The following is a 53,925-nucleotide window of genomic DNA, read 5'->3' on the forward strand; positions in this document are numbered from 1 at the left end:
CCATCCCCAAGGGAAAAACCGGCTTTCAAGATCCCCACCCGGAGGTCCGGGTTAGGGGGAGTATAGCACACACCGCAACCTTGGGCCAGGTCAAAATTTCGGTGAGGAAAGAGCTCTTGGACGGCGCTTTGTTTTTCAAAGCCCAAAGAAAGCCAGTTGCATCGTAATTTTGCTGACAAGTGTAGCAAAGGCCCGCCCTATCGCCACAGGTAAAAAGGACTGTAGCGCCCCCGTCCCAAAAGGGCGGCCTTCAGGCGCTGGGCCTGGAGCTCTATCAGTTCCCCCAGGGGCTTGCGGAAACCCAGGGGGTGGGCCACCTCCTCCAGGAGGCGGCCCTCCAAGAGCTCTATGAGCCGCCTCCGGCCCTCCTCGTTCAGGTACACGCCCCCCTCCCGCGCCTCGGCGTGGGCCGGGGTGAGGTGCCCCCTCCGGAAGGCGGAGAGGACCACCTGGTCCACGGCGGGCACCCGGAACTCCTCCATGAGGTCCAGGGCCAGGGCGGGGCTCCGCCGCCCCTCGGCGTGGAGGAAGCCCACCTCGGGGTGGAGCCCCGCCAGGCGCACCGCCACCAGAACACGCCCCAGGAGGAGGGCGTAGCCGTAGGAGAGGGCGGCGTTCACCGGGTCCCTAGGGGGCCTGCGGGCGCGCCCCCCAAAGCCTTGGGCGGTGAGGAGGCGGCCTAACCCCTGGAAGTAGGCCCGGCTTCCTTCCCCCTCCGCTCCCCGGAGGCTCTCCAGCCTCCGGGCCTCCCCGGCCCGGGCGAGGGCCTGGGCCACCTCCTCGGCCTCGGGAAGGCCGTGGCGCTCCAGGAGGGTGAGGGCGGAGCGGAGCTTGCCCACCACAAAGGCCCGGGCCAAGGGAAGGGCCTCGGCCCCAAACTGGGCCCGGAGGTGGCCTGGGTGGGGGTCGGGGAAGGCCCCTGCCACCCCGTGGAGAGAGCCCTCCAGGGAGAGGAAGAAGACCGGCACCCCCTGCCGGAGAAGGAAGACCAGGGCGGGGGTGGAGAGGCGCACGTTGCCCCAGACGGCCACGCGCCGCACCTGGCGGGCGGGGAAGCTTCCCACCTCCACCCCCTCTTCCTCCAGGAGGAGCCGCCCCTGGCGCAGGCGCAGGACGCTCCCCTGGCGGGTCAGGTGAACGGTCATGGCTAGAACTTGGGCCAGGGGGGAAGGGGCGTGACCCTTTCGTCCAGCCCGGCAAGGAAGTCCCACAGGCGCTCGTAGTCCTCCCGCTCCACAGGTCTTGTGCCGTGGGCCAGGATGCTCTCGTGCCGCTTTTGGAGGAGGGCCTGGAGCCGGTTCTTCGCTCCGTAGAGGCGCTGGGCCAGGGTGCCCTTCTGGCCGAAGGCCAGGTCCAGGTCAAAGGCCGCCTCCAGGAGGTCCATGAGGCCTCTGGGCTTGAGGATGCGTTCCTTTAGCCCCTCGGGAAAGCCTTCGGGCCAGGTAGTGGGGTCTTTTAGGACAAGGCCCAGGCGTTCGTACACGTCTACTTCCACCACGAGCTCCAGCGCCCGGTACAGCCGGGCTAAGGCGTCGTCAAAGCGGCCGAGTTCGGCGCGGCGCGCGGCGTTGGCCAGGAGGTCCTGGAGGAGGGCGAAGGTGGGTTTGCCCCCGGCCTTCACGATGGCCTCGAGGTGGGGGAGGAGGTCCTCCAGGGCCTGGAGCACCCGCACCTTGCCCCCATGCCCCCAGGCCTCGGCCACCGCCAGGGCCACGGGGAGGTGGGCGGAAAGCCTCCTCAAAGCCTCCTGGTGCCGGAAGCGGTCCCACTCCATAAGCCCCTCCACTACGCCCTTCATGGCCCCGTAGAAGCGGGTTTCCGAAGGGGACAGGGGCTTTTTCAAGAGCTCTTCCAACTCGTAGCTGGCCGCTCCCAGGTTCAGCCCGTTCCAGGCTCGGGTAAAGCCCGCCCACTCCCGGAGGCCGAAGCGGGCCGTGGGGTCCTCGAGGAGACGGAGCCTTTCGTGGCCGGAGAGAACCCGGCTTGTGCCAGGGTCCCGTTGCTGCCCGCCCACGTAGCTGAAAACCACCCCCCTCCCCGTGAGGGCCAGGGCGAGGCCCGCTGCCATGGGCTTGGTGCCCCCGGTGAGGTCGGCCACGATGGCCTTCGCCTCCCACTCCAGGGCCTTCCTCAAGGCCCGTAGGGCCTTTTGGTAGGCCTCGAGGAGGCTTTCCGCGTCCTCCAGGAGGAGGGTGTGGTGGCGGAAGGAGTTGCCGTAGTCCCTTAGAAGCTCTGCGGCCACGGGGTGGCTCTCCTGGCTGGCCAGGAAGACCACCCCCTCGGGGGCGTGCTCGGCTAAGGCTACCTCCAGGGGGTCCCGGGTGGTCCCCACGGTGAGGATGAGGACCTTCATGCCCCCATTATGGCCCGGGTAGAATGGACCCATGCGAAAGGTGGCCTTGGTCCTGGCCTTCGGCCTTGCCCTGGCCCAGCCCACCCACACCGTGGCCCCCGGGGACACCCTCTTTTCCCTGGCGCGGCGCTATGGGACCACGGTGGAGGAGCTCATGCGCCTGAACGGGCTTGCGAGCTTCCTCCTCCAGCCCGGGCAGGTGCTCCGGCTTCCCGAGAAGGGCCGGGTGCACGTGGTGGCCCCCGGGGATACCCTTTATTCCATCGCCCGGCGCTACGGGACCACGGTGGAGGAGCTCATGCGCCTCAATGGCCTCGCCTCGGCGGAGCTCAAGGTGGGCCAGAGGCTTCTCCTTCCCGGGGGGGCCACCGCACTCCCCCAAGCCCAGGCCGAAAGCGGCCCCTCCCCGCCTCCGGGAGGCGATACCCCGCCCGAGGACTACGACCCGGAAAGCCCCCTCCTCCGAATCGTGCTCCGCTACCTGGGCGTGCCCTACAAGTACGGGGCGAACTCCCCTTTGGCCCTAGACTGCTCCGCCTTTGTGGCCCAGGTTTACGCCGAGCTGGGGGTGGCCCTGCCCCGGACCTCGAGGGAGCAGTACCAGCTCCTCTCCCCGGTAGAGGAGCCTCGCCCCGGGGACTTGGTCTTCTTCAGCTTCGGGGGGAAGGAGGTGGACCACGTGGGGGTCTACCTGGGCCGAAAGGTGTTCGCCCACGCCAGCAGTTACGGGAGCCGGGTGGTGATTGAGAGCCTCGAGGCGCCCTTCTATCAGAAGGCCTACCGGGGGGCGAGGCGGGTCATGGCCAGTCCGGCACCTCCCCCCGGGCCTTCCGCAGGGCGGTGAGGAGGGCCTCCCCCGGCCTCCCCTCGCCCCGGAAGGCCCGCGCCTCTTCCTCCAGCCAGGCCTCGCCTTTGCGGAAAAGCACGGCCCGGGCCTCCTCCAAGGCCTCCTCCAGGAGGGCCCCCAGGGAGTAGAAGGAGGCCCCCGGGGGGAGGTCCGGGTCCAGGCCCTGCCGGGCAAGGGTGCGGCCGTAGGGCCCTTCCCTGGCCTCCATGGTGCCCCCCTCGGCGAAGTAGCGCCGCAGGATGCGGTTCCAGTCCCCTACCCGGCTGTAGGGGGCCATGGCCCGGTAGGCCTCTTCCAGGTCCTCCTCGGCGTAGGGGCGGTAGCGGTCCTCGTGGACCACGAGCCTCCGGGGAAGCCTAGGCCTAGGGGGGCCTTCCTCGTCGGGCACGCCCACGGCGAGCCCCGCCACCGGCAGGACCCCAGGGGGAAGCCCGAGGAGGTCCACCAGGGCCTCAATGCCGTTGAGCACCCCACCGATGAAGCAGACCCCGTAGCCCATGGCCTCGGCGGTGAGGGCGAGGTAGGCCCCGGCGAGCCCCGCGTCCAAAAGGGCGAAGTGGAGGGCGGTCCTGGGCCAAAAGGCCATCCGCTGCCCCCGGTGGGCGAGGAGGCGCTCGAGGCGGTGGACGTCGGCCAGGAGGAGGAAGAACTCGGCGGCCTGTCGGATGTGCTCCTGGTCCCCGGAAAGCCTTGCGATCTCCTCCCTAAGCCTCGGGTCCCTTATGCGGATTGCGGAGTAGAGCTGGGCGCTGGCGTCGGTGGGGGCTCGCTGGAGGGCAAAGAGGAGCTTCTCTAAGTCCTCCTCGGGGATGGGCACGGGCTTGAAGCGGCGGACGCTTCGCCTTTTCGCCAGTATGGGGGTGAGGTCCATGGGGGAAGGATAAAGCCTTGGGCTGGCCTGGGGTCAACCCACTGGGGTCCCTTCGCCCAGAAGGACAAGGCCTTCCCGGGCGGCCTCCCCCACAAGGCCGATCTCCCCCTTGCGGGCTTCCCACTCCTCGGGGGTGAGCGCCACGTAGTCCACGTTCCTCAGGGGAAGGAGGCGGTACAGGAGCTGGACCCGGCTCAGGTAGTCCATGCCCCGAAAGGCGGGGGAGACCACGAGGAGGTCCCAGTCGCTCTCCTCCAGGGCTTCGCCCCGGGCCCGGGATCCGAAAAGGAGCGCCCGTGTGAGGGGAATGGGAAGCCCTTGCAGGAGCTTTCTTAGCAGGGCGCTAGAGGCCAAGGAAGCGCAGGTAGGCCTTCCAGAGGGCCTCCCCGAAGAAGAGGGCCACCACCCCCCCGAGGGCCAGGTAGGGGCCGAAGGGGAGCTTCCGCTGCCGGAAAAGGAGGCCAAAGAGGGCCCCAGCGAAGACCCCGAGGAAAAGCGCCAGGAAGGCGTAGGGTCCAAGCCAAGCGCCAAGGGCCCCCAGGAGCTTCACGTCCCCGTAGCCCAGGGCCACGGGCTCCTCTTCCTCCTCAGGAAGGGGCCGGAAGGCCCAGTAGAGCCCCCCGGCGAGGGCCAGGCCCCCGGCGGCGAGGAGGCTTCCCTTTAGGCTTTCCAGCAGGTCTAGCCCCAGGGCCGGGGCGAGGAGGAGGGAAAGGGGCAGGAGGGGAAGGGTCATCCGGTCGGGGAGGACCACGGGCCGCCCGGTGCGGGCGGAAAGCCCCCAGGTGAGGAAGGCGAGGGCCATCCCCACCCCCGCCCCCCAAAGCGCCCCGAAGAGGGCCGCCATGTGCACCTGGTGGGGCCCCACGGGGACCTCGGCCCTACCCTCCCTGAAGCGCCTCAGGAAGAGGTTTGCGTACCCTGCCACCAGGCCAAGCCCCCCGGCGGCCATGAGGCTTCCGTCCAGGCTCTCCCGGAAGGGCAGGGGAAAGGCGAAGAGCCAGGAGGCGAAAAGCCCCAGGAAGAGGAGGCCGTAGGTGAGGGCGTCGGGAAGCTCAAAGGTGTCCAGGTCCAAGAAGGAGAGGGCCACCAGGAGGGCCAGGAAGGCGAAGACCAGGAAGGCCTCCACCCCTGGGGGGTAAAAGCGGCTGGCCAGGAGGAAAAGCCCCCCGGTCAGGGCCTCCACCAGGGGGTAGCGGGGGGAGATGGGACGGGCGCAATAGCGGCACCGCCCCTTGAGGAGGAGGTAGGAGAGGACGGGGACGAGGTCTAAGGGGCCCAAAGGGTGGCCGCACTGGGGGCAGCGGGAGGAAGGGAAAACCAAGGACTCCCCCCGGGGGAGGCGGTGGATCACCACGTTCAGAAAAGAGCCCACCGCAAGGCCCAAAAGCAGGGCGAAGAGGGACCACATAAGGGCATTCTACGGGGTAGCCTGGCTTTCACAGGGCTTTGAAGGGTTCGGGTGTAGGATAGCTCCGTGACGCCGGAAACCGCTTACCAAAACCTCCTGGAGTTCCAGAGGGAAACCGCCTACCTCGCCTCTTTGGGGGCCCTCGCCGCCTGGGACCAGCGCACCATGATCCCCAAAAAGGGCCACGAGCACCGGGCCCAGCAGATGGCCGCCCTGGCCCGGCTCCTCCACCAGCGGATGACGGACCCCAGGATCGGGGAGTGGCTTGGAGGAGTGGAGGGAAGCCCCCTGGTCCAGGACCCCCTCTCCGACGCCGCGGTGAACGTCCGGGCCTGGAGGCTCGCCTATGAGCGGGCCCGGGCCATTCCCGAGAGGCTCGCCGTGGAGCTGGCCCAGGCCAGAAGCGAGGGGGAGACCGCCTGGGAGGCCCTCCGCCCCCAGGACGACTGGAAGGGCTTCCTGCCCTACTTGCGGCGCCTCTACGCCCTGGTGCGGGAGGAGGCCGAGATCCTGATGGGGGTGGGGCCGGACCCCCTGGACCCCCCCTTTGGGGAGGTTTACGATGCCCTTCTGGACGGGTACGAGCCCGGGGCAAGGGCCAAGGACCTCGAGCCCCTTTTCGCCCGCCTGCGGCAGGGGCTTCGGGGCCTTCTGGACCGCATCCTGGGGAGCGGGCGGAGGCCCGACACGGGCCTCCTGCACCGCCCCTTCCCCGCCGAGGCGCAAAGGGGCTTTGCCCTGGAGCTCCTCAAGGCCTGCGGCTACGACCTCGAGGCGGGCCGCCTGGACCCCACCGCTCATCCCTTTGCCATCGCCATCGGCCCCGGGGACGTGCGCATCACCACCCGCTACTACCAGGACTTCTTCAACGCCGGCATCTTCGGCACCCTCCACGAGATGGGCCACGCCCTCTACGAGCAGGGCCTGCCCAAGGAGCACTGGGGCACCCCCAGGGGGGAGGCGGTCTCCCTGGGGGTCCACGAGTCCCAAAGCCGCACCTGGGAGAACCTGGTGGGCCGCTCCTTGGGCTTCTGGGAGCGCTTCTTCCCCCGGGCCCAGGAGGTGTTCCCGAGCCTAAAGGACGTGCACCTAAAGGACTTCCACCTTGCCGTGAACGCTGTGGAGCCCTCCCTGATCCGGGTGGAGGCGGACGAGGTCACCTACAACCTCCATATCCTGGTGCGCCTGGAGCTGGAGCTCGCCCTCTTCAGGGGGGAGCTTGCCCTAGAAGACCTCCCTGGGGCTTGGGAGGAGCGGTACCGGGCCTACCTGGGGGTGGCCCCTAAGGACTACAAGGACGGGGTCATGCAGGACGTGCATTGGTCGGGGGGGATGTTCGGTTACTTCCCCACCTACACCCTGGGCAACCTTTACGCCGCCCAGTTCTTCGCCAAGGCCCAAGAGGAGCTCGGCCCCCTCGAGCCCCTGTTCGCCCGGGGGGAGTTCCGGCCCTTCCTGGACTGGTCCCGCGCCAAGATCCACGCCGAGGGGAGCCGGTACAGGCCCCGTGCCCTGATGGAGCGGGTTACCGGCGCTCCTCCCAGCGAGCGCCCCTTCCTAACGTACCTGGAGAGGAAGTACACCGCTCTCTACGGCCTCTAAGGGGGCCCCGCGCGGCCCGGGTGGGGGCCTAGTAGCCATGGAGAAGCCCGAGCCGCTTGGCCCGCCTGACCGCCCTCCGGAAGAGGAAGAGCCCCAGGAGGAAGTAGGCGAGGCTATTCAGGAAGGCCAGCCCCAGGCTCCAAGCTTCCAGGGGAGCCCCCTCCGCCAGCATCCTGCGGGCCAGGGCCGCTCCCGGGGCCAGGGGCACGAAGAGGAACACCCCGCTTCCCGGCGCCTGCAGGAGGAAGAGGAGAAGGAACTGGGAGAGCCCCAAAAGCTGCCCTACCCGCTTAAAGAGGAGGGCCAGGGAGGCCATGGCGAAGCCCAGGCCGTACCCCCCCAGGACCACGACCAAAAAGGGCAGGACCCCTCCCGGGGTGAAGGCCAGGCGGGCCCCGGTGAGGGCCATGAGCGTCAGGCCCACCAGGAGGACCAGGAGGCCCTGGGTGAGGAGGCCTGCCAGGTTGCGCACCAGGAAGAGGGGGATGGGGCCGTAGGGGGTGAGGAAGACCTGCTCCAGGGTGCCCGTCTGGGCCTCTTCCATGAGGCCGAAGGAGAGGCTGTTGTAGGAGGAGAGGGTAAAGGTCCACAGGAGATAGCCCGCCAGCACGGCCTCGAGCCTGTCCCCGAACTCCGCGCCCGGCCCCGCCAAGAACCGGGCCCCCAGGAAGAGGAGGTAGAAGAGGAGGCTCAGGGTCACCACCCCCCCCACGAGCTCCAGGGGATAGCGGCGTAAGGTGAGGAGGCTCCGCCAGAACTCTGCCAGGAAAAGGTCAAGCACGGGCCACCACCCTTAAGAAGACCTCCAGGAGATCCGCCTCGGCCTTGGCCACCCGCCTCAGGGGCAGGGGCTTCACCGCCTCCAGCACCCGCCACAGCGCTTCCCCGTCCCCCCGGAAGAGAAAAGGCCCTTCCCCTTCCACGCCCAGGGACCGGAGGCGGCTTAGGACCTCGGCGGGTGGGGAGACCTCCAGCTCCAGGACGTAGTGCTCCCCGGCAAAGCGGGAGAGAAGGGCCTGCTTTTCCCCCTCCAACACCAGGCTTCCCCGGTGGATGATGGCCACCCGGTCGGCCAAGGCCTCGGCCGCGGAAAGCTGGTGGGTGGTGAGGAGGACGGCCTTGCCCCCCTTCGCCAGGGCCCGCACCTTTTCCTGGACCAAAAGGGCGGTCTCCACATCCAGGCCCAGGGTGGGCTCATCCAGGAGGAGCACCTCGGGGTCGTGCACCAGGGCCTGGAGGAGGGCGAGCTTCTGCTGCATCCCGCGGGAGAGGTGACGCACCTCCACCCGGGCCTTCTCCCAAAGGCCGTATTCCTCCAGGAGGACCAGGGCCCGCCTGCGGGCCGCCCCCAGGGAGAGCCCCCGGGCCACCCCGAAGTAGACCAGGTTTTCCAGGGGGGTAAGGCGCCAGTAGACGTTGCGGTTGCCTTCCAGCACCGCCCCCAGGTGGCGGAGGGCCCAGGGGTCCCGGCCGGGGTCCTTCCCCAGGAGGCGCACCTCCCCCCGGTCGGGGAGGAGGAGGCCCGCAAGCATCTTCACCGTGGTGGTTTTGCCCGCCCCGTTTTTACCCAGAAAGGCCAGGATCTCCCCCGGGCGCAGGGCGAGGCTCACGCCTTTGACCGCTTCCAGGGCGCCGAAGCGCTTGTAAAGCCCCCGGGCCTCGAGGAGGGGATCTCCCATGGGCCCATTCTAAGGCTCGGGCGGGCCCGCTACGTACCCCGCTTCCGCAAAAGCCCCCCAAAGGGCTTCTCCACCAACCCTGGCCAGGGCCTCCTATCTAGCGGGCCTCATCCTTTCTTGGTCCAGCGCCCGCTGTCCCGGGAGCGGTACTTCTCCATGGCCTTGAGAAAGGCTTCCTCGAGGTCAATCCCCTCCCGGTTGGCCAGGGAGATGAGGACGAAGAGGAGGTCGGCGAGCTCCATGGCCAGGTCCCCTTCCTCTTCCCCTGGCTTCGGCTTCTTGCCGTGGCGGTGGGCCAGGACCCGGGCCACCTCCCCAAGCTCCTCCGTGAGGCGGGCCAGCAGGAGGAGGGGAGGGAAGTAGCCCTCCTGGAATGAGGAGATCCAGGCGTCCACCCTTTCTTGGGCCTCCTTGAAGGTGAGCACGGCTACACCCCCGCCACAAAGGCGGCGAGGAGCCGCACCGCCCGCTTGACGTCCTCTAGGTCCACCATCTCCACGGGGGAGTGCATGTAGCGCAGGGGGATGGAAACGATCCCCGTGGGGATCCCCTCCCGCACCTTGGCCACCTCGTCGGCGTCGGTGCCGGACCAGCGCCCGTGGGCGTGGAGGGTGTAGGGGATGCCCTCCCGTTCCGCCGCCTCCTTTAGGCCCCGGAAGACCTGCTTGTCCACAAAGGGCCCCACGTCCAGGACCACCCCCCGGCCCAGCTCCGCCTCCCCCACCTGGGCCTGGTCCATGCCGGGGGTGGCGCTGTCGTGGGTCACGTCCACCACCACCGCCAGGTCCGGGTTTTCCCGGAAGGCGGCGGTCCTGGCCCCGTAGGCCCCGATCTCCTCCTGCACCGAGCCCACCGCCACCACCTCGGCGGAGGTCCTTCCCTGGAGGAGGCGGAGGGCCTCGAGGACCACGAAGGCCCCCAGGCGGTTGTCCAGGGCCTTGGAGACGAGCCTCTCCCCGAGAAGCCACTTGGGGGGCTGGTCCAGGACCCCCACCGCCCCCACCTCGAGGTGGGCCAGGGCCTCCTCCTTGCTCCCCGCCCCGATGTCGGCGAAGAGCTCGGAAAGCTCCACCGCCTTCTTGCGCTCCTCTTCCTTCAGCACGTGGATGGCCTTCCGGCCCACCACGCCGAACACCGGCCCCCGCTTCCCCGAAAAGCGCAGGCGCTGGCCCACCAGCACCTGCGGGTCCCACCCCCCTAGGGGTTTTAGGCGGAGGAAGCCCTTCTCCTCCACGTGGCTCACGATCACCCCGATCTCGTCCAGGTGGCCCAGGAGGAGGACCTTGGGCTTTCCCCCGGGGTGGATGCGGGCGTAGGCGTTGCCGTGCCGGTCCCTTTCCACCTGGGCGAAGGAACGGGCCCTTTCCAGGAAGACCTCGGCCGCCTCCTCCTCAAAGCCCGAGGGCCCCGAGGCATGGAGGAGCCTTTCCAGAAACTCCAGGTCGGGTGCGTAGCTCATAGCTCAAGCGTACAATGCCCGCATGGGGTTTTTGGCCCTCATCGCCCACGATGCCAAGAAGGAGGAGATGGTGGCCTTCTGCCAGAGGCACCGCGAGCTTCTTTCCCGCTTCCCCCTCCTCGCCACCGGGACCACGGGGCAGCGCATAGAGGAGGCCACGGGGCTTGCCGTGGAGCGGGTCCTCTCCGGGCCTTTGGGGGGCGACCAGCAGATCGGGGCCAGGGTGGCCGAGGGCCAGGTGCTGGCGGTGATCTTCTTCCAAGACCCCCTTACCCCCAAGCCCCACGAGCCCGACGTGCAGGCCCTGATGCGGGTCTGCAACGTGCACGGGGTGCCCCTGGTGACCAACCCCCAAGGGGCCGAGGCCCTGGTGCTCTGGCTCCGGAGCCTCCTCTAGAGGGCCTTTCGGTAGGCCAGGGCCTCGGCCACGTGGGCCTCCTCCACCCTTTCTGCCCCCTCGAGGTCGGCCACGGTGCGGGCCACCCGGAGGAGGCGGTCGTAGGAGCGGGCCGAGAGGAGCATCCGCTTGGCGGCTGCCTGGAGAAGGGCCTGGGCGCCCGGGGTGAGGCGGGCGTGCTCCCTTAGGGCCCTGCCGGAAAGCTCCCCGTTGGGGCGGGCCTGGCGGGCGAGCATCCTCTCCCGGGCCCTCAGGACCCTTTCCCGCACCGCCTCCGTGCCCTCCCCTTCCGGGGCGCGGGCGAGCTCCTCGGGGGTGAGGCGGGGTACCTCCACCACCAGGTCAAACCGGTCCAGAAGGGGCCCGGAGATGCGGCCCGCGTAGCGCCTCTGGGCCTGGGGGGTGCAGGCGCAGGGGCGCTCGGGGTCCCCGTGCCAGCCGCAGGGGCAGGGGTTCATGGCCGCCACCAGGAGGAAGCGGGCGGGGAAGGTGAGGCTCGCCCGGGCCCGGGCCACGGTCACCACCCCGTCCTCCAGGGGCTGGCGCAGGGCCTCGAGGGCCTCCCGGGAGAACTCGGGAAACTCGTCCAGGAAGAGGACTCCCCGGTGGGCCAGGGAAACCTCTCCCGGCTTGGGGATGGCCCCGCCCCCGATGAGCCCGGCGTAGCTCACCGTGTGGTGGGGGGCGCGGAAAGGGGGGGTCTTCAGGAGGCCCCGCACTGGCCTCCCGGCGGCGGAGTGGATCCGGGTCACCTCCAAGGCCGCCTCCTGGGAGAGGGGCGGGAGGAGGAAGGGGAGGCGCCGCGCCAGCATGGTCTTCCCCGAGCCTGGGCTGCCCACCAGGAGGAGGTGGTGGAGGCCCGCGGCGGCGATCTCCAGGGCGCGCTTGGCCTTGGCCTGCCCCTTCACGTCCCGGAGGTCCAGGACCTCCAGACCCTCCAGCGCCTCCTCCGGCTCGGCCCTCCCCAGCGGTGCCTCCCCCCTCAGGAAGGCCACGGCCTCCTTCAGGCTCCCCGCCCCGTAGACCTCCACCCCCTCCACCAGGGCCGCCTCCTTGGCGCTCTCCTCGGGCAGAAGGAGCCGCTTCCCTTCGGCTAAGGCCCCGAGGGCCAGGTTCACCGCTCCCGGAATGGGCCTCAAGCTCCCGTCCAGGCCGAGCTCTCCGGCGAGGGCGAAGGGCAAGAGGGCCTCGAGGGGCACCACCCCTTGCGCGGCCAGGAGGCCCAGGGCGATGGGCAGGTCAAACTGGCTTCCCTCCTTCCTGAGCTCCGCCGGGGCCAGGTTCACCACCACCCGGGCCTGGGGGTAGGGAAAGCCAGCGTTTTTAAGGGCGGCCCGGACCCTCTCCCGGCTCTCCTCCACCGCCTTGTCGGGCAGGCCCACGAGGGCGTAGGTGGGAAGCCCGGGGCTTACGTCCACCTCCACGGTTACAGGAACCGCGTCCAGACCGAAGAGGGCGTAGCTTCGCGCCTGGGCCAGCATGGAAGGAGTTTACCACAAACTTGTTAGTTTTCAGGGGTGGGGGAGGTTAGCTAACACGCCAAATGAAGGGGAACCTTTAGGCTCTGGATGGACCTATAATGGTCGGAGGTGAAGGGGAGCCACAAGAAGGCATATAACAAAATCCGCCGGGCCCTGGAGGAGCGGCGCGCCCTTTTGGACCGCTTTGGCGGAATGAAACTGGACCTTATCCAGGTGGCCAACGAGGAGTGGTTGTACATGCTCCAGGAGGACACCCGTCACTCCTTGGCCATAGAAGGGTATTTCGCCGCTGAGTGGGAGTTGCGCCAGGTGCTCAGGGGCCGAAGAGGATCGGCGGAGGTTTTTAACTACTTTCGCACCGCCCAGTTCGTGTACGAGCAGGCGCTCCAGGACGCTCAGGAGGGAGTTTGGCACCTGGATTTGGCTTTTATCAACAACATCCACGGCCAGCTCTTTAGGGAAACACCCCTGGAGCGGGAGCGGGGTAGGCCTGCGGACGGGTTAGAGCGCCGCATCCAAGGGGCCAAGGTCATCCCTCCCCTCGAGGCCACGGAGTACCTCAGGGCCTTTGTACGGGTGGCCCGGCTCCTTTTGGAGGAACGGGAGTTCCTGGAAGCCATAGCGAAAATCCACACCCTTTTTGAGGCCATTCACCCTTATCGGGATGGGAATGGGAGGGTAGGCCGCCTGCTCCTCAACTATTTGGTCATCCACCAGGGCTTTCCCCCTTTGGTAGTTAAGGGGTTGAGCGAGGCGGACCGGAAGCGGTACTACCAGGCCCTGGAAGGGGCGGATCGAGGGTTGCAAGCTGGTTTTCCTCCTCCCGATCCCCAGGCCCTCATCCGGTCTTTGGACCAGGGGGATTGGGTTGCCCTGGCCTCGCTTTTAGGGGAGTCCCTCCTCGCCCGCTTGGAAAAGGCGGCTGCCTTAGCCCTGATGCAGTGGCAGGACTTGAAGCCCCTGGATGGGGTGGCGCAAGATCTGGGCGTGCCTCGGCCCCAGCTTTACGTGTGGGTCCACCGGGGCCGGCTTCTGGTGTACCGCTCTGGCGGGCAGAAGCGGCTTTTTTCCCACCCTTGGCTTTTCTTGGGCACAAGGGAGCGGCCGGCGGTTCTGCCTTCCTGGCTCCCCCCTCCCCGGCCTGACTGGCGGGAGCGGGTGGCCGACCTGCAGCGGCTTCTCTTTCACCCGGACCTTTGAAGGAGGGGCAGGTACAGGGCGAGGGCCAGGAGAAGGAGGGCAAGGAGCCCGCCGAAGGCCAGGCCGTACCCCAAGGCCCCCACCGCCACCCCGAGGCCCCACTGCAGGAGGAAGGTGCCCCCGATGCCGAAGAGGTTCACCAGGGTGGTTCCCCGGCCCACCAGGTGGGCCGCCACCAGCTCCCGGGCCTGGGTGAGGGTGAGGATGTTGAAGGCCCCGAAGAGGCCCAGGAGGGCGTAGGCAGGAACGAGGGCCTTGAGGAGGAGGAGAAGGAGGCCCAGGGCGAAGAGGAGGGCCGAGGCGAGGAGGACCCGGGCCGTGCCCAGCCGGTCTGCCAGGTACCCCGAGGCGAGAAACCCCAAGACCGCAAGCCCCGAGTAGAGGAAGAGGAGGTTCCCCACCTGGACGGCCTCGAGGCCCAGGGCGTAGGCGTAGGCCCCGGCCCAAAGCGTCTGCAGGGAGAGAAACCCCCCGGTGAAGGCGAAGCCCAGGAAGGCCACCCGGAGAAGCCTTCCGTTCCGCAATACCTCCCCTAGGCCCCCCTGCTCCTTCCCCCCGGGCCAGGCCACCCCCGGGGGGGCGTTCCGCACCCCCAGGTAGAGGGCGAGGGCCACCAGGACCACCACCCCTGCCCCCAGGAGGAAGACCCCGCGCCAGCCCAGGGCCTCCTTGAGGAGGGCGAGGGGGGTGGCCGCCAGGAGGCCGCCGGTGGCCCCAAGGCCCACGAGGAGGGTGGAGACCGTGGCGTAGTTTTTGGGAAACCACAGGCTAAAGGCCTTCAAGGAGCCCATGAGGGCCGCGGCCATCCCCACCCCGATCAGGGCCCGGCCCAGCGCCAGGACGGGGAAGCTATGGGCCAGGCCGAAGACCAGGCTCCCCAAGGCCGCCACCAGGAGGAGGGCCGGGGTCACCGTCCGGGGCCCGAGCCGGTCCAGAAGCCCGCCCAAGGGCAGCTGCACCGAGGCAAAGGCCAGGTAGAAGAGGCTCGTCATGAAGCCGAGCTCCGCCGGGCCCAGGCCGAGCTCCTGGGAGAGGTCCTTGGCCAGGACGGCGTTCGCCGAACGGTAGAAGTAGGAGAGGAAGTAGCCCAGGGTGAAGAGGAGAAACACCCGTGCCGCCATGCTACCTCCGGTTAAGCCAGACACCCATGAGGATCATAGCACCTCCAAGAAGCGCCTCCGGCCGTAAGGGCTCGCCCGCCAGGGGCCAGGCGAACAGGGCCCCGCTCACGGGCTCCAGCATGGCCACCAGGGTGGCGGTACGGGCGGGGAGGGTCCTCACCCCCAGGAGGAAGAGGCCGAAGGGGACCACCGTGCCCAGGGTGACCAGGTAGGCCACCGCCCCCCAGGCCCCTAGGGGGAGGGCCCGGAGGGCCTCGAGGCGGAGGAGGAGGAAGGGCAGGGAGAGGAAGGTCCCCACCCCGGTGGCCACCCCCAAGGCCACGAGGGGAGGGGTCTTCAGGCCTTGGGCGGAGGCGGCGTAGGCCGCGAAGGATAGGGCGGCGAGGAGGCCGAAGGCGAGTCCCTTAGGCCCCCCTTTTAGCTCTTCCGGCCCCACCACGAGGAGGTAGGCCCCAAACAGGGCAAGCCCCACCCCCAAGAGGGCCCTGTGGGGAAGCCTCTCCCCCTTGAGGAGGGCGTAGAGGGTGAGGAGGGAAGGGGCCAGGTACTGGAGGAAGATCCCCGTGGCCACGGTGGCGGCGTGGATGGCGAGGTAGTAGAAGGCCTGGGCCCCGGCGAGGGCAAGGCCCACCCCAAGAAGCCTTGCCCGCTCGGAGGGATGGGGCGGGCGGGCCAGGACCAGGGGAAGGAGGAGGAGGAAGCTCAGAAGGAAGCGCAAGGGAATGAGGACCTCCGGCGGGATCTCCCGCATGGACCGCCCTGCCAGGGCGCCCCCAAGCCCCCAGAGAAGGGCGGCCAGGGCCACGGGGATCACCGCCTACCTCCCAGCACGGCGAGGGCCACCCCGAGGAGGAGGACCAGGGCCCCGAGGAGGACCCTCGCCCCGGGGAACTCCCCAAAGAGGAGGTAGGCGAGGAGGCTCGCCCCCACCGGCTCAAAGAGGATGGCCAGGGTCACCAGGACCGGGGGGATGTGCCGCGTGGCCCAGTTGAAGCTGGTATGGCCCACGAGCTGGGGCAAGAGGGCCATGAGGAGGAGGTAGAGGTACACGGGCCAGGGATAGCCCCCATACCCACCGCCGAAGAGGTAGGGGAGGGGTAGGAGGAGGAGGGCGGCCGCCGTGTAGGCCACCCGCACGTACCCGAAGAGGGAAAGCCCCCGCCTCTGGGCCTCCCGCCCCAGGAGGAGGTAAAAGGAGGCGGCGATGGCGCCGAGAACCGCCAGGGTGTCCCCGAGGAGAGGGTGGCTTCCCCCACCGCCTTGCGCGTCTCCCAAGCCGATGAGGAGGCCGCCCGTAAGGGCCACCCCGATCCCGAGGAGGGTGAGGGCCGAGGGCCTTTCCCGGAAGAGGAGCCAGCCCAAAAGGGTGACCCAGACCGGGTTGGTGGTGACCAAGGCGGTGCTCGCCGCCACGGAGGTGTAGGAGAGGGAGGTGATCCAGAGGGCGAAGTGGAGGGCAAGGGCCACCCCCGCCCCCACGGCCCAAGGAAGGCCGGCCCGGTTCCCCAAGGGCCTGCGCCAGCCCGGGGCGAGGATCAGGGCGGCGAGGCTCATGCGCCCTGCGCTCATCACCAGGCTGAAGGCGAGGCTCTTCTCCCCGGAGGCCTGAAGGGCAAGCCGCACCAGGATGCTGCCGAAGCTGATGGCCAGGATGCCCAGAAGGAGCACGCCGGCGACCGTTAACCCCGAGGGGCGCATGGCGGCATTTTCCCACAGTAGGGGCTTTCCCGGAAGCGGTCTGGCCCCTCCCCGGTGTATACTTCCCCCCGAGGAGGCGCCCATGGTGACCGTAGCGGTTCCCAAGGAGAGGGCCCCGGGGGAGAGGCGGGTGGCCCTGGTGCCCGAGGTGGTGGCCCGCCTGGTGAAAGGCGGCGCCCGGGTGCGGGTGGAACGGGGTGCCGGGGAGGGGGCCTACCACCCCGACGAGGCCTACCGGGAGGCGGGGGCGGAGGTGGTGGAGCGAGGGGAGCTCCTGAAGGGCGCCCACCTCCTCTTCACCGTCCAGCCGCCCCCGGAGGATCTGATCCAAGGGCTGGAGCCCGGGGCCATCGTGGTGGGCTTCGTCCAGCCCCACAAGAACCCAGACCTGGTCCGGGCCCTCCAGGCGAAGAAGGCCACGGTGATCGCCATGGAACTCATCCCCCGCATCACCCGGGCCCAGGGCATGGACGCCCTCTCCAGCCAGGCCACGGTGGCGGGGTACCTGGCGGCGGTCCACGCGGCGAGGCTTTCCCCCCGCTTCTTCCCCATGCTCACCACGGCGGCGGGCACCATCCGCCCCGCCAAGGTGATGGTGATGGGGGTAGGGGTGGCCGGGCTCATGGCCATCGCCACCGCCAAGCGGTTGGGGGCCCAGGTCTATGCCTACGATGTGCGGAGGGCAGCCCTGGAGCAGGCCCTTTCCCTTGGGGCCAAGCCCATTGAGTTGCCCATCAGCGCCGAGGGGGAAGGCGGGTACGCCCGGGAGCTCACCGAGGAGGAGAAGCGCCTCCAGCACGAGGCCCTCCGCGACCAGGTGGCGGGGATGGACGTCCTCATCACCACGGCCCAGGTGCCCGGCCGCCCTGCCCCCCTCCTCCTCACCGAGGACATGGTGGAGAGGCTGAAGCCCGGGAGCGTGGTGGTGGACCTGGCGGCGGAGTCGGGCGGCAACTGCGCCCTCACCCGGCCGGGGGAGGTGGTGGAGGTGCGGGGCGTGCGGATCTTTGGGCCTTTGAACCTGCCGAGCGAGCTTTCGGTTCACGCTTCGGAGATGTACGCCAAGAACCTTTTGAACCTTTCCAGCCTGCTTATGGAAAAGGGCGAGTTCGCCCCCAAGTGGGAGGACGAAATCGTCCAGGCCGCCCTACTCATGCGAGAGGGCGAGATCCTGCACGGGCCCACCAGGGCCCTTCTGGGAGGTGCGTGATGGAGTTCGGCTTCTGGTCAGCCCTCTACATCTTCGTGCTCACCGCCTTTCTGGGGTACGAGCTGATCACGCGGGTGCCCGTGATCCTCCACACCCCCTTGATGTCTGGTTCCAACTTCATCCACGGGGTGGTGGTGGTGGGGGCCATGGTGGTCCTGGGCCAGGCGGAGACGGGTTTGGAGAAGGCCATCGGCTTCCTGGGCGTGGTCCTGGGGGCGGCCAACGCGGCCGGGGGCTATGCGGTCACGGTGCGCATGCTGGAGATGTTTGAAAGGAAGCCAGGAAAGGGAGGTGGGGCGTGATGGACCCCATCCAGCTGGCCTATTTCCTGGTGGCCCTCCTCTTCATCGTGGGCCTCAAGCGCATGGCCCACCCCACCACCGCCAAAAGCGGCATCGTCTGGGCGGGCTGGGGGATGGTGCTGGCGGTCCTCGCCACCTTCCTCTGGCCGGGGATGGGGAACCTTCCCCTCATCCTCCTGGCCCTCCTCTTGGGCTCGGCGGTGGCCTGGTGGGCGGCTGTGAAGGTGGCCATGACGGACATGCCCCAGATGGTGGCCATCTACAACGGCATGGGCGGGGGCGCGGCGGCCACCATCGCCGCGGTGGAGCTCCTCAAGGGGGCTTTTGAGAACGCCGGCCTCATGGCCCTGGCCCTTCTGGGCGGGCTCATCGGGAGCGTGGCCTTCACGGGGAGTCTCGTCGCCTTTGCCAAGCTCCAGGGGATCATGCGGAGCCGCCCCATCCTCTTCCCGGGCCAGAAGGCGGTGAACGCCCTCGCCCTCGTCCTTACCTTGGTCCTGGGGCTCTCCCTGCTCTGGAACGACGCCACCTTGGGCATCGTCCTCTTCTTCCTCCTGGCCCTCCTCTTCGGGGTCCTCATGACCCTGCCCATAGGGGGCGGGGACATGCCCGTGGCCATCTCCTTCTACAACGCCTTCACCGGCATGGCCGTGGGCTTTGAGGGGTTTGCCGTGGGGAACCCGGCCCTCATGGTGGCGGGGACCCTGGTGGGGGCGGCGGGCACCCTCCTCACCGTCCTCATGGCCAAGGCCATGAACCGCTCCGTGTGGAGCGTGCTCGCGGGGGGGTTCGGCGTGGAGCAGGAGGCTTCCGAGGTCAAGGGGAGCCTCAAGCCCATTGAGGTGGAGGACGCCGCCGTGATGCTGGCCTACGCGGGCAAGGTGGTCTTCGTCCCCGGCTACGGCATGGCCCTCTCCCAGGCGCAGCACAAGGTGAAGGAGCTCGCTGACCTCCTGGAGAGCCGGGGGGTGGAGGTGAGGTTCGCCATCCACCCGGTGGCGGGAAGGATGCCCGGGCACATGAACGTCCTCCTGGCTGAGGCCGGGGTGGACTACGAGAAGCTCAAGGACCTGGAGGAGATCAACCCCGAGTTCCCCACCGTGGACGTGGCCGTGGTTATCGGGGCCAACGACGTGGTGAACCCGGCCGCCCGCCGCCCGGGAAGCCCCCTCTACGGCATGCCCATCCTGGACGTGGACAAGGCCAAAAACGTGATCGTCATCAAGCGGGGGCAGGGCAAGGGCTTCGCCGGGGTGGAGAACGAGCTCTTCTACGCCGACAACACCCGCATGCTCTACGGGGACGCCCAGAAGGTCCTGACCGAGCTGATCCAGGCCCTGAAGCGGCTTTAGGCGTCCCCCGCCGGGGCCAAGGGGCTTCTTGACCGGCTGCCTTACCCCTGGTATAGTGCTCTCTGCGGTCGGTCCGCGGTAGCTCAGCTGGTAGAGCGGCCGGCTGTTAACCGGTTGGTCGCAGGTTCGAATCCTGCCCGCGGAGCCAAAGGGGGGCCTAAGGCCCCCTGGGTCTTTTATTTGGGGAGGGAAGGGGGTATAATCTTTCCCCGTGCGGCCTGCCGGGCCCGGAAGGGAGGTGAAGATGCGCAAGTACGAGGTCAACGTCATCCTGAACCCCAACCTGGACCAGACCCAGCTCGCCCTGGAGAAGGAGATCCTCGCCAAGGCCCTCGAGGCCCACGGGGCCCGGGTGGAGAAGGTGGAGGAGTGGGGGTTGCGCCGCCTGGCCTACCCCATCGCCAAGGACACCCAGGGCTACTTCCTCTTCTACCAGGTGGAGATGCCGGAGGAGCGGGTGAACGACCTGGCCCGGGAGCTCCGCATCCGCGACAACGTGCGCCGGGTGATGGTGGTCAAGGCAGCGGAGCCCCTCCTCTCCAAAGCGTAAACTGTCCTCATGGCAAGAGGCCTGAACCAAGTCTTCCTCATCGGTACCCTTACCGCCCGCCCGGACATGCGCTACACCCCGGGGGGGCTCGCCATCCTGGACCTCAGTCTGGCGGGCCAGGACACGCTGACGGACGAGACGGGCCAGGAGCGGGAGGTTCCCTGGTACCACCGGGTGCGCCTCCTCGGCCGCCAGGCGGAGATGTGGGGGGATGTCCTGGAGAAGGGGACCCCCCTTTTCGTGGAGGGGCGGCTGGAGTACCGCCAGTGGGAAAAGGAGGGCGAGAAGCGGAGCGAGCTCGTGGTCCGGGCGGACTTCATAGACCCCCTGGAGGGGAGGGGTCGGGAGACCCAGGAGGACGCCCGGGGCCAGCCGAGGTTGCGCCGGGCCCTCAACCAGGTGATCCTCATGGGCAACCTCACCCGCGACCCCGACCTCCGCTACACCCCCCAGGGAACGGCGGTGGTGCGGCTCGGCCTGGCGGTGAACGAGCGCCGCTCCCGCCAGGGGGAGCGGGCCCCGGCTTCGCGCAGCGAACCCCGGGAGGAGAGGACCCACTTTGTGGAGGTTCAGGCCTGGAGGGAGCTCGCCGAGTGGGCGGGGGAGCTTAGGAAGGGCGACGGGCTTTTGGTCATCGGCCGCTTGGTGAACGACTCCTGGACGAGCTCCAGCGGGGAGAGGCGCTTCCAGACCCGTGTGGAAGCCCTCAGGCTGGAGCACCCCACCCGTGGGCCTGCCCAAGCCGGCGGAAGCAGGCCCCAACCGGTCCAGACGGGCGGGGTAGACATAGACGAAGGGTTGGAAGACTTTCCGCCGGAGGAGGATCTGCCGTTTTGAGCGCGAAGAACGCCAAACCCAAGAAGGAGGCGCAGGCGCGCCGTCCCTCTAGGAAGGCCAAGGTCAAGGCCACCCTGGGGGAGTTTGACCTGAGGGACTACCGCAATGCGGAGGTGTTGCGGCGCTTCCTGTCGGAGACGGGGAAGATCCTTCCCCGCCGCCGCACGGGGCTTTCCGCTAAGGAGCAGCGCATCCTGGCCAGGACCATCAAGCGGGCCAGGATCCTGGGGCTTCTCCCCTTCACGGAGAAGCTGGTGCGGAAGTAGGGGGGCAAGGTGAAGGTCATCCTCTTGGAACCCCTGGAGAACCTGGGCGAGGTGGGCCAGGTGGTGAACGTGAAGCCGGGCTACGCCCGGAACTACCTCCTGCCCCGGGGCCTCGCCGTTTTGGCCACGGAGAGCAACCTGAAGGCCCTCGAGGCCAAGATCCGCGCCCAGGCCAGGCGGCTGGCGGAGCGAAAGGCCGAGGCGGAGAGGCTCAAGGAGATCTTGGAAAACCTCACCCTCACCATCCCGGTGCGGGCGGGGGAGGCCAAGATCTACGGTTCCGTCACCGCCAAGGACATCGCCGAAGCCCTTTCCCGCCAGCACGGCATCACCATTGACCCGAAGCGCCTGCAGCTGGAGAAGCCCATCAAGGAGCTGGGGGAGTACGTCCTCGCCTACAAACCCCACCCCGAGGTGCCCATCCGGCTCAAGGTGAACGTGGTGGCCCAGGAGTAGGGGCGGACCCCTTAGGCCCCCCGCCCTCCTGGGGCGGGGGGGTTTCCTTGACGAGGAGGTGGGGGCCGAGCTCCGCCAGGCTTCTTACCCCCGAGAGGGCGAGGGTGAGCTCCAGCTCGGCCAGAAAGTGGGCGAGGACCGCCCTGACCCCTTCCTCGCCCTTGAGGGCCAGGCCGTAGACGTAGGGCCTTCCTAGGCCCACCGCCCGGGCCCCCAGGGCCAGGGCCTTGACCGCATCCGCCCCGGTGCGGACGCCGCTGTCCAGGAGGAGGGGGACCTGCTCCCCTACCGCCTGGGCGAGGAGGGGCAGGGCCTCGAGGGCGGCCAGGCTCCCGTCCACCTGCCTTCCCCCGTGGTTGGAGACGTAGACCCCGTCCACCCCCAAGGCCACCGCCTTTACGGCGTCCTCCGGGTGGAGGAGGCCCTTGAGGAGGAGGGGCAGGCGGGTGGCCTCCCGGACCCTCTCCACCTCCTCCCAGGAGAGCTCGGGGAAGGAGTAGGTGGCCACGAAGCGGCGCACGGCCTTCTGCATCCGGGAAAGGTCCAGCCCATAGCGCTTCCCCGTCTGCCTGAGGGCGAGGAGGTTCGTGAGAAGGGCCAGGGTGGGCTTGGGGCGGAAAGCGGGGCCCTCCAGGGGCTCGTCCAGGGCCCCTAAAAAGGCGGGGTCGGTGAGGTACTGGGCCATGCCCTGCCCCTTGAGGAAGGGGAGGTGGGCCAGGTCCAGGTCCCGGGGGCGCCAGCCCAGCTGGACCGTGTCCACGGTGAGGACCACCCCGGCGCACCCCGCCTCCTCCGCCCGGCGCAGGAAGCTTTGCACCACCCGCCGGTCGCTGGAGTGGTAGAGCTGGAAGAAGACCACCGCCTCGGGGTTGGCCTCCCGGGCCGCCGCCACCACCCGCTCCAGGGGGTAGGAGCTCTGGTTGGAAACCATGAAGGGCACCCCTGTGCGGGCCGCCGCCCGGGCCGCGGCCAGGTCGGCCTCGGGGTGGGCGAGCTCTAAAACCCCAATGGGGCAGAGGAAGAGGGGGGCGGCCCACCGGCGCCCCCAAAGCTCCCCCTCGAGGCCCGGGGGCTTGGCCCCCCGGAGCATCCGGGGGAGGAGGCGGTAGCGGTCAAAGGCCTGGCGGTTCGCGGCCATGGTCCTTTCCAGCCCCGCCCCCCCCGCCACGTAGGCGAAGGCCTCGGGGGACATCCGCTTCCTCGCCGCCTCCTCCAGGGCCTCGGGATGGACGGGGACCGGGGGCTTCCGCCCCAAGAGGCCCTCCAGGTAGATCCGCTGCTGCACGCTCCTTCCCAGCATCCCGTGCCTCCTTGACGCCTTTGCCCGGATTCTACCCCGGGGGGTCCAGGCTGTAAACTGGGTGCAAATGGCGAGGTCCGTCCTCATTACCGGGGCCGGAAGCGGGATCGGCCTGGCCACGGCGAGGCTTTTGGCCGCCCGGGGCTTCCGCGTCTACGGCGGGGTGCGCCGGCCGGAGGACGCCAAGGCCCTGGAGGCCTTGGGGGTGGAGCCCCTCTTTCTGGATGTGACCCGGGAGGAGGACCTCCTCCGGGCCAGGGAGCGCCTGGAGGGCGAAGGCCTTTACGGCCTAGTGGCCAACGCCGGCCTCGCCGTGGCGGGGCCCTTGGAGCTCGTGCCGGTCTCGGCCTTCCGGGAAGCCCTCGAGGCGAACGTCCTGGGGGCCTTCGCCACGGTGAAGGCCTTTCTCCCCCTCCTTAGGGCCTCCCGGGGCCGGATCGTCCTCATGGGCTCCGTCTCCGGTCTCGTGGCCCTGCCCCTCATGGGCCCCTATGCGGCGAGCAAGTTCGCCCTCGAGGCCCTGGCCGATGCCCTTCGGGTGGAGCTCCTCCCCTTCGGGGTCAAGGTGGCCCTCATTGAGCCCGGCTCGGTAGCCACGCCCATCTGGGAGCGCTCCTTAAAGCGGGCCGAGGGGTATTTGGAGCCCCCGCCCCCGGGGACCGAGGGGGTCTACGGCCGTTACCTGGAGGTGGCCCGGAGGCTTGCCGAGGGGAACGCCAGGCGGGGGCTCCCCCCGGAGCGGGTGGCGGAGGCGGTCTACCGGGCCCTCACCGAGCCCAGGCCAAAGGCCCGCTACCTGGTGGCCCACCCCGCCCGGGCCCGGGAGACCCGGCTCCTCCGGCTCCTCCCCGCCCCCCTCCGGGACCGGCTCGTGGCCCGCTTCCTCGGGGCCTAGGGGGAGGTTTCCCAGCCTCACCCTGCCCTAGGGCAGGGTCTTGTATGCTTAGGCCGTGGAGTTCCTGGTGGAGGACCTAGGCCTTTTGCCCTACGGGGAGGCCTGGGCATACCAGAAGGCGGTGCACCGCGAGGTGGTAGAGGGAAGCCGCCCCCCTACCCTCCTCCTCCTGGAGCACCCCCGGGTCATCACCTTAGGCCGGAAGGCCACGGGGGAGAACCTCCTCTTCCCGGAGGGCTGGTACCGGGAAAACGGTTTTGAGCTCTACTGGGTGGAGCGCGGTGGGGACGTCACCTACCACGGGCCCGGGCAACTGGTGGGCTACCCCATCTTCCCCGTGGGCCGGGAGGTGCGCCGCTTCCTAAGGCAGCTGGAGGAGGCCATCGTGCGGGTGGCGGCGGGCTACGGGATCCCGGCCTACCCCACCCCGGGCTATGCCGGGGTCTGGGTGGGGGAGGAGAAGCTCTGCGCCATCGGGGTGGCGGTGAAGGAGGGGGTGAGCTTTCACGGTTTCGCCCTGAACGTGAACACCGACCTCAACGACTTCACCGTCATCGTCCCCTGCGGCCTCAAGGGGAAGGGGGTCACCTCCCTGGAAAGGCTTCTCGGCAGGAGAGTGCCCATGGAGGAGGCCAAGGACCGGGTGGTGCAGGCCTTTGCCCAGGTCTTCGGCATGGAGCCTGTGAGGAGGAAGGGGCATGAAACCCAGGTTTGAAACGGTGGAGCTCCTCTCCCCCACGGGGGAGGTGGTGGAGCTCAAGGTGGTGAAGCGGGGCCTGGCCCAGGCGCGGCCCGAGCCCGTGGACCGGAACAAGCCCGCCTGGATCAAGGCTCCCCTGCCCACGGGCGCCCGCTACCAGGCCTTGAGGCAGATGGTGCAGGAGCTGAAGCTCCACACCGTCTGCCAGGAGGCCCTGTGCCCCAACATCGGGGAGTGCTGGACCCATGGCACCCTCACGGTGATGCTCCTGGGGGACATCTGCACCCGGGCCTGCAAGTTCTGCGCCGTCCACACGGGAAACCCCAGGGGCCTCGTGGACCCGGAGGAGCCTAGGCGAGTGGCCGAGGCCATCGCCCGCATGGGGGTGCGGTACGTGGTCTTAACCAGCGTGGACCGGGACGACCTAGAGGATGGCGGCGCCTCCCACTTCGCCGCCACCATCCGGGCCATCAAGGAAAGGGCCCCCGGGGTCCTGGTGGAGGCCCTAACGCCCGACTTCCAGGGAGACCTCAAAGCGGTGGAGACGGTTCTTGCGGCGAACCCCGAGGTCTACGCCCAGAACCTGGAGACGGTGCGCCGCCTCACCCCCAGGGTCCGGGACCCCCGGGCGGGGTACGAGCAGACCCTAAGGGTCCTGGCCCACGCCAAAAGGGTCCGGCCCGATATCCTCACCAAAAGTAGCCTCATGCTGGGGCTAGGGGAGACGGAGGAGGAGCTCCTCGAGGCCATGCGGGACCTGCGCGCCGTGGGGGTGGACATCCTCACCCTGGGCCAGTACCTCAGGCCCACCCCCGCCCACCTTCCCGTAGCCCGCTACGTCCCCCCCGAGGACTTCCAGAAGTACGCCGCCTGGGGGTACGAGCTGGGCTTCCGCGAGGTCTTCGCCGGGCCTTTGGTGCGGAGCTCCTACCGGGCGGACCGGGTCTTCCTGGAGGCCAAGGCGCGGTGAGGCTTTTCCTCCTGGACCTCCTCGCCCTCCTCCTCTTCGCTGGGGCAGGGCTCCTTTCCCACGGCCAGCCCCTAAGCCTGGCGGGGTTCGCCCGGAACGTCCTCCCCGTGCTCTTCGTGTGGCTCCTCCTAAGCCCCTTCCTCGGCACCTACCGCCGCCCCACCTGGGGAAACCTCCTCCTCACCTGGCTCCTGGCCTTCCCGGCGGGGTTATGGCTTAGGCAGATGGCCCTGGGCGGGGCCTTCGGGGCGGGGTTTTTCGTCTTCCTGGGGGTGGCCATGGGCTTCAGCCTCCTCTTCCTCCTCCTTCTCCGGGGCCTCGCCAAGGCCCTTCGCCTCTGGTAAAAAGGAGCCATGGAAAAGGTGGCCTTCCTCGGTCTTGGGGCCATGGGCTACCCCATGGCGGGGCACCTGGCGCGGCGCTTTCCCACCCTGGTCTGGAACCGGACCTTTGCCAAGGCCCTAAGGCACCAGGCGGAGTTCGGCTCCGAGGCCGTGCCCCTGGAGCGGGTGGCCGAGGCCCTGGTGGTCTTCACCTGCCTGCCCACCACCAAGGAGGTGGCGGAGGTGGCCGAGGCCCTCCTGCCCCACCTCCGGCAGGGCACCTACTGGGTGGACGCCACGAGCGGGGAGCCCGAGGCGAGCCGGAGGCTCGCCGAGCGCCTGAAGGAGAAGGGCGTCACCTACCTGGACGCCCCCGTCTCGGGGGGCACCTCGGGGGCCGAGGCGGGCACCCTCACGGTGATGCTGGGGGGCCCCGAGGAGGCGGTGGAGCGGGTGCGGCCCTACCTCGCCTACGCCAAGAAGGTGGTCCACGTGGGGCCCGTGGGGGCGGGGCACGCGGTGAAGGCGGTCAACAACGCCCTCCTCGCCGTAAACCTCTGGGCGGCGGGGGAGGGGCTTTTGGCCCTGGTGAAGCAGGGGGTTTCGGCGGAGCGGGCCCTCGAGGCCATCAACGCCTCCTCAGGCCGCTCCAACGCCACGGAGAACCTGATCCCCCAAAGGGTCCTCACCCGCGCCTTCCCCAAGACCTTTGCCCTGGGGCTTCTGGTGAAGGACCTGGGCATCGCCATGGGGGTTCTGGACGGGGAGAAGGCCCCAAGCCCCCTCCTGCGCCTCACCCGGGAGGTCTACGAGATGGCCAAGCGGGAGCTCGGCCTCGAGGCCGACCACGTGGAGGCCCTGAGGCTTTTGGAGCGCTGGGGCGGGGCAGAGATCCGCTAGCGGTTCAGGATGTGGATGGCCTGCTTGTGGAAGGCCTCCGCCGCCTCCATGAGCCCCTCGGAGAGGGTGGGGTGGGCGTGCACGGTGAGGGCGAGGTCCGTGACCGTGGCCCCCATCTCCAGGGCCAGGGTGGCCTCGGCGATGAGCTCCCCGGCCTGGGGGCCCACGAGGAAGACCCCGAGGAGGAGGTCGGTTTCCGCGTCCCCCACCACCTTGACCATTCCCTCGGCCCCGCCCAGGGTGAGGGCCCGGCCACTGGCGGCCAAGGGGAACTTCCCCACCTTCACCTTGTACCCGGCCCTCCTCGCCTCCTCCTCCGTGAGGCCGACCCCCGCCCACTCGGGGGAGGTGTAGACCACGCTCGGGACCTGGTAGTCAAAGGCGCTCTCCTTGCCCGCGGCGTTCTCCGCCGCCACCAGGCCTTCCTTCATGGCCTTGTGGGCGAGGAGGGGTGGACGGGCCACGTCCCCGATGGCGTAGATTCCGGAGGCGGTGGTTTCCATCTTCTGGTTCACCTTAACGAAGCCCTTTTCGTCCACCGCCACCCCCGCCTTTTCCAGGCCGAGGCCCTCGGTGCGGGGCTTCCGGCCCACGGCCACCAGGATCTTGTCCACCACCAGGGTTTCCCCCTTGCCCCCCTGGGCGGGCTCGAGGGCCACGTGGAGCCCGTCCTTTTGCCTCTCATACCCTACCGCCTTGGTGCCGGTTAGGACCCGGATCCCCTCCTTCTCCAGGGCGCGCCTTAGGAGGCCTGCGGTCTCGGGGTCCCCGGCGGGGAGGATCTCCGGCATGTACTCAATGAGGGTCACCTCAGCCCCAAGGCGGCGGTAGATCTGGCCGAACTCCAGTCCCACCGCCCCGCCCCCGATGACGAGGAGCCTCTTGGGGATGCCCTCCTCCACCTTCAGGGCCCGGGTGGAGTCCCAGACGTCTTCGCCGAAGGGAAAGCCCTTTAGGCTTGCGGGTTCGCTCCCCGTGGCCAGGATGAAGGTCCTCGCCCCGTAGCGCTTCCCCTCCACCTCTATCTCCTTGGGACCGGTGAAACGGGCGAAGCCCCGGGCGAGGTCCACCTTGTTGCCCTTGAGGAGGGTGCCCACGCCCCCGGTGAGCCTCCCCACCACCTGATCCCGCCAGGCCCCAAGCTTCCTTGGATCCAGCTCGGGCTTGGCCTTCAGGCCGAAGCCCTCGGCCACCTTGAGGTGGTGGAGGGTCTCGGCGGCGTGGAGGAGGGCCTTGGTGGGGATGCAGCCCACGTTGAGGCAGACGCCCCCCACCTCGGCGGCCTCCACCGCCAGCACCTTCAGGCCGAGCTGGGCCGCCCTTATGGCGGCGTGGTACCCCCCGGGGCCCGTACCGATGACGATTAGGTCGTAGCGCTCCATAGGGGCCATCCTACATTTCCAGAAGCAAGAGGTCGGGGTTTTCCAGGAGCCTTATGACCTCCCGGGTGAACATGGCCGCCTCCGCCCCGTCCACCAGGCGGTGGTCAAAGGAGAGGGAGAGGAACATGATGTCCCGCGCTTGGATGGAGCCGTCCGGCATGACCCAGGGGCGCTTCCTTATGGAGTGCACCCCAAGGATGGCCGCATCGGGCAGGTGGATGATGGGGAAGCTCAAGGTGGCCCCCACGGAGCCGATGTTGGTGATGGTGAAGGTGGAGCCCGAGACCTCCTCGGGGGCGAGGCGGCCTTCCCGCGCCTTTTGGGAGAGCTCCGCGATCTCCTTGGCGAGCTCCAGGACGCTCTTCCGGTCGGCGTCCTTCAGCACAGGCACGATGAGGCCCCTTTCCGTGGCCACGGCGAGGCCGATGTGGTAGTAGCGCTTGTAGACGATCTCCTGCCTCTCCTCGTCCAGGCTGGTGTTGAGCATGGGGAACTTCTTCAGGGAGCGCACCACCGCCTTGACGATGAAGGGCAAGTAGGTGAGCTTTACCCCCTGGCGCTCGGCCTCGGGCTTGAGCCGCTCGCGCAAGTGGACGAGCTCCGTGAGGTCCGCCTCGTCCACGTTCAGGGTGCGCACGGTGTAGAGGTGGCTCTGCCAGAGCCCCTGGGCGATGCTGCGGCGGATGCCCCTAAGGGGCATCCGCTCCTCCAGGGCCTCGTACCCCTTGGGCGGGGCGTACCTGGGCGGGGGCGGGAAACCGGGGGCCGGCGCCTCGGGCTCCCGGGTGGCCTCGGCGGGGGCGGGTGGGGCCTTGCGGCTTGCCGCATAGGCCCGCACGTCCTCCACCCGGACCCTGCCCATGGGCCCCGATCCCGGCACCTCCTCAATGGGGATCCCGAGCTCCCGGGCGAGCTTTCTCGCGGCGGGGACGGCCAGCACCCTCCCTGTCCGGACCTCCTCCTTGGGTTTTTCGGCGAGGAAGGGATTTTTTACGGTCACCTGGGTGGGGTCCGGCTTGAAGAGGGAGAGGTCCTCCTTTTGCTCCTTAGGAGGAAGCCCCGGCTCCACGATGGAGCGCTCCTCCACCGCCTGGACCGGGGGGGCCTCCTTCACCCCCTCCACCGCCTCCCCGGGCTCGGCGAGGAGGGCGATGGGGGCGTGGACCTTCACCACCTCCCCCTCCTTGGCGAGCTTCTTCAGGAGCACCCCCTCGTAGGGCGAGGGTAGCTCCACCGTGACCTTGTCGGTCATGACCTCCACGAAGGGTTGGTCCTTCTTGAGGTAGTCTCCCTCCTCCACCAGCCACTTGAGGATCTCGCCTTCCACCACGCTTTCGGCGAGCTCGGGCATGAGGATTTCCTTGGCCATACTCCTCCTCTACAGGTCCAAAAGGCGCTCAAGGGTTTTGCGGTCCACGCCACGGGCCTCCGCCACCGCCCTCAGGATTCCGGCCAAGGTACCTACCTTCAGCGGCCGGTACAGGGGGATGGTGACGGCGCGTTCACCCTTTGGGCCTTTCCAGACCATGCGCACGTGGCTTCCCGTTTGCCGCTCTACCTGGTAGCCCAGGCGGGCCAGTTTTTGGACGAGCTCCTCCCCGGTGAGGTCGCGGGGAAGCTTCACGGGACCAGGACCTCCTCGCGGACGAAGTGCAGGCGGATGATGGGGGGGGCTTCTTCGCCGAAGTGGCACCGCACCGCGTCCCGCACCATCTCCTTGAGTTCCTCCCAGGTTTCTCCCTCCGTGAAGATGGCTTCTCCCAGGGCCCGTGCCACGAACCCCCCCTCTTCTGCCTCTTCCACCAAGAAGATGACTTCCCTCGGCATATCAGTAGTCTAGCGCCCGCTTGGCGGCGTTCAGGATGCGGGTGACGGTGGGCATGTAGAGCTTGTCTTGGGCGTAAGGGTAGGGGGTGTCAAACCCCGTGACCCGGAGGGGCGGGGCGAGGAGCATGTCCAGGATGTCCTCGGCGATGGTGGCCGCTACCTCGCTCAGGAAGCTCGCGTGGCGGGGGGCGTCGGCCACCAGGACCGCCCGGCCCGTCTTGGCCACGGAGTGCATCACCGCCTCGTAGTCCCAGGGCATGAGGCTCCTTAGGTCCAAGACCTCGGCAAAGACCCCGGCCTTGGCGAGCTCCTCCGCCGCCTGCAAGACCTCGGGCATCACGGCGCCGTAGCCGATGAGGCTGAGGTCCTTTCCCTCCCGCCTCAGGGCGGCCTTGCCGATGGGAAGGGTGTAGTCCTCCTCGGGCACCTCCTCCTTCACCGAGCGGTAGAGCCTCTTGGGCTCTAGGAAGACCACGGGGTCCTCGTCCCGGATGGCCGCCTTCAGAAGCCCCTTGGCGTCGTAGGGGGTGGAGACGGCCACCACCTTGAGCCCGGCGGTGTGGACGAAGTGGGCCTCGGGGCTTTGGGAGTGGTGGTGCCCGCCCCTCACCCCGCCCCCCGAGGGCATCCGCACCACCAAGGGGGCGGCGAACTGGCCCCCGGAGCGGTAGCGAAGCTTGGCCACCTGGCTTACGAGCTGGTCAAAGCCCGGGAAGACGTAGTCGGCGAACTGGATCTCGGCCACGGGCCTCAGGCCGTGGACGGCCATGCCGAGGGCGGCCCCGAGGATGGCCGCCTCGGAGAGGGGGGTGTCCAGGACCCGGTCGCGGCCGTACTTCTGGAGAAGGCCCTCGGTGACCAAGAAGACCCCACCTCGCTTCCCCACGTCCTCCCCCAGGACCACCACCTTGGGGTCTTTGGCCATCTCCTCGTCCAGGGCCCGGTTCAGGGCCTGCACCATGGTCATCACGGCCATGACGCCCCCCTTAGAGCTCCTCCTTGAGGAGGGCCTCCTGCCTCTTAAGGTGCCAGGGCTTCTCGGAAAGGACGTCGTCCAACATCCACTCGGGCGGCACAGGCCCCGCCTCCTCCGCCTCCTTCAGGGCCTTTTCCAGCTCCTCGCGGAGCTCCTCCTTGAGGTTCTCCTCCCACTCCTCGTTCCAGAGGCCTTTGGCCTCGAGGAAGCGCCGGAAGCGGGGAATGGGGTCCCTCTTCCGCCAGGTCTCTACCTCCTCCTTGGGCCGGTAGCGGCTGTCGTCGTCGGCGGAGGAGTGGGGCCCGTAGCGGTAGACCCTGAGCTCCACCAGGCTCGGGCCTTCCCCCATCCTGGCCCGCTCCACCGCCTCCTTGACCACGTAGTAGCTCGCCAGCACGTCCATCCCGTCCACCAGGTAGCCGGGGATGCCGAAGGCGTGGGCCTTGTCGGCGAGGGTGGGGCTGTGGGTCTGGCGGCGGTAGTCCACGCTGATGGCGTAGAAGTTGTTCTCGGCGATGAAGACCGCGGGCGCCCCCTGCACGGCGGCGAAGTTGATCCCCGCGTACCAGTCCCCCTCGCTCGTGGCCCCGTCCCCGAAGGTGCAGACCGCCACCTGCCCCGTGCGCAGGAGCTTCATGCTGATGGCGGCCCCCGCGGCGGGGGGCACGTGGGAGGCGATGGGGCTCGCCACGGTGAAGAGGTTGAGGGCCTTGGAGCCGGGGTGCTCGGGCATCTGGCGGCCCTTGTTGGGGTCGGCCCGGGTGGCGAGCATCTGGCCGAAGAGCTCCTTAAGGGGTACCCCCAGGGCCAGGGCCAGGCCGTGGTCCCGGTAGTAGGGGAAGACCCAGTCAAAGCCGGGCCTTAGGGCGTGGGCGATGGCCACCTGGGCGGCCTCGTGCCCCGCAGCGGGGGCGATGAAGCTGGTCTTGCCCGTGCGGATGAGGATGGTGTAGCGCTCGTCCAGCATCCGGGCGGCCAGCATGTCCCGGTAGAGCCTTCTTAGCTTGTCCTCCTCGAGGTCCAGGGGAAAGTCCCCCAGCCACTCCCCCTTCTCCCCCATAAGCCTTATGGGCTCCTGGGTGAAGGGCTGGAACCGGCGGGTGTCCTTGACCATAAACCCTCCTTCCTGAAGCGCTTTTGGCGCCCTCAGAGCCTTCCCTGGGTAAGGGTCCGGGCTCCTTTTCGGGGTGGGGGTGGGTCCCACTTTCCCTTCGCCCCGAGTATACCCCTTAACGCCCCCTCCTTCCTGGCGCACGCGGGGTAGGATGGGGGCGTGCGCCTGCGGGTGGTGGCGGTGGGCAGGCCCAGGCTGGCCTACGCCCGCCTGGGGGTAGAGGAGTACGCGGCCCGCATCCGGCGCTACGCCCCCTTGGAGCTCTTCTACGTGCGGGAGGAAAGGGAACTCCTCCCCAAGGCCGAGGGCCACCGGAGGGTGGTCCTGGACGAGCGAGGGAAGCTTTTCACCACGGAGGCGTTCTCCCGCCTCCTCCGCTCCTTTGAGGGGGAGCGGGTGGCCTTTCTGGTGGGGGGGGCGGAGGGGCACCCCGAGGCGGTGCGGCGGGGGGCGGACGTGCTCCTTGCCCTTTCCCCCCTCACCCTCCAGCACGAGCTGGCCCTCCTGGTGCTTTTGGAGCAGCTCTACCGGGTCCTCACCCTAAGGGCGGGGCACCCCTACCACCGACCATGACCTACGAGGCCTTCGTGAAGCTGGTGGAGAGGCTCTGGGACGAGATCCCCGAGGACTTCAAAAGGGGCCTCCAGGGGGTGCACGTCTTCCCCGAGGCCAAGCCCGAGCCGGGCCTTCCCGGGGTGTGGCGGCTCGGGGAGTACCTGGACCCTGGTCCGCCCTCGGCCTTTGGGGGATTTGAAGGCCTCGGGCGGCACATTGCCCTCTACTACGGCTCCTTCCAAAGGGTGGCGGGGAAGGGGTTTAAGTGGGAGGAAGAGGTGTGGGAAACCCTCCTCCACGAGCTTAGGCACCACCTGGAGTCCCTGGCGGGGCGGGACGACCTCGTGCAGGAGGACCTCAAGCGCCTGGACGCCTTTCGCCGGGGCGGGCTTCCGGAGGAAGGGTAGGGCTTTCCTGCGAAAGGGGCCTGCGCTCCGCATAGCCCCCGGAGAGGGGATGGTAGTGGGCCACCTCGGGCTCCCCCTCCTGCCAGCAGAGGAAGACCACCTCGCCCCCAAGGCGGGCGGGGAAATCCACCAGGCCCCGGTCCAGATCCTTGAGGAAGACCCCCAGGGAGGCCAGGTAGCGGGCGTCGGCCTCGAGGGTGCCGAGGAGGAAGCGGGCCTCCTCCTCCAGGGCCCGCCGCAAAAGCCCCCGCGCCTCGGGAAGGCGCTTCTGCGCCTCCTTGAGCTCCTCCCTGGCCTGGCGCATCTCCCCGAGAACCCGCCTAAGCTCGGGCAGAAGGGCGTCCGCCTCTTCCTTGGTGAAGATCCGGACGAACATACCTGCCCTTAGCATAGCATTTTTGATTAGGAAAATCTAAGCCTGGCTCACTCAATTAGGGGCAGGAGCTCCACCTCCCCCGCCCCCACCCGCCGCCCGCCCACCAGAAGGCTCCCGTCGGGGAGGACGTCCTCCGCCAGGCCCTCCACCACGCCCCTCGGGGTGTGCACCCGGACCTTTCGGCCCAGGGTGCAGGAGGCCTGGCGGTAGCGGGCGAGGAGGGCCTGGGGGTCTTCCAGGAGGGGGAGGAGGGCCTCGAGGTGGAGGAGGAAGCCCTCCAGCACCTCCTTGCGGGAGAGGGCCAAGAACTCCTGCAAGGAGGCCGCTCCCTCCGGGGCCCAGGCCACGTTCATCCCCACGCCCAGAAGGGCGTAGATCACCTCCTCCCCCTCCGCCTTGGCCTCGAGGAGGACCCCGGCGAGTTTTCTTCCGTCCGGGGCGAGGAGGTCGTTGGGCCACTTGAGCCCTCCCACCCCCACCGCCTCAAAGAGGGCGAGGCCGGCGAGGAGGGGAAGGAGGCTTAAGGCGGCGAGGGGCAGGGTGGGCCTGAGGAGGAGGGAGAAGGTGAGGCTCGCCCCGGGGCGGCTCTCCCAGGCCCTTCCCCGGCGGCCCCGCCCCCTTTCCTGCACCTCGGCCAGGACCAAGGCCCCCTCGGGGACCCCTTCTTCCGCCCAGGCCCTTAGGACGTCCTGGGTGCTCCCCACCCGGCCCAGGTAGCGGTAGGGCCTCCCCAGGCGCCCCGGGGGTTGGAAAAGGTGGGGCAGGGGAGTCCCGGGGAGGATGCGGTAGCCCTTGCGGGAGACCTCCACCGGATAGCCTTCCGCCTGAAGCCGCTTCGCTTCCTTGGAGACCGCCGCCCGGCTTACGCGAAGTTGCCGGGCCAGGGCCTCCCCGCTCCGGTAGGTCTCGTCCAATAGGTCCAAAAGCCCGCCCATCCCTAGGCGAGTTCCACCTGGGAGAGGTCGCCCAGGATGAGCCGGTGGGCCCGGGGGAGGCCGTTGCGGCTTTTCACCTCGGCCCCCACCCCCAGGAGGCTCTCCTGCAGGCGGAGGCCCACGTTTTCCAGGAGGGCGTGGTCCTCGAGGATGGAGTACTCCACCTCCGAGCGCACCACCCGCGCCCCCGGGCCCACGGAGGTGAAGGGCCCCACATAAGCCTCCTCCACCACCGCCCCCTCCCCGATGAAGGCCGGCCCGATGACGGTGCTTCGCACCACCCTGGCTCCCTTTTCCACCACCACCCGGCCGGTGAGGGCGCTCTCCTCCACCTCCCCCTCCACCCTGGGGGCAAGCTCCTCCAGGAGGAGCCGGTTGGCGTCCAGGAGGTCCTGGGGCCGGCCCGTATCCTTCCACCAGCCCTCCACCTCCACCCCCACCACCCGCCGCCCCCGGTCAATAAGGCCTTGGATGGCGTCGGTGATCTCGTACTCCCCCCGGGCAGAGGGCTTCAGGTCCTGGATCACCTCCAGCACCTCCGGGGTAAAGACGTACACCCCCGCCACCGCCAGGTCCGAGGGGGGGTCCTTGGGCTTTTCCAACAGGCGCACGATCCTTTCCCCTTCCAGGACGGCCACCCCGAACTGCCTTGGGTTTTCCACCCGCACCAGGGCCAAGACGGCGCTCACCCCCTCCCGGAAGGCCTCCAGGTAGGGCCGGATCCCCCGCTGGAAGAGGTTGTCCCCCAGGTAGAGGACAAAGGGGCTTCCCCGGAGGAACTCCCCGGCCACCGCCACCGCGTGGGCCAGGCCCTGGGGTTCCTCCTGGAGGATGTAGCGGACGGGGTAGCCAAGGAGGGCCTCACGGATGTCCTTCTCCGTTTCCGGGGAGACCACCACCCCGATCTCCGCCACCCCGGCCTCCTTCAGGTTTTCCACGGCGTAGTGGATGATGGGCCTTCCCGCCACGCGGATCACGGGCTTGGGCCGGGTGTGGGTGAGGGGGCGGAGGCGCGTTCCCCTCCCTGCGGCCAGGATCAGCCCCTTCATGCCTGGGAGTATACCCCCTACAATAAGGGGGGAGATGTCCAGCGCCCTCACCCGGGTGGCCTACGCCTACGACCGCCTCCGGGCCTACCCGCCGGAGGTGGCGGGCCGCATCGCCACGGGGATCGCCAACGCCCTCCAGGCCAGGGGTGAGGAGCCTACCCTCCTCGAGCTCGGCGTGGGCACGGGGCGGATCGCCCTGCCCCTCATCGCCCGCGGGTACCGCTACATCGCCTTGGACAGCAACCCGGCCATGCTGGAGGTCTTCCGGCAGAAGGCGGCGGGGGTGATGCGCAAGGTGCGCCTTCTCCTGGCGGACGCCCGGGACATTCCCCTGCCCGCGGAGGAGGTGCACGGGGTGATCGTGGTCCACCTGTGGCACCTCCTTCCCGACTGGCCCCGGGCCCTGGCCGAGGCCTTGAGGGTGCTGAAGCCGGGCGGGGCCCTCCTCGAGGGCTGGGACCAGGTGGAGGCCGAGGCGGAGTGCCGCCTGCAGGCCAGGTGGCAGGCCCTGGTGGCCGAGGAGGGCTTTTCCGTGGCCCGGGGGGTGCACCGGAGGAGGCTTGCCGAGGTGGAGGAGGCCCTGAGGCGGCTTGGCCTCAGGCCCAAGACCCGGGAGGTGGTAGCCTGGCGGGAGGAACGCACGCCGAGGGAGGCCCTCGAGGCCTTGAGGGAGAGGCTCTACTCCTTTACCCAGGGGGTGCCTAAGGAGGTCCACGAGCGGGCCATGGCGAGGCTTGCCCTTTGGGCGGAGGCGGAGTTCGGCGATCTGGACCGTCCCTTTCCCGTGGAAAAGCGCTTTTTCCTGCGGGTTTCCCGCCTGACCTGAAGATGAAGCGGATCAGGGTGCGCACGCCCAAGGAGGGCCTGGTGAACATCACCCGGGCGGTGGAGGGGGTTTTGGAGGGCCACACGGGCCTGGTCTACCTCTTCGTGCCCCACACCACCTGCGGCCTCACCGTGCAGGAGGGGGCGGACCCCGATGTGGCCCACGACCTCCTCCTGCGCTTGAGCGGGCTTGCGCCCAAGGCCCATCCCCAGGACCGCCACGCCGAAGGGAACAGCCACGCTCACCTGAAAAGCCTCCTCACCGGGGTGTACCTCCTGCTTCCGGCGGAAGGGGGGCGCCTGAGCCTGGGGCGCTGGCAACAGGTCTTTCTGGCGGAGTACGACGGGCCTAGGGAGCGGGAGGTCTGGGTGCGGCTCCTCTAGACCCAGCGGACCTCCTCCACGCTCTTCACGCCCTTGAGGGCCTGGACCAGGGCTTCCCGTTCCCCATCCCCCACGGTGAGGCGGAGGCGGATGCGGGCCTTGGGCCCGAGGATGCGGGTCTCCGAGCCCAAGGCGCTTTTCCCCGCCTCGGCCACCACCTGCATCACGTCCCGGAGGAGCCCGGCCCGGTCCTGGGCCAAGACCTCGAGGGTGGCCACCTTGCCCCCCACCCCCTCCCAGTAGGCCCCGATGACCCGGTCGGCCTCGGGGCCCTGGAGGATGCGGCGCAGGTTGGGGCAGTCCGCCCGGTGGACCGTGACCCCCCGGCCCCGGGTGACGAAGCCCAGGATGCTGTCCCCCTTCATGGGCTCGCAGCAGGAGGCCAGGCGGATGGGGGCCTCGAGGTCCTGGTCCAGCCGGATGCCCCAGGCGTTCTTGGGGGGAGGCTTGGGTTTTTCCGGCTTGAGGAGGGCCTTGGGGTAGATCTTCTCCGCCACCTGCTTGGGGGTGAAGCGGTTCAGGGCCAAGGCCAGGTAGAGCTCCTCGGGGGACGGGGTGAGGCCCAGCCTTTTGGCCGCCTCCTCCAGTTGGCTGTCCGTGGGCTTGGGCAGGCCCTTCCGCTTCAGGTAGCGCTCCAGGAGGCCCTGACCCCGCTCCAGGATCTCCTGGCGCTCCTGGGCGCGGAAGTACTGGCGGATCTTGCTCTTGGCGGTGCGGGTCTTGGCGAACTCCAGCCAGCCCTTGGAGGGGCGGGCGTTCTTGGCGGTGAGGATCTCCACGATCTCCCCGTTTTGCAGCTCGTAGGAGAGGGGGACGATGCGGCCGTTGACCTTGGCCCCCACCATGTGGTGCCCCACCTCGGTGTGGATGTGGTAGGCGAAGTCCACGGGGGTGGCCCCCTTGGGCAGGTTGATGATCCGCCCCTTGGGGGTGAAGACGAAGACCCGGCCCCCCAAAAGGTCCCGCGTCACCGCCTCCACGAACTCCCGGGAGCTACTGAACTCCTGCTGCCATTCCTGGATGTTCTTCAGCCAGGAGACCCGCCGCCGCATCTCCTCGGGGTCGGTGAGGCCCTCCTTGTAGAGCCAGTGGGCGGCGATGCCGTACTCGGCCACCCGGTGCATCTCCCGGGTGCGGATCTGCACCTCCAGGGGCAGGCCCTCCAGGGCGATGACCGTGGTGTGGAGGCTTTGGTAGCCGTTGGGCTTGGGCACGGCGATGTAGTCCTTCACCCGCCCCGGGATGGGTTGCCAGAGGGCGTGGACCAAGCCCAGGACGTGGTAGCAGACCTGCTTTTCCCGCAGGCCCCGGGCCGCCTCCGTGGGGCTCGGCTTGGGGTCCAGGATGACCCGCACCGCCAGGAGGTCGTAGATCTGCTCCAGGGCCTTGCCCTCCCGCTCCATCTTCTTCCATATGGAGTAGAGGTGCTTGGGGCGGCCCGTGATCTCAAAGCCCTGGATCTGGGCCTGGAGGAGCTCGTCCCTCCCTAAGGCGCCCTCCAGCACCTCCATGGCCCGCCGCACCAGGCGCTCCCGGGCCTCTTGGGTCTCCTGGAGGCGGGAGAGGAGGGCCTGGTAGGCCTCCGGGTAGAGGTAGCGGAAGGACAGGTCCTCCAGCTCCCACTTGATCTGGCCCATCCCCAAGCGGTGGGCCAAGGGGGCGTAGATCTCCAGGGTTTCCTGGGCGATGCGCCGCTGCTTCTCGGGGGGCAGGTGCTCCAGGGTGCGGAGGTTGTGCAACCGGTCCGCCAGCTTCACGATGATGATGCGCACGTCCTCCGCCATGGCGATGAACATCTGGCGGAGGTCCTCGGCCCGCCTCTCCTCGCCCTCGAGGTTGGCCAGCTTGTAGAGCTTGCTGACCTTGGTCTCCCCCTCCACAAGGCGGCGCACCGTGGGACCGAAGCGCCTCTCCAGCTCCTCCCCCGGCACCCCGGAGTCCTCCATGGTGTCGTGGAGGAGGCCCGCGGCCACGGTGTCCGCGTCCATGCGCAAGGAGGCCAGGATCTCGGCCACGGCCACGGGGTGGGTGATGTAGGGCTCCCCGCTTTTTCTCAGCTGCCCCCGATGGGCCTCCTCGGCAAAGGTGTAGGCCTCCCGCACCTTCTCCTGCTCCTCTGGGGAGAGGTAGGCGAGGCTCGCTTCCAGTTGGGCCCAAAGGGCTTCGCGGACGACCACTGGTTCCAGTCTAGCACTTAAGGGCCGAGCTCCAGGAGGAAGGCGGAGAGGGCGGGCCTTTCCAGGAGGGCCACCAGGGTCCTGGCCCCGTAGGGGGCGAGGACCAGGGCCTGCTCCCCGAAGAGGGCCGCCGCGGGACCCCGCTTCTGCTTTAGGGCCTCGTCCAGCCGGTCCAGGGCCTGCTTCCAGGAAAGGAGGGGCTCCCGGGGCAGGGGCGGGGCCTCCTCCAGAAAGCCCAGGGCCCTGACCCCGGGCAGGCGGAGGCGGTCCAGGTCCTGGGGGGGCTCCTTCGGCTCAAGGGCCCCCAGGAGGGCCTCGAGGTCCGCCCCCCGGATCTCCTGGAGCACGGCCTTGGCGGCCTCCGCCTCCTTCTCCAGCTCCCGGAGGAGGGCCTCGGCCTGGGCCAGGGTCCTCTCCACCCGCAAAAGCCCCTGGGGACCCAGCCGGGGAAGCCGCTCCTGAACCTCTCTCAGCACCTCCAGGAGGGGCCTGAGCCGGCGCTGGGTCTCGCTCTGGAAGCCCTGGAGGCGGGCGTGGGCCTGGAGGAGGGCGGTGAGGCGGGTGAAGATCTCCTCCCGCTTGGCCTCGAGCCGCCGCTTCAGGGCCTGGAGGGCCCGGGCGATGGGGGCGGGGTCGGGGAGGGGCTTGGTCTTCTCCGCCTCCAGCGCCCGGAGCACCCCCTCCCCGCCGAAGCCCCGGAAGCGCTCGGCCACGGCCTTCAGGCGGGCAAGCTCCTCCAGGGCCCTCTGGCGGGCCTGGGCCTCGGCCTCGGCCAGGCGCGTTCTCAGGGCCTCGAGGTCGGGGAGCCTCCCCTCGGCCAGGGCCTTGGCCGCCTCCTCCACCGCCTCCCCCAGGCCTAGGGCCAGGGCCTGGGGCCTCAGGGCGCTTAGGGCCTCCTCCGCTTCCCGGAGCTTGGCCTTAAGGAGGGCCTCCTCCCCTTGGGCCTTGAGGAGGGCAGCGTAACGGGAGCGAATCTCGGGAAGCCGTTCGGAAAGCTCTTCAGGGGAGAGGGCTTGCAGCTCCTCCAGGAGGGGAAGGAAGGCCTCCCCCCTGTCCTTCAGCTCGCGGATGAGGGCCTCTTGCTCCTCTTTAAGGCGCCTTTCGGCCTCCTCGCGCCGCCTCGCCTCCTCCTTAAGGCGCCGAAGCTCCTCCTCCAGGGGGAGGAGGTCGGGGAGGCCGCCTTCCTTTAGCGTCTCCTCCGCCAGGCGCAAGGCGCTCTCCAAGGGGGCCTTGGCCGCCTCGGGGAGGGGAAGGGTCCTGAGGTTCTCCTCTAGCTGGATGAGGCGGGCCCGCTTCTCCGCCCGCAGGTTTCGCTCGGCCTCCTGGAAGGCCTCTTCCAGAAGCCTAAGCTTCTCCCCCGCCGGGGTTCCCGCCTCCAGGAGGGCCTGGACCTCGGCGAGGAGCGGGCTTACCGTGGCCCGTTCCAGGAGGGGGGCGTAGCGGGAGAGGAGCCCTTCCAGCCTACGCCGTTCCTCCTCCACCTCCAGGGCTTCCAGGCGCCTCGCCGCCTCCTCGGGGAGGGCCTGGAGGTCTATGATGAGCTCCCCTTCCAGCTCCTCCGCCTCCTCCACCGTGAGGAAGACGTCCGTGGGGTTCTTGGGTGCCTCCTCCTGGGTCTCAAAAACGATCTCCGGCAGGGTAGGGGCTCGGGCCACGCTGGACTCCAGGAGCTTCCTCAGCTCGAGGGCGAGCCCCCGGGCCCGCTCCACCTCCGCGGGGGCCAGGAGGCCCTCCGCCTGGGCCTGGCGCACCGTGGCCACCAGGCTTTCCAGGCGGCGCACCTTGGGCCCGCCCAGGTGGCGCACCCGCTCCAGGCTCTCCTCCAGGTGGGCCAGGTCCTGGGCCTGGCGCAGGAGGGCCTCCTCCAGCTTCTCCTCCAGGGCCTCCAGCAGGGTTTCCGCCTCCCTGTGGAGCTCAGGGTTCGCCCCTTGGCGGAGGTGGTTCACGAGGGCGCGGTAGCGGGCCACCTCGGGCCAGTCCAGGTAGAGCCCGAAGCGCTTTAGGCCCGCCTCGAGGACCTCGAGGTCCACGGGCGCGGCGATCTTCCCCAGGGCCTCCTCCACCACCCGGCGGGCCTCCCCCGGGCTGAGCCTAGCCTGGAGCTCCCGGAAGGCGAGGCCCTTCAGGAGGGTCTCTGCGTCCTTTGGGGTGAGCTCTTCCGGGCGCTTTCCCAGGCGTTTCAGGCCCTCCTGCATCACCGCCTCGGCCCTGGCCCCCAGGTGGGGGCGGAGGGCCTCCAGGATCACCCCGTAGAGGTTCGGCATCCCCACCAGCCTACACCTCCTTGCCCGGCCTCGAGGCCTCCTCCAAGTAGACCTTCCGGTGCGGGTAGGGGATCTCTATGCCCTCCCGGTCCAGGCGGTTTTTGATGCGGCGGCGGAACTCCCGGGCCACGGCCCACTGCTCGGCGGGTTTGGTGCTGAAGAGGACCCGGATGACCACGCCGGAGTCCGCCAGGTTCTGCACCCCTAAGACCTCGGGGGGCGCGGTGAAGCGCTCCTGCCACCCGGGGTCCTCGTAGAGGCGGAGGGCCTCGTCCCGGAAGACCTCGAGGACCCGGTCCAGGTCCTCCTTGTAGGCCACCCCCACGTCCACCACCGCCCGGCTCCACTCCTGGGTGAGGACGGTCACCTGGCGCACCTCGGAGTTGGGGAAGAAGTGGACCCTTCCTTCCAGGTCGCGGAGCACCGTGAGGCGCAGGGTGAAGCGCTCCACCTGGCCGCCCACGCCGCCGATCTGCACGATGTCCCCCACCCCGTACTGGTCCTCTAGGAGGATGAGAAAGCCGTTGATGAGGTCCCGGACCAGGTTCTGGGCGGCCAGGCTCAGGGCAAGCCCCGCCACGCCCGCCCCCGCCAGGAGGGCGGTGACGTTGAGGCCCAGGTTGGCGAGGAAGAGAAGCCCTCCCATTCCCACCACCGCCACCTTGAGCGCCGACTCGGAGACGGCCCTGAGGGTCCGCCTGCGCACCGCCTCCCGGGTGTGGGCCTCGCCCTCGGGCTCGGGCAGGCCCCGGAGGAGGAGGGGCACCAGGCGGTAGCCCAGGAGGGTGAGGGCCAAGATGGCGAGGGCGGTAAGCCCCTGCCTTCCCAGCCAGAGGGAAAGCCCCCGGCCCCAGGAGCGGAAGGGCTCGTGGGGGAGGCCTAAGGCGTGGGCCAGGTAGCTGAGGGCGGCCAGGGCCACCCCCCCCCACCAGAGGAGGCTAAGGAGCCGGAAGAAGCGGCTCTCCCCCTCCTGGGGCGTGAGGCGGCCCAGGGCGTTCAGGGCCCGGGCCCCGTAGCGGCCCAGAAACCAGGCCAGGAGGAGGACCAGGGCCACTTCCAGCCAAGGCGCCATGGGGCCAATATACCCAAGGGCGGCCGGGTATAGTGGGGCCTATGGAAGGGCATACCCCTGAACCCACCCACACCCTCGAGGGCTGGCATGTCCTCCACGACTTCCGCCTTTTGGACTTTCCCCGCTGGCGCAAGGCCTCCCCCCTGGAGCGAGAGGCCGCCTGGGAGGAGCTTCGCGGCCTCCTCGCCGAGTGGCGGCGGGTGGAGGAGGAAGGCCGGGGAGCCTTCGGCGTCTACCAGGTGATCACCAAAAAGGCAGACCTCCTCTTCCTGAACCTGAGGGAGGGCCTGGACGCGCTTTTGAACCTGGAGGCCGCCCTCAACCGGAGCCTCTTGGCGGAGTACCTCCTTCCCGCCTACGGCTTCTACTCCGTGGTGGAGCTGGGAAGCCAGGAGAAGCCCCTGAACCCCGAGTCCCCCTACGTCAGGTCCCGCCTTACCCCGGAGGTGCCCAAGTCGGGCTACATCTGCTTCTACCCCATGAACAAGAGGCGCCAAGGGCAGGACAACTGGTACCTGCTCCCCGCCAAGGAGCGGGCCCGGCTCATGCGGGCCCACGGGGAGACGGGCCGGAAGTACCAGGGGAAGGTGGTCCAGGTGATCAGCGGGGCCCAGGGCCTGGACGACTGGGAGTGGGGGGTGGACCTTTTCAGCGAGGACCCCATCCAGTTCAAGAAGATCGTCTACGAGATGCGCTTTGACGAGGTTTCGGCGCGCTACGGCGAGTTCGGGCCCTTCTACGTGGGCCGGTACCTGGACGAAGGGGCCCTTGCCCGTTTCCTGGGCGTAAGCTAGGAGCATGGCGCTTTTCTGGGCCCTTGGCCTCTTCCGCCTCCTCCCCGAGTTCCGGCGCCTCGAGGCCGAGCACCAGGAGCACCTCAAGGAGGAGTTCGCCCTTTGCCTGCACCGTTTCCGGGAGCGGGCCGGTTTTCTCAAGGCCTACAGCCTGGTGGGCTTTTCCGCGGAGGCAGACCTCCTCCTCTTCCAGGGGGTGGGGGACCTGAAGGCCCTCCAGGCCTTCCGCCGGGAGGCCAACCGGACCCGGATGATGGGCTTTCTGGAGGCCCGGGACCTCTTCCTGGACCGGGGCGAGGGGGCGCCCGGGGAGGGCCCTTTGGCGGTCTTCCCCCAGGGCTTAAAGGGCTCGCCGCCCCCGGGGACCAGGCTCCTTGCGGGGCTTCGGGTGGCCCTTTTGGAGGGTCCTCTGGAGGCCCTTTTCCCCGTGGCTGCAGCGGAGGGGGGGTATCTGGGCTTCCCCCGGGGCTTCCGCGAGGCCCTGGACGACCTGGGCTAGCGGAGGCGCTTCAGGGCCTCCTTGATGAGCTCCTGGGCCCGGGCCTTGGGGTTTCGGCTTAGGAGCTCCAGGACGATGGCCCTCGCCTGCCCCTCCTTGAAGCCGAGGGCGGCCAGGGCCAGGACGGCCTCCTCCGCGGCCTCGCTTTCCACCTTCTCTCCGGCGAGGAGCTGGGGGGGCACCTTCCCCTTGAGCTCCAGGGCAAGGCGCTCCGCAAGCCTTTTCCCCACCCCGCTCGCCGAGGTGAGGAGCCTCAGGTCCCCCTCCGCCAGGGCCCGGGCGAGGAGCCTGGGGGGGAGGGCGGAGAGGAGGGCGAGGGCCACCTTGGGCCCCACCCCGCTCACGGAGAGGAGGAGGTCAAAAAGGGCGAGGCTTTCCTCCTCGGGGAAACCGTAGAGGGCGAGGCCCTCCTCCTGGAGCCTGAGGTGGGTGTGGACCGCCACCTCCTCCCCCTCCTTTAGGGCCTGGAGGAAGGGGCTTGGGGCCTGGAGGAAAAACCCCACCCCCCCCACGAGGAGGAGGAACCCCCCCTCCCCCTTCTTGAGCACCTGCCCCTTGAGGTAGCGGATCATCGCCCCTGGAACCGGGGCGGGCGCTTCTCCCGGAAGGCCCTCACCCCTTCCTCGTGGTCCAGGGTGCGCCCCGCCTCGCCCTGGAGGATGGCCTCGAGGGCCAGGGCCTCCGTGAGGGAGAGGCGGTAGGTCTCCAGGAGGAGCTTCTTGGTGAGGGCATAGGCCCGGGTGGGGCCCTCCGCCAGCGTCCGGGCCAGGCCCAAGGCCTCCTCCATGAGGCGCTCCCCGGGCACCACCCGGTGGACCAGGCCCAGGGCCAAGGCCTCCTCTGCCGAAAGCCTGGGGGAGAGGTGGAGGAGCTCCTGGGCCTTGGCCAGGCCCACCAGGCGGGGCAGGAGGAAGCTCATCCCCGAGTCCGGCACCAGGCCGATGCGGACGAAGGCGGGGGTGAAGCTCGCCTCCTTTGCCGCGAGGCGCAGGTCCCCCCATAGGGCGAGGCTCATGCCCGCCCCCGCGGCCGCCCCGTTCACGGCCACCACCAGGGGCTTCTCCAGGCCCGCCAGGGCCTCCACCACCCGGTTGTAGCGGCGGAGGTGGGCCTCGTAGTCGGGCTTCGCCTCGCCGAACTCCAAAAGGTCCTGCCCCGCGGAGAAGGCCTTTCCTGCCCCCGTGAGGAGGAGGGCGCGCACCTCCTTGTCCCCGCTGGCTTCTTCCAGGGCGGCGTGGAGGGCGTCAAGAAGCTCCCCGGTGAGGGCGTTGAGCCTTTCGGGCCGGTTCAGGGTGAGGACCAAAACGCTTCCTTGGCGCTCCTTCAGGACCATGGCCCCATTGTAAAGGGGCGGGGCATCTACACCGGTTTTTGGTGTAGCGTAGTGGAGGGGGCGTGGCCCCCTGGGAGGCAGGATGGAGCTAGCGCTGGAAAGCCAAGGCTACCTGGAGGCCCTGTACCGGGCCTACCTGGAGGACCCCTTTTCCCTGCCCGAGGAGTGGCGCCGCTACTTCTCCGCCCTCGCCCTGGAGGACGGCCGACGAGAACCCCTGGCGGGGGAGGCTTTGGACCTGGCCTTCCTCCTCAAGGTGGAGCGCCTGGTGCAAGCCCACCGGGAGCTCGGCCATCTGGCGGCCCGGATAGACCCCCTGGGCCGGGAACGGCCGAGGCCCAGGGCGCTCACCCTCGAGGCCCACGGCCTCTCCCGGGAGGACCTGGCAAGGCCCCTCCCTCCCCCCTTCGGGGCCCCCAGCCTAGGAGCGCTTCTGGACCGCCTGGAGGCCACCTACCTCGGCCCGGTGGGGTGGGAGCTCGCCCACGTGGACCCCGAGGAGCGGGCCTGGCTCCTCGCCCAGGTGGAGTCCCCCTGGCCCCGGCCCGATCCCGAGACCAGGCGGCGGCTCCTCAGGGCCCTCATGGAGGCGAGCCTCTTTGAGGAGTTCCTGCAGCGGAAGTACCTGGGGGCCAAGACCTTCAGCGCCGAGGGCCTGGAAAGCCTCATCCCCCTCCTCCAAGAGGCCATCCTGGAGGCCGCGAGGCACGGGGTGCGGGAGGTGGTCCTGGGCATGGCCCACCGGGGGCGGCTCAACGTCTTGGCCCACGTGGTGGGCAAGCCCTTTGAGCGTATCTTCCGCGAGTTTGAGGAGATCTTCCCCGAGGGGTACTCAGGGGACGTGAAGTACCACCTGGGCTTCTCCAGCGACCGGGAAACCCCCTTTGGCCCGGTCCACGTCTCCTTGAACTTCAACCCAAGCCACCTGGAGTTCGTGAACCCCGTGACCCTGGGGAGGCTTCGCGCCAAGCAGGACCGCTTCGGCGACCGAGAGAGGCGGCGGGGCCTGGCCATTCTGGTCCACGGGGACGCCGCCTTTATCGGGGAGGGGATCGTCCAGGAGACCCTGAACCTCTCCGGGCTTCCGGGCTACCGGGTAGGGGGGACGCTCCACGTGGTGGCCAACAACCAGCTGGGCTTCACCACCCTGCCTTCCGAGTACACCTCCTGCCCCTACCCCACCGACGTGGCCAAGATGGTGGGCGCCCCCATCTTCCACGTGAACGCCGAGGCCCTGGACGAGCTCTGGTTTGCCCTCCGCCTGGCCCTCGCCTACCGCCAGCGCTACGGCAAGGACGTGGTCCTGGACCTCGTGGGCTACCGCCGGCGGGGGCACAACGAGTCGGACGAGCCCACCTTCACCCAGGCCCCCATGTACGCCCTCATCGCCAAGAAGCCCGCCCCCTGGCGGGTCTACGCCGAGCGCCTCCTGGCCGAGGGGGCCGTGGGGGAGGAGGAGCTTAAGGCCTGGCAGGAGGCCTACCTGGAGCGTTTGGAGGCCGAGTTCGCCCGGGTCAAGGCCGAGCCCGGCCCCGTGGTCCCCCACGGGCTTTCCGGGGTCTGGCAGGGCTATGTGGGCGGGCCCGACCACCGGGTGCCCGAGGCCGACACCCGGGTGCCCAAGGAGGCCCTAAAGAACCTCTTGGTGCGCCTTTCCACCCCCCCTGAGGGCTTCCGGGTGCACCCTAAGCTCAAGCGCTTCCTCGAGGCCCGCCAGGAGATGGCCGAGGAGAAGCGCCCCGTGGACTGGGCCGCCGCCGAGGCCCTGGCCTTGGCCACCCTGGCGGTAGAGGGGCACAGGGTCCGCCTCACGGGCCAGGACGCCCTAAGGGGCACCTTCACCCAGCGCCACGCCGCTCTCTACGACTACGAGACGGGGGAGCCCTATGTTCCCCTAAAGCACCTGGCGGAGGGGCAGGCGGAGGTGGAGATCTGGAACTCCCCCCTCTCCGAGGCCGGGGTCCTGGGCTTTGAGTACGGCTACAGCCTGGACTACCCCGAGGGCCTCGTGCTTTGGGAGGCCCAGTTCGGGGACTTCGTCAACGTGGCCCAAGTCTACATAGACCAGTTCCTGGCGAGCGCCGAGGCCAAGTGGAACCGCCTCTCGGGCCTCGTCCTCCTCCTGCCCCATGGCCTCGAGGGCCAGGGCCCCGAGCACTCCTCGGCGCGGCCTGAGCGCTTCCTCCAGCTCGCCGCCCGGGACAACCTGCAGATCGCCTACCCCACCACCCCCGCCCAGCTTTTCCACCTCCTCCGCCGCCAGGTGAAGCGCCCTATCCGCAAGCCCTTGGTGGTCCTCACCCCCAAGAGCCTCCTCCGCCACCCCGAGGTGGTCTCCCCCCTGGAGGAGCTCGCGGAAGGGCGCTTCCAGAAGGTGATCCCCGAGCGGGTCAAGGGGGCGAGGAAGGTCCTCCTCACCTCGGGCAAGGTCTACTACGACCTCCTGCAGCGGCGCCGGGAGCTTGGGGCCTTGGACGTGGCCATCCTGAGGCTGGAGCTCCTCTACCCCTTTCCCGAGGCCGAGCTTAGGGAGGCCCTCGGCTTCTACCCCAAGAAGGTCCCCGTGGTCTTTGTGCAGGAGGAGCCGGTGAACCAGGGGGCTTGGTGGTACCTCTCGGCCCGCTTCTGCGGGGAGATCTTTGGCCATCCCTTCTCCGTGGTGGCCCGGCCCGAGTCCCCGAGCCCCGCCGTGGGCTCCTCCAAGGTGCACCGGCTGGAGCAGGAGGAGCTCCTCGAGGAAGCCTTCAAGTGAAGGGAGGTATGCGGTGCAGGAGCTGAAAGTGCCCTCCGTGGGCGAGAGCATCGTGGAAGTGGAGATCGGCGCCTGGCTCAAGGGGGAGGGCGAGCGCTTCGCCCAGGACGAGCCTCTGGTGGAGCTCATCACCGACAAGGCCACCTTAGAGCTCCCCGCCCCCTTCTCGGGGACCCTGAAGCAGATCCTGAAGAAAACCGGGGAGACCGCCCGGGTGGGGGAGACCATCGCCCTCCTGGAGGAGGGGGCGGCGGAGGCCAGGCCCCAGGCGCCTGCCGAAGCCCCTAAGGAGGCTTCCCCGGAACCCCTGGCCATGCCTGCCGCCCTCCGCCTCATGCAGGAGAAGGGGGTCGCCCCGGAGGAGGTCCGGGGCACGGGCCTGGGCGGCCGCATCCTTAAGGAGGATGTGGAGCGCCACCTTAGGGAGCGGGAAGCGCCTTCCAGACCCGCCGAGCCCGCCCCACCTTCCCCTCCGCCCCCTTCTCCCCAGGCCCCCGCCGACAAGCCCTGGCGGGTGGACGAGGCCGTGCCCATGACCCCATTGCGCCGCCGGATCGCCGAGCGGCTTCTTCAGGCCCGCCAGACCACGGCCATGCTCACCACCTTCAACGAGGCGGACATGTCGGCGGTCATCGCCTTGAGGAAGGAACTCGGGGAGGCTTTCCAGAAGAAGCACGGGGTCAAGCTGGGCTTCATGAGCTTCTTCGTCAAGGCTGTGGTCCAAGCCCTCAAGGAGATCCCCGAGCTCAACGCCGAGATCCGGGACAACCACATCGTATACCACCGCTACTACGACATCGGGGTGGCCGTGGGCGGCGGGGAAGGGCTGGTGGTGCCCGTGATCCGGGACGCCGACCGGCTTTCCTTCGCCGAGATTGAGCAGAGGATCGCGGACTTCGCCGAGCGGGCCCGCACCAAGAAGCTCCGCCCTGAGGAGCTGATGGGCGGAACCTTCACCATCACCAACGGTGGGGTCTACGGTTCCTTGAACTCCACGCCCCTTTTGAACCCTCCCCAGGTGGGCATCCTAGGCATGCACGCTATCCAGGAGCGCCCCGTGGCCCGGGATGGGCAGGTGGTGGTCCGCCCCATGATGTACCTGGCCCTCTCCTACGACCACCGCATCGTGGACGGGCGGGAGGCGGTCACCTTCCTGCGCCGGGTCAAGGAGCTGGTGGAGAACCCTGTGAGGCTCCTTCTGGAGGTGTAGGGTGTACGACCTCCTGGTGATCGGCGCCGGACCTGGGGGGTATGTGGCGGCCATCCGGGCGGCCCAGCTCGGGATGAGGGTGGGGGTGGTGGAGAAGGAGAAGGCCCTGGGGGGGACCTGCCTTAGGGTGGGGTGCATCCCCTCCAAGGCCCTCCTGGAGACCACCGAGCGCATCTACGAGGCCAAGAAGGGCCTGGTGGGGGCCAAGGTGAAGGGGGTGGAGCTGGACCTTAAGGCCCTCATGGCCCACAAGGACAAGGTGGTCCAGGCCAACACCCAGGGGGTGGAGTTCCTCTTCAAGAAGAACGGGATCGCCCGCCACCTGGGCACGGCCCGCTTCCTTTCCGACCGGAAGGTCCTGGTGGAGGAGACGGGGGAGGAGCTTTCCGCCCGCTACCTCCTCATCGCCACGGGAAGCGCCCCCCTCATCCCCCCCTGGGCCCAGGTGGACTACGAGCGGGTGGTGACCTCCACCGAGGCCCTGGCCTTCCCCGAGGTGCCGGAGAGGCTCATCGTGGTGGGGGGCGGGGTGGTGGGCCTCGAGCTCGGGGTGGTCTGGCACCGCCTGGGGGCGGAGGTCCTCGTCCTGGAGTACCTGGACCGGATCCTCCCCACCATGGACCTCGAGGTCTCCCGGGCGGCGGAGCGGATCTTCAAGAAGCAGGGCCTCATCCTTCGCACCGGGGTGCGGGTCACCGCCGTCTTTCCCCAAGGAAAGGGGGCCCGGGTAGAGCTTGCGGGGGGCGAGGTCCTGGAGGCGGACCGGGTGCTTGTGGCCGTGGGCCGGAGGCCCTACACCGAGGGGCTTGGCCTGGAAAACGCTGGGCTCGCCCCCGACGAGAAGGGCCGGATCCCCGTGGACGAGCACTTAAGGACCCGCGTTCCCCACATCTACGCCATTGGGGACGTGGTCCGCGGGCCCATGCTGGCCCACAAGGCGAGCGAGGAGGGGATCGCCGCCGTGGAGCACATGGCGAAAGGCTTCGGCCACGTGGACTACCAGGCCATCCCCAGCGTGGTCTACACCCACCCCGAGGTGGCCTCCGTGGGCTACACCGAGGAGGAGCTGAAGGCACAGGGCATCCCCTACAAGGTGGGGAAGTTCCCCTACTCCGCCTCGGGCCGCGCCCGGGCCATGGGGGAGACGGAGGGCTTCATCAAGGTCCTCGCCCACGCCAAGACGGACCGGATCCTGGGGGTCCACGGGATCGGGGCCCGGGTGGGGGACGTCCTGGCCGAGGCGGGCCTCGCCCTCTTCTTCAAGGCGAGCGCCGAGGATCTCGCCCGCGCCCCCCACCACCACCCCTCCCTTTCCGAGATCCTCAAGGAGGCGGCCCTGGCGGCGTGGGATAGGCCCATTCACCTCTAGTACCCTTGCCTCCGGAGATCGCCCCCGTGCTGGCGCAAGCCAGCACGGGGTGGTAGAAAACCCCCTCCTGGCGCACGCCAGGAGGGGAAGCGGGGTCCCCTTAGAAGGCCGGCGCGCTGGCGCCTAGGCCCACGCCGAGCCGGTAGAAGTAGCCGGGGCCCTGCTGGCCGTTGGCCTCCTCCAGCTTGAGGTAGTAGGTGCCGGCTTGGGAGGCTTGGTAGGAGATCTGGGCGGGGCTCGAGGGGCTTTCCTGGGCGCTAGCCAAAACGGTGGTGCCGTCCGGGGCGAGAAGGGTGAGCTTCACCGTGCCCAGGCCCCCCACCAGGCGGCTTGCCGCCCGCAAAGCCAGGGTTTGCCCCTGTTGGAGGGAAAGCGCGTAGACGTCCACGTCCGGTCCCCCCTGGGGCAGGCCGAACTGGGCCAGGTTGTTGGAGTCAAAGGCGGCGCTCAGGGTGAAGGCCGGGGGGAGAGGGCCGAAGAGCTGGCCGAGGTCTGTGGCCTTTTGGGGCGTGTCGTTCCGGGCCAGCGGGTTCCCCGGCGTGACCTCGTAGGGGTCCGCCTGTTGCCTTAGCACCGCGAGGGCTTCCCCCCCGGGGAGGACGCTCACCGCCCCCTGGACGGGGTCCTCGCTGCCGCCTAAGAAGATCTGGCTCGGCCCGCCCACCAGCACCTGGTACTGGCCCGGAGGGCTCTCCAGGAAGAGGGCCGGGCCTGCGGGGCTGGTTTGGGCGTACATCTGCTTGCCGCTTTGGTGGACCAGGGTGACGTTGCTGAAGGGGACGAAGGGTAGGAGGTCGGTGGTGACGAGGCCCCCAGGGGCGAGGCGGGCGTCGGAGCCTTTGTTGAGCACCAGGATCCCGATCTGGCTTCCGGGAGGGGGGAGCTGGCTCGGGCTTTGCAGGCCCCGGGCCATTTGAACCGCCCGGCCCACGTTGACCCGGCCTGCCCCCATTCCGGCGACCACGTCTACCGGTCCCTGCACGGGGTCGGCCGTTTGTTGGAGGATCCGGAGCACCTGGTAGGGGGTAGGGTTGAGCCCGTTATCCCTGAGCACCTGGAGGACCACCGCGGCCGAGCCAGCCACCACGGGTCCCGCCGCCGAGGTGCCACCGAAAAGCCAGGTGCCCGTCCCTAGGTTGACAAAGGTGGTGAGGACGTCCTCGCCGGGGGCCGAGAGGTCCACCCAAGGGCCGTAGGTGGAAAAGCCCGTCTTCTCGTCGTAGGGGTTGGTGGCGGCCACGGCGATGAGCCCGGGCAGGCCGGAGGGGAGGTGGTAGGCATCGCGGTAATCGTTGCCCGCGGAGGCCACCACAATGACCCCGTGGAGAAGGGCGTAGTCAAAGGCCTCCTTGAGGAGGTAGCTGTACCCTCCCCCGCCCCAGGAGTTGTTGAGCACGTCCACCCCGTGGTCCACCGCCCAGACCAGGGCTTGGGCCACCCCGAAGTCCCCCGCGTACCCTCCGTTCTGCCCTCCGAAGATGACCAGGGGCCTGAGGCGGGCGGCGGTGCTGGGGTTGCCGTTGCCTCCGGCCACTCCCGCCACGTACTGCCCGTTGTTGGAGAGGGCCGCGGCCATTCCGGCGGAGCCCGAGCCGTGGGTGTCGCGGTTTTGCTGCCCCTGGAAGGGGGCGGTGGGGGCGAAGGCCTGGAGGGTGAAGGCGTTGAACCCGGGGAGACACCGGGTGCGGGCGGGCTGGTCGCAGAGGTCGGGGTGGCTGCGGTCAAAGTCGGTATCCACGATGCCGATGGTCACCCCCCGGCCCACCCCGCCCTGGTCCCAGGCCGCCGGGGCCCCGATCTTGGGGATCCACCACTGTTGGGGGAGGAGGGGGTCGTTGAAGGCCGCCTGGGGGGCGATCCCTTGGGTGGCAGTCCTAGGGTTGGGCAGGGGGATGGGGCTTCGGTCAAAGCGGTTGGGCTCGGCGTACCGGGCCAGGCCCAGGACGCGCCGGGCGGCCTCGGCCTGGGCAAGCCCCGAGGGGAGTTCCAGGAGGGCGGCCTTGAGCTCGGGCAGGGTGGCGATCACCCGCGCCCCCAGGAGGCGGGACACCGCCTCGAGGTTCCCCTCGTCCCGGTAGCCCACCACGAGCTGCCGCTCGGGGGGGGTGGCCAGGGCGGGGTTGAGGGGGGCTGGACCTTCCGAGGCCCGCTGGCCCAGGTTGCCGCAGGCAGTCAGGAGGCCGGCCAGGCCGAGGAGGAGGCTGGTGAGAACCTTCCGCATACTAGTAGCTCCCATCTCCGGTCACGAACTCGTTCCACTCTCCGGTGCAGACCGGGCCGCCAAAGTTGCAGGCCTGGAGGGGATGGAACACGTTCCAAAGGTCTTGGGCGATGGAGATGGCCTCTATCCGGTTCGGGTTACTGGGGTCCAGGCCCACCGCCGCCGCGGAAAGGTCAAAGGAGTAGCTGTGGAAGGCCTCGAGGCGGGGCAGCACCGCGGAGCCGTCCTGGTTGTAGGGAACGCTGTAGGTGTTGCCGTTCACCGTGAGGGTCTGGTCGCTGAACAAGAGGCCATTGTTGAGGCTGTAGGGCGCCCAGACGAAGAACTCGCCCTGCTGGGGGTAGTCCAGGAGGAAGGGGGCGAAGAGGCGGAGGTCCCCCACCTTCTGGCTTACGCTCCAGGAGAGGGTAGGGGTGACCGAGACCCCCGTGGCGTACTTGGCCGGGCTCAGCAGGTGCACGGTGAAGCGGTCCAGGGGCGTGGTAGCGAGCACGGGGCCCGGGGCCACGTTCTGGCCCACTGCGTCCACCCGGTAGTAGACCCGCTGGCCCACCCTGAGCTCGGGGCTGGCGTCGTTGTAGGACCGGGCGGCCCCCCCGAGGGTGGCGATCTTGGTGAAGTTCTGGCCGTCAAAGGAGCGGTAGACCTCAAAGCGGTCGGGGTTGGTCCCGCTGTACTGCCATGAGAGCTGGACCCAGAGGGTGCTGTCTGGGCTTGGGGCCCCTTCCAGCCGCACCTCCTCCGTGCCCGGCAGGCGGAGCACCGCGGGCTTGGGCGGGCCATAAAAGCCGATGGCCTGAGCCAGGGTGACGGCGAGGACCTGGAAGTTGCTGACCGGGGTAACGGCGGGGCTCGCAAAGGTTTGGCTGAAGTTCAGGTAGTAGAGGCGGTGGGTCCGGTTCTCGTTCACGTCGTAGACCACCACCTCAAAGGTGGTGGGGCCGCTGATGCCGGCCACGCTGGCCCCCGAGAGGGTCCGGTTGCCGGTGTCCGGACCGTTCGTGTCGGCCGTCCAGATGAAGCGCGGGCTGGTGAAGAAGGCCGAGCCGGGGGTCTTCCCCAGGGCCGCGTAGATGTAGCGGATCATGTTGCCCGCTCCCTGGGCCTGGGCCTGGATGCGGAAGGGGACGCATCCCTGGGCCTGGGTCACCGTGGAGAAGTCCTGCCCTGCGGGAAGGTTGCCGCAGCCTCCGGCCCCGGTGGTGACGGTGAGCTGTGGGGGGGCGGTGGGCAGGCTCGGGTTTGCGGCCTGCTTTTGGATCACCTTGAGGGGGCCCAGGTTCCCCTGGAGGAGGAGGAGGTTCTCTATGCGGCTACCGGCATAGCCCGGCTTGGCGAAGTTCAGGTGGTAGGTTCCAGGGGGAAGGTAAAGGGTGAAGGCGCCGTTGCTGTCGGTCGCGGTCGCGGCGGGCAGCCCGTCCACGGTGACCGTGCTTCCGACGACCGGGGCCCCGGCGTTGTTGTCCACCACCAGGCCGGTGAGGGCGAGGGTGCCGAAGACCACTTCGACCGAGGCCATCCCCTTGTTCCCCGCCGCGTCGTAGGCGTTGACCTGAAGGGTGTTGGGCCCCGGGTTCAGGGTGACTTGAAAGCTGAAGGAAACGTTGCGCCCCGGGGTGATGGCCACTCCCTGCTCCGGCCCTCCGTTGAGCTGGTAGGTGACGCGGGTAACCCCCACGTTGTCCTGGGCCGTGCCCTGAACGGTCACGCTCTGCGTGTTGAGGGTCTGCCGATCCACGGGCTGGGTGAGGGCGACGGTGGGCTTGGCGGTGTCGGAAGGGGCTTGGCCGCAGGCGGCCAGGATCACCCCCAAAGCCGCCATAAGCCACGGCCAGCGCCCCATGCCCCACCCCCTCCACCGCCCGAGACCGGGAGGGGTGCCCCTAACGCCTGCGTTCCCTCTTTTTTCCATAAGCGCGTTCTCCTCCTTTCCTCATTTTCGGATGGGATTCTATCCTGAGCCCTCTGGCCTGTCAAGGGAACAGGGTTGTATACTTATGCATGCCCCCTCGAGGGGGTAGACTGGGAGGGACATGAAGATCGTCTTGGCCTACTCCGGCGGACTGGACACCAGCATCATCCTCAAGTGGCTCAAGGAGACCTACGGGGCCGAGGTCATCGCCTTCACCGCAGACATCGGCCAGGGGGAGGAGGTGGAGGAGGCCCGGGAGAAGGCGCTTAGGACGGGCGCTTCCAAGGCCATTGCCCTGGACCTCAAGGAGGAGTT

At 69.1% G+C, this 53,925-nt stretch carries 56 protein-coding genes and 1 tRNA gene (1 of these 57 only partly in view); 27 read left to right on the forward strand and 30 right to left on the reverse strand.

Going from position 1 to position 53,925, the window contains the following annotated elements; translation table 11 throughout:
• Positions 1-197 precede the first annotated feature (197 nt).
• Both cas1 and H531_RS0108250 read right to left on the reverse strand, forming a co-directional pair.
• Entirely contained in the window at positions 198-1,145 is a 948-nt protein-coding gene (gene cas1, locus H531_RS0108245) for a CRISPR-associated endonuclease Cas1 (RefSeq protein WP_022798880.1), read from the reverse strand.
• 2 nt (positions 1,146-1,147) lie between these two features.
• Entirely contained in the window at positions 1,148-2,353 is a 1,206-nt protein-coding gene (locus H531_RS0108250; RefSeq protein WP_022798881.1) for a TIGR02710 family CRISPR-associated CARF protein, read from the reverse strand.
• A 31-nt stretch (positions 2,354-2,384) separates the two neighbouring features.
• On the opposite strand from H531_RS0108250, the gene H531_RS0108255 reads away from it, so the two are divergent.
• The gene (locus H531_RS0108255) at positions 2,385-3,197 is read left to right on the forward strand and encodes a C40 family peptidase (protein ID WP_022798882.1); all 813 of its coding nucleotides are present in this window, start codon (positions 2,385-2,387) and stop codon (positions 3,195-3,197) included.
• Here H531_RS0108255 and H531_RS0108260 read toward each other — a convergent pair.
• From H531_RS0108260 to H531_RS0108270, 3 genes are read right to left on the reverse strand one after another with little or no spacing between them, the layout of a single operon-like run.
• Positions 3,151-4,071 (reverse strand): nitroreductase family protein, encoded by a 921-nt coding sequence (locus H531_RS0108260; protein WP_022798883.1) that lies wholly within the window; start codon positions 4,069-4,071, stop codon positions 3,151-3,153. The genes H531_RS0108255 and H531_RS0108260 overlap by 47 nt on opposite strands.
• A gap of 33 nt (positions 4,072-4,104) precedes the next feature.
• Positions 4,105-4,425 carry a nucleotidyltransferase domain-containing protein gene (locus H531_RS12970; RefSeq protein WP_022798884.1) on the reverse strand — a complete coding sequence of 107 codons (321 nt, stop codon included), beginning with the start codon at positions 4,423-4,425 and terminating at the stop codon, positions 4,105-4,107.
• On the reverse strand, positions 4,415-5,479 hold the full coding sequence (locus H531_RS0108270; protein ID WP_022798885.1) for a prepilin peptidase: 1,065 nt from the start codon (positions 5,477-5,479) through the stop codon (positions 4,415-4,417). The genes H531_RS12970 and H531_RS0108270 overlap by 11 nt, the downstream gene beginning before the upstream one ends.
• Positions 5,480-5,545: 66 nt before the next feature.
• Between H531_RS0108270 and H531_RS0108275 the strand changes: the two genes are divergently transcribed.
• Entirely contained in the window at positions 5,546-7,081 is a 1,536-nt protein-coding gene (locus tag H531_RS0108275) for a carboxypeptidase M32 (protein WP_022798886.1), read from the forward strand.
• Between the two features lie 28 nt (positions 7,082-7,109).
• On the opposite strand, the gene H531_RS0108280 is transcribed toward H531_RS0108275, so the two are convergent.
• The 4 genes from H531_RS0108280 to H531_RS0108295 form a co-directional block, all read right to left on the reverse strand.
• The gene (locus tag H531_RS0108280; protein ID WP_022798887.1) at positions 7,110-7,862 is read right to left on the reverse strand and encodes a hypothetical protein; all 753 of its coding nucleotides are present in this window, start codon (positions 7,860-7,862) and stop codon (positions 7,110-7,112) included.
• Entirely contained in the window at positions 7,855-8,760 is a 906-nt protein-coding gene (locus H531_RS0108285) for an ABC transporter ATP-binding protein (protein ID WP_022798888.1), read from the reverse strand. The genes H531_RS0108280 and H531_RS0108285 overlap by 8 nt, the downstream gene beginning before the upstream one ends.
• Before the next feature lie 107 nt (positions 8,761-8,867).
• Entirely contained in the window at positions 8,868-9,185 is a 318-nt protein-coding gene (locus tag H531_RS0108290; protein WP_022798889.1) for a nucleotide pyrophosphohydrolase, read from the reverse strand.
• Positions 9,186-9,187: 2 nt separating this feature from the next.
• Positions 9,188-10,219: a M42 family metallopeptidase gene (locus H531_RS0108295; RefSeq protein ID WP_022798890.1), complete on the reverse strand. Its 1,032-nt coding sequence runs from the start codon at positions 10,217-10,219 to the stop codon at positions 9,188-9,190.
• 22 nt (positions 10,220-10,241) lie between these two features.
• Between H531_RS0108295 and mgsA the strand changes: the two genes are divergently transcribed.
• Positions 10,242-10,616: a methylglyoxal synthase gene (gene mgsA / locus H531_RS0108300; RefSeq protein ID WP_022798891.1), complete on the forward strand. Its 375-nt coding sequence runs from the start codon at positions 10,242-10,244 to the stop codon at positions 10,614-10,616.
• Here the strand turns inward: mgsA and H531_RS0108305 are convergent.
• The gene (locus H531_RS0108305; protein WP_022798892.1) at positions 10,613-12,097 is read right to left on the reverse strand and encodes a YifB family Mg chelatase-like AAA ATPase; all 1,485 of its coding nucleotides are present in this window, start codon (positions 12,095-12,097) and stop codon (positions 10,613-10,615) included. The two genes, mgsA and H531_RS0108305, sit on opposite strands and share 4 nt — an antisense overlap.
• Positions 12,098-12,205: 108 nt before the next feature.
• Between H531_RS0108305 and H531_RS0108310 the strand changes: the two genes are divergently transcribed.
• The gene (locus tag H531_RS0108310) at positions 12,206-13,297 is read left to right on the forward strand and encodes a Fic family protein (protein WP_022798893.1); all 1,092 of its coding nucleotides are present in this window, start codon (positions 12,206-12,208) and stop codon (positions 13,295-13,297) included.
• On the opposite strand, the gene H531_RS0108315 is transcribed toward H531_RS0108310, so the two are convergent.
• From H531_RS0108315 to H531_RS0108325, 3 genes are read right to left on the reverse strand one after another with little or no spacing between them, the layout of a single operon-like run.
• A complete protein-coding gene (locus tag H531_RS0108315) occupies positions 13,282-14,418 on the reverse strand; it encodes an MFS transporter (RefSeq protein ID WP_022798894.1) in 1,137 nt (378 codons plus the stop codon). The genes H531_RS0108310 and H531_RS0108315 overlap by 16 nt on opposite strands.
• 1 nt (position 14,419) lies before the next feature.
• Positions 14,420-15,232, reverse strand: coding sequence for a DMT family transporter (locus tag H531_RS0108320; RefSeq protein WP_022798895.1), 813 nt, complete (start codon positions 15,230-15,232; stop codon positions 14,420-14,422).
• Complete coding sequence (locus H531_RS0108325) at positions 15,229-16,116, reverse strand: DMT family transporter (RefSeq protein ID WP_022798896.1); 888 nt, start codon at positions 16,114-16,116, stop codon at positions 15,229-15,231. Before H531_RS0108325 ends, H531_RS0108320 begins: the two co-directional genes overlap by 4 nt.
• An 82-nt stretch (positions 16,117-16,198) precedes the next feature.
• Here H531_RS0108325 and H531_RS0108330 point away from each other — a divergent pair, with 82 nt between their 5' ends.
• From H531_RS0108330 to rplI, 8 genes are all read left to right on the forward strand, one after another.
• A complete protein-coding gene (locus H531_RS0108330; protein WP_022798897.1) occupies positions 16,199-17,326 on the forward strand; it encodes a Re/Si-specific NAD(P)(+) transhydrogenase subunit alpha in 1,128 nt (375 codons plus the stop codon).
• A complete protein-coding gene (locus tag H531_RS0108335; protein ID WP_028490744.1) occupies positions 17,326-17,628 on the forward strand; it encodes a proton-translocating transhydrogenase family protein in 303 nt (100 codons plus the stop codon). Before H531_RS0108330 ends, H531_RS0108335 begins: the two co-directional genes overlap by 1 nt.
• The gene (locus H531_RS0108340; RefSeq protein WP_022798899.1) at positions 17,628-18,980 is read left to right on the forward strand and encodes an NAD(P)(+) transhydrogenase (Re/Si-specific) subunit beta; all 1,353 of its coding nucleotides are present in this window, start codon (positions 17,628-17,630) and stop codon (positions 18,978-18,980) included. The genes H531_RS0108335 and H531_RS0108340 overlap by 1 nt, the downstream gene beginning before the upstream one ends.
• A 72-nt stretch (positions 18,981-19,052) precedes the next feature.
• Positions 19,053-19,128, forward strand: a tRNA-Asn gene (locus H531_RS0108345).
• Positions 19,129-19,224: 96 nt separating this feature from the next.
• Positions 19,225-19,530: a 30S ribosomal protein S6 gene (rpsF, locus tag H531_RS0108350; RefSeq protein WP_028490745.1), complete on the forward strand. Its 306-nt coding sequence runs from the start codon at positions 19,225-19,227 to the stop codon at positions 19,528-19,530.
• A gap of 9 nt (positions 19,531-19,539) precedes the next feature.
• Positions 19,540-20,367, forward strand: coding sequence for a single-stranded DNA-binding protein (locus H531_RS0108355; RefSeq protein WP_028490746.1), 828 nt, complete (start codon positions 19,540-19,542; stop codon positions 20,365-20,367).
• Positions 20,364-20,633 carry a 30S ribosomal protein S18 gene (rpsR, locus tag H531_RS0108360; RefSeq protein ID WP_022798901.1) on the forward strand — a complete coding sequence of 90 codons (270 nt, stop codon included), beginning with the start codon at positions 20,364-20,366 and terminating at the stop codon, positions 20,631-20,633. Before H531_RS0108355 ends, rpsR begins: the two co-directional genes overlap by 4 nt.
• A 9-nt stretch (positions 20,634-20,642) precedes the next feature.
• Positions 20,643-21,089, forward strand: coding sequence for a 50S ribosomal protein L9 (rplI, locus tag H531_RS0108365; RefSeq protein ID WP_022798902.1), 447 nt, complete (start codon positions 20,643-20,645; stop codon positions 21,087-21,089).
• On the opposite strand, the gene H531_RS0108370 is transcribed toward rplI, so the two are convergent.
• Complete coding sequence (locus H531_RS0108370) at positions 21,061-22,389, reverse strand: alpha-hydroxy-acid oxidizing protein (protein ID WP_022798903.1); 1,329 nt, start codon at positions 22,387-22,389, stop codon at positions 21,061-21,063. The genes rplI and H531_RS0108370 overlap by 29 nt on opposite strands.
• 67 nt (positions 22,390-22,456) lie before the next feature.
• Between H531_RS0108370 and H531_RS0108375 the strand changes: the two genes are divergently transcribed.
• From H531_RS0108375 to H531_RS0108395, 5 genes are read left to right on the forward strand one after another with little or no spacing between them, the layout of a single operon-like run.
• Positions 22,457-23,284, forward strand: coding sequence for an SDR family oxidoreductase (locus tag H531_RS0108375; protein ID WP_022798904.1), 828 nt, complete (start codon positions 22,457-22,459; stop codon positions 23,282-23,284).
• A gap of 55 nt (positions 23,285-23,339) precedes the next feature.
• On the forward strand, positions 23,340-23,999 hold the full coding sequence (gene lipB / locus H531_RS0108380) for a lipoyl(octanoyl) transferase LipB (RefSeq protein WP_022798905.1): 660 nt from the start codon (positions 23,340-23,342) through the stop codon (positions 23,997-23,999).
• The gene (lipA, locus tag H531_RS0108385) at positions 23,983-24,954 is read left to right on the forward strand and encodes a lipoyl synthase (protein ID WP_022798906.1); all 972 of its coding nucleotides are present in this window, start codon (positions 23,983-23,985) and stop codon (positions 24,952-24,954) included. The genes lipB and lipA overlap by 17 nt, the downstream gene beginning before the upstream one ends.
• The gene (locus H531_RS0108390; protein WP_022798907.1) at positions 24,951-25,298 is read left to right on the forward strand and encodes a DUF3054 domain-containing protein; all 348 of its coding nucleotides are present in this window, start codon (positions 24,951-24,953) and stop codon (positions 25,296-25,298) included. The genes lipA and H531_RS0108390 overlap by 4 nt, the downstream gene beginning before the upstream one ends.
• A gap of 9 nt (positions 25,299-25,307) precedes the next feature.
• The gene (locus H531_RS0108395; protein WP_022798908.1) at positions 25,308-26,177 is read left to right on the forward strand and encodes an NAD(P)-dependent oxidoreductase; all 870 of its coding nucleotides are present in this window, start codon (positions 25,308-25,310) and stop codon (positions 26,175-26,177) included.
• Here H531_RS0108395 and lpdA (H531_RS0108400) read toward each other — a convergent pair.
• Genes lpdA (H531_RS0108400) through H531_RS0108425 form a run of 6 tightly spaced genes read right to left on the reverse strand, consistent with a single transcriptional unit; the run spans position 26,174 to position 31,476 of the window.
• Positions 26,174-27,559, reverse strand: coding sequence for a dihydrolipoyl dehydrogenase (lpdA, locus tag H531_RS0108400; protein WP_022798909.1), 1,386 nt, complete (start codon positions 27,557-27,559; stop codon positions 26,174-26,176). The two genes, H531_RS0108395 and lpdA (H531_RS0108400), sit on opposite strands and share 4 nt — an antisense overlap.
• Before the next feature lie 10 nt (positions 27,560-27,569).
• Positions 27,570-28,928, reverse strand: coding sequence for a dihydrolipoamide acetyltransferase family protein (locus H531_RS0108405; RefSeq protein WP_022798910.1), 1,359 nt, complete (start codon positions 28,926-28,928; stop codon positions 27,570-27,572).
• Positions 28,929-28,937: 9 nt separating this feature from the next.
• Positions 28,938-29,183: a type II toxin-antitoxin system HicA family toxin gene (locus H531_RS0108410; RefSeq protein WP_022798911.1), complete on the reverse strand. Its 246-nt coding sequence runs from the start codon at positions 29,181-29,183 to the stop codon at positions 28,938-28,940.
• The gene (locus H531_RS0108415; protein ID WP_022798912.1) at positions 29,180-29,386 is read right to left on the reverse strand and encodes a 2-oxoisovalerate dehydrogenase E1 subunit beta; all 207 of its coding nucleotides are present in this window, start codon (positions 29,384-29,386) and stop codon (positions 29,180-29,182) included. Before H531_RS0108415 ends, H531_RS0108410 begins: the two co-directional genes overlap by 4 nt.
• 1 nt (position 29,387) lies before the next feature.
• A complete protein-coding gene (locus H531_RS0108420; protein ID WP_022798913.1) occupies positions 29,388-30,362 on the reverse strand; it encodes an alpha-ketoacid dehydrogenase subunit beta in 975 nt (324 codons plus the stop codon).
• 10 nt (positions 30,363-30,372) lie between these two features.
• Complete coding sequence (locus H531_RS0108425; RefSeq protein WP_028490747.1) at positions 30,373-31,476, reverse strand: thiamine pyrophosphate-dependent dehydrogenase E1 component subunit alpha; 1,104 nt, start codon at positions 31,474-31,476, stop codon at positions 30,373-30,375.
• A gap of 159 nt (positions 31,477-31,635) precedes the next feature.
• Between H531_RS0108425 and H531_RS0108430 the strand changes: the two genes are divergently transcribed.
• Positions 31,636-32,049 carry a 23S rRNA (pseudouridine(1915)-N(3))-methyltransferase RlmH gene (locus H531_RS0108430; RefSeq protein ID WP_022798915.1) on the forward strand — a complete coding sequence of 138 codons (414 nt, stop codon included), beginning with the start codon at positions 31,636-31,638 and terminating at the stop codon, positions 32,047-32,049.
• Positions 32,046-32,438, forward strand: a complete 393-nt coding sequence (locus H531_RS0108435; RefSeq protein ID WP_022798916.1) for a metallopeptidase family protein — start codon at positions 32,046-32,048, stop codon at positions 32,436-32,438. The genes H531_RS0108430 and H531_RS0108435 overlap by 4 nt, the downstream gene beginning before the upstream one ends.
• Here H531_RS0108435 and H531_RS0108440 read toward each other — a convergent pair.
• The 3 genes from H531_RS0108440 to H531_RS0108450 are packed head-to-tail and all read right to left on the reverse strand — an operon-like array spanning position 32,389 to position 34,798.
• A complete protein-coding gene (locus tag H531_RS0108440; protein WP_022798917.1) occupies positions 32,389-32,814 on the reverse strand; it encodes a DUF2203 domain-containing protein in 426 nt (141 codons plus the stop codon). The genes H531_RS0108435 and H531_RS0108440 overlap by 50 nt on opposite strands.
• Positions 32,815-32,861: 47 nt before the next feature.
• A complete protein-coding gene (locus H531_RS0108445) occupies positions 32,862-33,749 on the reverse strand; it encodes a biotin--[acetyl-CoA-carboxylase] ligase (protein ID WP_022798918.1) in 888 nt (295 codons plus the stop codon).
• A gap of 2 nt (positions 33,750-33,751) precedes the next feature.
• Positions 33,752-34,798, reverse strand: coding sequence for a glucose-1-phosphate thymidylyltransferase (locus H531_RS0108450; RefSeq protein ID WP_022798919.1), 1,047 nt, complete (start codon positions 34,796-34,798; stop codon positions 33,752-33,754).
• 34 nt (positions 34,799-34,832) lie between these two features.
• Between H531_RS0108450 and H531_RS0108455 the strand changes: the two genes are divergently transcribed.
• Positions 34,833-35,624, forward strand: a complete 792-nt coding sequence (locus tag H531_RS0108455) for a class I SAM-dependent methyltransferase (RefSeq protein WP_022798920.1) — start codon at positions 34,833-34,835, stop codon at positions 35,622-35,624.
• 2 nt (positions 35,625-35,626) lie between these two features.
• On the forward strand, positions 35,627-36,007 hold the full coding sequence (locus H531_RS0108460; RefSeq protein WP_022798921.1) for a secondary thiamine-phosphate synthase enzyme YjbQ: 381 nt from the start codon (positions 35,627-35,629) through the stop codon (positions 36,005-36,007).
• Here H531_RS0108460 and H531_RS0108465 read toward each other — a convergent pair.
• From H531_RS0108465 to H531_RS0108475, 3 genes are read right to left on the reverse strand one after another with little or no spacing between them, the layout of a single operon-like run.
• Positions 36,004-38,184, reverse strand: coding sequence for a RelA/SpoT family protein (locus tag H531_RS0108465; RefSeq protein WP_022798922.1), 2,181 nt, complete (start codon positions 38,182-38,184; stop codon positions 36,004-36,006). The genes H531_RS0108460 and H531_RS0108465 overlap by 4 nt on opposite strands.
• A gap of 17 nt (positions 38,185-38,201) precedes the next feature.
• Positions 38,202-40,448 (reverse strand): hypothetical protein, encoded by a 2,247-nt coding sequence (locus H531_RS0108470; RefSeq protein WP_022798923.1) that lies wholly within the window; start codon positions 40,446-40,448, stop codon positions 38,202-38,204.
• A gap of 10 nt (positions 40,449-40,458) precedes the next feature.
• Positions 40,459-41,520 carry a mechanosensitive ion channel family protein gene (locus H531_RS0108475; protein WP_022798924.1) on the reverse strand — a complete coding sequence of 354 codons (1,062 nt, stop codon included), beginning with the start codon at positions 41,518-41,520 and terminating at the stop codon, positions 40,459-40,461.
• A gap of 41 nt (positions 41,521-41,561) precedes the next feature.
• On the opposite strand from H531_RS0108475, the gene hemQ reads away from it, so the two are divergent.
• Positions 41,562-42,314 carry a hydrogen peroxide-dependent heme synthase gene (hemQ, locus tag H531_RS0108480; protein ID WP_022798925.1) on the forward strand — a complete coding sequence of 251 codons (753 nt, stop codon included), beginning with the start codon at positions 41,562-41,564 and terminating at the stop codon, positions 42,312-42,314.
• Positions 42,315-42,318: 4 nt separating this feature from the next.
• Positions 42,319-42,813, forward strand: a complete 495-nt coding sequence (locus H531_RS15095) for a hypothetical protein (RefSeq protein WP_022798926.1) — start codon at positions 42,319-42,321, stop codon at positions 42,811-42,813.
• Here H531_RS15095 and ruvA read toward each other — a convergent pair.
• Both ruvA and H531_RS0108495 read right to left on the reverse strand, forming a co-directional pair.
• The gene (gene ruvA, locus H531_RS0108490) at positions 42,810-43,385 is read right to left on the reverse strand and encodes a Holliday junction branch migration protein RuvA (protein ID WP_022798927.1); all 576 of its coding nucleotides are present in this window, start codon (positions 43,383-43,385) and stop codon (positions 42,810-42,812) included. The two genes, H531_RS15095 and ruvA, sit on opposite strands and share 4 nt — an antisense overlap.
• The gene (locus H531_RS0108495) at positions 43,382-44,146 is read right to left on the reverse strand and encodes an enoyl-CoA hydratase/isomerase family protein (RefSeq protein WP_022798928.1); all 765 of its coding nucleotides are present in this window, start codon (positions 44,144-44,146) and stop codon (positions 43,382-43,384) included. Before H531_RS0108495 ends, ruvA begins: the two co-directional genes overlap by 4 nt.
• An 82-nt stretch (positions 44,147-44,228) precedes the next feature.
• On the opposite strand from H531_RS0108495, the gene H531_RS0108500 reads away from it, so the two are divergent.
• From H531_RS0108500 to lpdA (H531_RS0108510), 3 genes are read left to right on the forward strand one after another with little or no spacing between them, the layout of a single operon-like run.
• Positions 44,229-46,898: a 2-oxoglutarate dehydrogenase E1 component gene (locus H531_RS0108500; protein WP_022798929.1), complete on the forward strand. Its 2,670-nt coding sequence runs from the start codon at positions 44,229-44,231 to the stop codon at positions 46,896-46,898.
• A gap of 13 nt (positions 46,899-46,911) precedes the next feature.
• Positions 46,912-48,108, forward strand: coding sequence for a 2-oxoglutarate dehydrogenase complex dihydrolipoyllysine-residue succinyltransferase (gene odhB, locus H531_RS0108505; RefSeq protein WP_022798930.1), 1,197 nt, complete (start codon positions 46,912-46,914; stop codon positions 48,106-48,108).
• 1 nt (position 48,109) lies between these two features.
• Positions 48,110-49,477 (forward strand): dihydrolipoyl dehydrogenase, encoded by a 1,368-nt coding sequence (gene lpdA, locus H531_RS0108510; protein WP_022798931.1) that lies wholly within the window; start codon positions 48,110-48,112, stop codon positions 49,475-49,477.
• Between the two features lie 100 nt (positions 49,478-49,577).
• Here the strand turns inward: lpdA (H531_RS0108510) and H531_RS0108515 are convergent, their stop codons facing one another.
• Positions 49,578-51,698, reverse strand: a complete 2,121-nt coding sequence (locus H531_RS0108515; RefSeq protein ID WP_022798932.1) for a S8 family serine peptidase — start codon at positions 51,696-51,698, stop codon at positions 49,578-49,580.
• A 1-nt stretch (position 51,699) separates the two neighbouring features.
• On the reverse strand, positions 51,700-53,541 hold the full coding sequence (locus H531_RS0108520) for a carboxypeptidase regulatory-like domain-containing protein (RefSeq protein ID WP_169562201.1): 1,842 nt from the start codon (positions 53,539-53,541) through the stop codon (positions 51,700-51,702).
• Positions 53,542-53,731: 190 nt separating this feature from the next.
• Between H531_RS0108520 and H531_RS0108525 the strand changes: the two genes are divergently transcribed.
• Positions 53,732-53,925, forward strand: the start of a protein-coding gene (locus tag H531_RS0108525; protein WP_022798934.1) for an argininosuccinate synthase. The gene runs 1,009 nt beyond the window's last position; only the first 194 of its 1,203 coding nucleotides appear in the window; the start codon lies at positions 53,732-53,734; its stop codon lies beyond the right edge, outside the window.

The sequence above is a fragment of the Thermus islandicus DSM 21543 genome (genome assembly GCF_000421625.1).
Classification (GTDB): domain Bacteria; phylum Deinococcota; class Deinococci; order Deinococcales; family Thermaceae; genus Thermus; species Thermus islandicus.

Coding starts and splice junctions, on each gene's coding strand:
- cas1 (WP_022798880.1), bottom strand. CDS start 1,145: ATGACCGTTCACCTGACCCGCCAGGGGAGCGTCCTGCGCCTGCGCCAG.
- H531_RS0108250 (WP_022798881.1), bottom strand. CDS start 2,353: ATGAAGGTCCTCATCCTCACCGTGGGGACCACCCGGGACCCCCTGGAG.
- H531_RS0108255 (WP_022798882.1), top strand. CDS start 2,385: ATGCGAAAGGTGGCCTTGGTCCTGGCCTTCGGCCTTGCCCTGGCCCAG.
- H531_RS0108260 (WP_022798883.1), bottom strand. CDS start 4,071: ATGGACCTCACCCCCATACTGGCGAAAAGGCGAAGCGTCCGCCGCTTC.
- H531_RS0108270 (WP_022798885.1), bottom strand. CDS start 5,479: ATGTGGTCCCTCTTCGCCCTGCTTTTGGGCCTTGCGGTGGGCTCTTTT.
- H531_RS0108285 (WP_022798888.1), bottom strand. CDS start 8,760: ATGGGAGATCCCCTCCTCGAGGCCCGGGGGCTTTACAAGCGCTTCGGC.
- H531_RS0108295 (WP_022798890.1), bottom strand. CDS start 10,219: ATGAGCTACGCACCCGACCTGGAGTTTCTGGAAAGGCTCCTCCATGCC.
- mgsA (WP_022798891.1), top strand. CDS start 10,242: ATGGGGTTTTTGGCCCTCATCGCCCACGATGCCAAGAAGGAGGAGATG.
- H531_RS0108305 (WP_022798892.1), bottom strand. CDS start 12,097: ATGCTGGCCCAGGCGCGAAGCTACGCCCTCTTCGGTCTGGACGCGGTT.
- H531_RS0108315 (WP_022798894.1), bottom strand. CDS start 14,418: ATGGCGGCACGGGTGTTTCTCCTCTTCACCCTGGGCTACTTCCTCTCC.
- H531_RS0108325 (WP_022798896.1), bottom strand. CDS start 16,116: ATGCGCCCCTCGGGGTTAACGGTCGCCGGCGTGCTCCTTCTGGGCATC.
- H531_RS0108330 (WP_022798897.1), top strand. CDS start 16,199: ATGGTGACCGTAGCGGTTCCCAAGGAGAGGGCCCCGGGGGAGAGGCGG.
- H531_RS0108335 (WP_028490744.1), top strand. CDS start 17,326: ATGGAGTTCGGCTTCTGGTCAGCCCTCTACATCTTCGTGCTCACCGCC.
- H531_RS0108340 (WP_022798899.1), top strand. CDS start 17,628: ATGGACCCCATCCAGCTGGCCTATTTCCTGGTGGCCCTCCTCTTCATC.
- rpsF (WP_028490745.1), top strand. CDS start 19,225: ATGCGCAAGTACGAGGTCAACGTCATCCTGAACCCCAACCTGGACCAG.
- H531_RS0108355 (WP_028490746.1), top strand. CDS start 19,540: ATGGCAAGAGGCCTGAACCAAGTCTTCCTCATCGGTACCCTTACCGCC.
- H531_RS0108370 (WP_022798903.1), bottom strand. CDS start 22,389: ATGCTGGGAAGGAGCGTGCAGCAGCGGATCTACCTGGAGGGCCTCTTG.
- H531_RS0108375 (WP_022798904.1), top strand. CDS start 22,457: ATGGCGAGGTCCGTCCTCATTACCGGGGCCGGAAGCGGGATCGGCCTG.
- lipA (WP_022798906.1), top strand. CDS start 23,983: ATGAAACCCAGGTTTGAAACGGTGGAGCTCCTCTCCCCCACGGGGGAG.
- H531_RS0108395 (WP_022798908.1), top strand. CDS start 25,308: ATGGAAAAGGTGGCCTTCCTCGGTCTTGGGGCCATGGGCTACCCCATG.
- lpdA (WP_022798909.1), bottom strand. CDS start 27,559: ATGGAGCGCTACGACCTAATCGTCATCGGTACGGGCCCCGGGGGGTAC.
- H531_RS0108405 (WP_022798910.1), bottom strand. CDS start 28,928: ATGGCCAAGGAAATCCTCATGCCCGAGCTCGCCGAAAGCGTGGTGGAA.
- H531_RS0108415 (WP_022798912.1), bottom strand. CDS start 29,386: ATGCCGAGGGAAGTCATCTTCTTGGTGGAAGAGGCAGAAGAGGGGGGG.
- H531_RS0108420 (WP_022798913.1), bottom strand. CDS start 30,362: ATGGCCGTGATGACCATGGTGCAGGCCCTGAACCGGGCCCTGGACGAG.
- H531_RS0108425 (WP_028490747.1), bottom strand. CDS start 31,476: ATGGTCAAGGACACCCGCCGGTTCCAGCCCTTCACCCAGGAGCCCATA.
- H531_RS0108435 (WP_022798916.1), top strand. CDS start 32,046: ATGACCTACGAGGCCTTCGTGAAGCTGGTGGAGAGGCTCTGGGACGAG.
- H531_RS0108440 (WP_022798917.1), bottom strand. CDS start 32,814: ATGTTCGTCCGGATCTTCACCAAGGAAGAGGCGGACGCCCTTCTGCCC.
- H531_RS0108445 (WP_022798918.1), bottom strand. CDS start 33,749: ATGGGCGGGCTTTTGGACCTATTGGACGAGACCTACCGGAGCGGGGAG.
- H531_RS0108450 (WP_022798919.1), bottom strand. CDS start 34,798: ATGAAGGGGCTGATCCTGGCCGCAGGGAGGGGAACGCGCCTCCGCCCC.
- H531_RS0108455 (WP_022798920.1), top strand. CDS start 34,833: ATGTCCAGCGCCCTCACCCGGGTGGCCTACGCCTACGACCGCCTCCGG.
- H531_RS0108460 (WP_022798921.1), top strand. CDS start 35,627: ATGAAGCGGATCAGGGTGCGCACGCCCAAGGAGGGCCTGGTGAACATC.
- H531_RS0108470 (WP_022798923.1), bottom strand. CDS start 40,448: ATGCCGAACCTCTACGGGGTGATCCTGGAGGCCCTCCGCCCCCACCTG.
- H531_RS0108475 (WP_022798924.1), bottom strand. CDS start 41,520: ATGGCGCCTTGGCTGGAAGTGGCCCTGGTCCTCCTCCTGGCCTGGTTT.
- hemQ (WP_022798925.1), top strand. CDS start 41,562: ATGGAAGGGCATACCCCTGAACCCACCCACACCCTCGAGGGCTGGCAT.
- H531_RS15095 (WP_022798926.1), top strand. CDS start 42,319: ATGGCGCTTTTCTGGGCCCTTGGCCTCTTCCGCCTCCTCCCCGAGTTC.
- ruvA (WP_022798927.1), bottom strand. CDS start 43,385: ATGATCCGCTACCTCAAGGGGCAGGTGCTCAAGAAGGGGGAGGGGGGG.
- H531_RS0108495 (WP_022798928.1), bottom strand. CDS start 44,146: ATGGTCCTGAAGGAGCGCCAAGGAAGCGTTTTGGTCCTCACCCTGAAC.
- H531_RS0108500 (WP_022798929.1), top strand. CDS start 44,229: ATGGAGCTAGCGCTGGAAAGCCAAGGCTACCTGGAGGCCCTGTACCGG.
- H531_RS0108515 (WP_022798932.1), bottom strand. CDS start 51,698: ATGCGGAAGGTTCTCACCAGCCTCCTCCTCGGCCTGGCCGGCCTCCTG.
- H531_RS0108520 (WP_169562201.1), bottom strand. CDS start 53,541: ATGGGGCGCTGGCCGTGGCTTATGGCGGCTTTGGGGGTGATCCTGGCC.